Genomic DNA, 57671 nt, shown 5'->3' with positions numbered 1-57671 from the left:
GGCGATTACCTGATTTTTATTCCAGTTAAACTTTTGACCGAAAGAAGCTGTAAAAGTGAATAACATTAATATCGAAATAAGTGCTCGTTTCATATTTGGGGTAATTATACAAAAAATCAAAAGTAGATTTTTACAACATAATTAGTTTAAAATCTATGTAACCTTTGTATTAATTTATAACAAGATAAAGATTTAAAATTAATTATTCAGTAGGTTGAAGCAGAAGGGCAATGAAAAAAACCACCTCTTTCTCCTCCTTTAAAATAATGAGGGGACTTGGACAGCCTTATTGCTATTTTTGGGCTGTGGGTTTAGCCATGCAAATAACCGATGGCTGAAGCCGAACGGCAATGAATTAATAGCGCTTTGCATTTTATTGCAGGCTGCTTTATCTGCCTGTTTCCTATTATTATGCAATTTGGGCTTTAGCCAAAAGCATCAACCTTTGTTCAATAAACCCGATTGGACGGATGCCCGCTTTTCTTCGAAGCGGCAGTAGGAAAAGCGGGACTGAAAACCGCCATGAAACGGTAAACTTCGTTTTCCAAACCTTTATTCTATCTTTTCAATAAACTATTTGAAATAAACACGTTACCTTACTAAGGTTTCTTTTAATTGAGAGGAACAATTTTTACATTTACAGTAATGGTAGGCAATAACTATAGCGATTTACTCAAAAAGATAGATGAGTTTATCCGTAAATTTTATTTGAATAAGATTTTGCGGGGAGCCATTTATGCCGCAGCTATACTTTTAGGTTTATACTTGCTTGTTTTTTTAAGTTTGTATTACTTAAACCCTTCAGCGGGATTTAAAACCTTTATTTTCTTTGCGTATTTTTTGTTAGGATTACTTTTGATTGGTTTTTTAATCATCAAACCTTTGCTTTCGATGCTAAAATTGGGCAAACATTTATCTTTTGATGAAGCTTCGGTAATTATTGGAAATCATTTTTCTGATATCAAGGATAAACTTTTGAATACCTTACAGTTGCATAAGCTTTCTGAAAACCTGCCAGAGCACAATCAATTGATTTTGGCTAGTATCGATCAAAAAATTTTAGAGTTGAAACCTGTTCCCTTTTACACTGCTGTTCGGATAAATGACAATCGGAAATACTTAAAATACCTTTTTATTCCGCTATCGATTATTTTATTGATTGCAATAATTGCACCTGCTATTTTACGCGAGGGAACGAATAGTTTCTTTAAATATGATGAGTATATCGCACCGAAAGCACCTTTCAGTTTTACGGTTTTGAATAAGAATTTAACCGTTACCCAAGGGGATGATGTAACAATAAACCTAAAGCTGGATGGCGATGAATTACCTGCAGAAGTTTATGTGGAGGATGGTAAAAACATTTACAAACTTGAAAAGGAAAACATCAGCAAGTTTAATTACAGCATCAAAAATATCCAGAGCGATAAAAAACTAATTTTTAAAGGCGGTGGCTTCAACTCTTCGTTATTTACGGTTAGTGTAAAACCTCGCCCGGAGTTGTTAAATGCTACGGCAACCTTAAATTACCCTTCATATTTAGGTAAAAAACAAGAAGTGATTGCCAATGTTGGCGATATCCTTTTGCCAGAGGGAACACGTGTAACCTGGAATTTTAAAACGGTTGAAAGTAATTCGCTTTTATTTAATTTAAATGGCACCGAAAATATTTTAAAAGTGCTGGATAATGAATCTGCTTTTAACGCTACAATTCGAAATAATTCGAAATATAGCATTACGCCGAAAAATGATTTTGTAATACTGAGAGATTCTCTTTCGCATCAAATCACCGTAATTAAAGACCAATCGCCCGCTATTCAAGTTGAAGAAAAACCTGATTCCATTAGTAAAAAGGCGCTTTATTTCAGCGGCCAAATTAACGATGATTATGGTTTCAGCCTGTTGAGCTTTAAATATAACATTAGGGAAAACAATAAAATAATCAGTACGGTTAGTAAGAATATTGCCATTAAAGCAAACGCCACTGAAAACACTTTTTTCTATTTCTGGGATTTGAAAACGGCATTAGCAAAGCCTGGCCAAGAAATTGAGTATTATTTTGAAGTAGTTGATAATGATGGCGTTAACGGTGTAAAAACTACCCGTTCGCAGATTAAAACTTTTAAAGCACCCACTAAAAAAGAAACTGCGGAGCAAGCAGACGCAAGTAACCAGGCGCTTAAACAAAAAATGCAGTCGGCTATTCGTTTGGCAAATAACATTGAAAAAGAAAGTAAAAAAGTTGCAGAAAGCCTGATTGATAAGAAACAAATTTCTTTTGAGGATAAAAAGCAAATTGAGGCTTTGCTGGATAAGCAAAAGCAGTTGGATGAGGCAGTAAAAGAAATTAAAGAGCAGAACGATAAAAATATCCAGCAGCAGGAAGACCAAAAACAAACGGAAGAGCTTTTAGAGAAACAAAAACAAATTAAAGATTTGTTTGATAATGTACTGGATGAAAAGACCAAAGAGCTTTTGCAGAAATTGCAAAACCTGATGAATGAGAAAAATAAAGACCAAACGCAAAATGAACTCTCGAAAATGCAATTGGATAATAAAACCCTCAAAAATGAATTAGACAGGATTTTAGAACTCTACAAACAACTGGAATTTGAACAGAATCTTCAAAACGATATAGACCGTTTAAATGAATTGGCCAAAGAACAAAAAGAACTAAGTAAAGAAACTGCGGATAAAAAACAGGACAACCAGTCGCTTAAACAAAAGCAAGATGCTTTGAGTAAGGAAATGAACGACTTGAAAAATGATTTCAATAAACTAGAAGAGAAAAATCAAAGTTTAGAAAAACCAAATCCATTTGAAAACCCTGAAAAAGATGTTCAGGGTATTCAAAAAGAACAGCAAGATAGCAAGGATGCTTTAGATAAAAAAGATTCGAAAGGAGCCAGTCAGAAACAACAAAAAGCTGGCGACCAAATGGAGAAGCTTTCTAAAAAAATGAGTGATATGCAGCAGCAAGGTGAAGAAATGGAGAATAACCTGAATGCCAAAGAGTTGCGGCGTTTATTGGAAAATCTCCTAAATACATCTTTTGAACAGGAAAAAGTGATGTTAGCGTTAAAAAAAATGAGTCAGGCCGACCCATCATACACTTCTAATGTTCAAAAGCAGCGAAGCATTAAAGATAACCTTAAAACCATAGCCGATAGTTTGTATGCATTAAGTAAACGCGTTCCTCAAATCGAATCGACCGTTAATGAGGAAATGAATAAGATAAATTTTAATCTTGATAAGAGCTTGGAAAGCCTTGGTGAAAGAAGAACGCCCGAAGCGAATCGTTACCAGCAATTTACCATGACTTCGATTAACAATTTGAGCTTGATGTTGAGTGAAGCTTTAAACCAATTGCAGAACATGCAAAAGAACTCGAAGCCTGGAAGTGGCAAAAAGCAGAAGCAAGGCATGAAACAGCTTTCGCAAATGCAGGAGCAGCTGAACAAGAACATGCAAAAGGCTAAAGATCAAATGCAGAAGTCTGGTGGTAACCAAGGAACGGTGGGCAAAGGGCAAATGAGTCAGGAATTTGGAAAAATGGCGCAACAGCAGCAAATGATTCGCCAGGCTTTAGAAAAAATTAACCGCGAAGAAAATAAAGATGGTTCGGGTAAAATGGGCAACCTTAATGAGGCCATTAAGGAAATGAAACAAACAGAGAGTGATTTGGTTAATAAACGTTTACAGCAAGAAACATTAAACAGGCAGAAAGAGTTATTAACCAAGCTATTAGAGGCAGAAAAAGCTGAACGTGACCAAGAAGAAGATTCAAAACGAGAAAGTAAAGCTGCGGCAACATTTCCTCCATCATACCAGAAAATGGTTGAGCAGTTTAAAAAGCAACAACAAAACGGTAACGATATGTTGCAAAAATTGCCGCCAAGTTTAAATTATTATTATAAGAATAAAATTGCCAAGTATTTGAAATTGTTAAATATGGAGCGATAGGTTTCGCCGCAGACTTGCAGATTATTTATTAAATTTGCGGCCTGAAACAAACCCAACATGCCTGCAATTTCATTTTTTACAGAATCCATTAGTTTTAATCTCCCTCAAAAGCTAAAGGTTAAAAAGTGGATTAAAGCGACTATTGAAACAGAGGGCTATAAATTACAAGAACTCAATTTCATTTTCTGTAGTGATGAATATTTGCTTGGCATCAATCAGCAATACCTAAATCATGATACTTATACTGATATTATTACTTTCGATAACTCCGAAGAAGAAAAAAAAATCGTTAGTGATATCTTCATCAGTATTGAGCGTGTTAAAGAAAACGCCAAATCCTTTAAGACTAATGATTTTGACGAAGTCTGCCGCATCATGATTCATGGAACTTTACACTTACTTGGATATAAAGATAAAGGTAAAGTCGCCAAAACCTTAATGACACAGAAAGAAGATGAGTATTTGGGATGTAGAAATAAGTTCGACATGGTTTAGCGGGGGTATATCAATCTTTACAATGAAAACTTGAATGGAGAGAATTGTATCTCTTCTCGGATTTGAAAAAAGATATGATAATTTCTTTTACATTTCAAGTTACCTATCTTGTTAACTAACTACACCACAGCTAAATAAGCTAGGTATAATGAAATGGTATCGATCTTTTCTATCGGGAATTGTAGGGATAGCATAGCTGCAACCACCATTAACGGCCAAGCATTCATTTAAAAATGCACCTGATTGTACTTTTATGTGAAATAAATCAACAATTAGCCATCTGCTTTTGGCTCATAAAATAATTCGTTTGTAATCATTTAAACTAAATATGTCAATTTGTCACTTTTAATTTTATTTATGTATTTTTGCAATCCCCAAAATGTTTTAAACAATGATTGATTTACAAGTACAGGATAAGACGCACGATGAGACCAGGCAAGGTGAAGCTTTAATTTTAGATGCACCTAATAAGGCTGATGCCCGTAAATTATACATTGAAAGTTATGGCTGCGCAATGAACTTCGCCGATAGTGAAATTGTTGCCTCTATTCTTTCTGAAACAGGATTTGAAACCACTGGCGATTATCACCAGGCAGATGTAATTTTCATTAACACATGCTCTATTCGAGAAAATGCAGAAACCAGGGTTAGAAACCGTTTGTCGCAATTTGGGGTAGAAAAGCGTCGTAATCCAAAACTAATTGTAGGTGTTTTAGGCTGTATGGCCGAGCGTTTAAAATCTAAGTTTTTAGAAGAAGAGCGTTTGGTTGATGTAGTTGTTGGCCCGGATGCTTACCGTGATTTACCAAACTTAATTGAGCAGGTAGAAAGTGGCCATAAAGCCGTAAATGTACTTTTATCTCGTGAGGAAACTTATGCAGATATTAGCCCTGTTCGGTTAAACAGCAATGGAATAACCGCTTTTATTTCTATTACACGCGGTTGTAACAACATGTGTTCGTTCTGTGTTGTGCCATTTACACGTGGCAGAGAACGCAGTCGAGATGCACATTCGATTATTGCAGAGGCACAAAGTTTATTTGAAGCAGGCTACCGTGAAGTTACTCTTTTAGGCCAAAACGTAGATTCATACACCTGGACTTCGGAAGATGGAACTGAAACTGTAAACTTCGCACAGCTTTTAGAGCAAACAGCTTTGGTAAATCCTGATTTAAGGGTTCGTTTCTCAACTTCACATCCTAAAGATATTACTGATGAGGTTTTATACACCATCGCTAAATATGATAACATTTGCAATTACATCCACTTGCCTGTTCAATCCGGAAATACACGCATTTTGGAATTAATGAACAGAACTTATACCCGTGAATGGTACATTAACCGTATTGATGCGATTAAAAATATTATTCCGGGATGTGCAATTTCTACTGATATCATCGCAGGTTTCTGCACTGAAACCGAAGAAGAACATCAGGATACCTTAAGCATAATGGATTATGTGGGATATGATTTCGCTTACAACTTTACTTATTCTGAAAGACCAGGAACTTTAGCCGCCCGTAAATTTGAGGATGATATTCCGGAAGAAGTTAAAAAGCGCAGATTAGCAGAAATTTTAGCTAAACAACAGGCACATTCATTACTGCGTTTACAAGAATGGGTTGGAAAAACTGTACGTGTTCTGATAGAAGGCACATCAAAAAAATCGGATAAGGATTATTGCGGAAGAGGTGATAGTGGCGCAATGGCAATTTTCCCTGTAATTGATGGCGTTAAGCCTGGTCATTATGCTAATGTATTAATTGAAAAATGTACTTCAGCTACGCTGATTGGAAAGATAGTTTAAGAGCTTAAAGGCTAAAGCTTTAAGTGAAAAACACAATGAGTTAGTAAAGTTAATGATGCCCAATCTTGATACCTGATACTAATTACTTGATACTAAAGAATGGATACACAAAATATAAAACAACGGTTCGGTATTATAGGCAATTCGCCATTACTTAATCGTGCCATAGACATTGCAAGCCAGGTTGCGCCAACAGATATGTCGGTTTTAATTACTGGTGAAAGCGGTAGTGGTAAAGAGGTTTTTTCTCAAATTATCCATCAAATGAGTGTCCGCAAACATGGTCCTTTTATCGCGGTAAATTGCGGTGCCATTCCCGAAGGAACAATAGATTCAGAACTATTTGGGCATGAAAAAGGTTCGTTTACAGGCGCACACGAAGCACGTAAAGGATATTTCGAAGTTGCTAACGGGGGTACAATTTTCTTAGATGAAGTAGCGGAATTACCATTAGGAACACAAGCTCGTTTATTAAGGATTTTAGAAAGCGGCGAATATTTACGCGTGGGTTCATCAAAGGTTCAAAAAACTGATGTTCGTATTATTGCTGCAACCAATGTTGATGTTTACAACCGGGTTAAAAATGGAAAATTCCGTGAAGATTTATATTATAGATTAAATACCGTTCCATTACGTATTCCTGCATTACATGAACGTAAAGAAGATATTTATTTGCTATTCAGAAAATTCTCTGCTGATTTTAGTGATAAATACCGTAGTCCCGGATTACAATTAGAGCCAGATGCAGTACAAATTTTAACAAATTACAGCTGGCCTGGTAATGTTAGGCAGCTAAAAAATATTGCTGAACAAATTTGCGTTCTGGAAAAGGAAAGAAACGTAAGCGGGCAAGCAATTTTGAACTATATTCCAAATGAAGCTGGCAGCAACCTGCCAATGACGATAAATTCTCAATCAAAAGAAGATTTTACAGAAAGAGATATTTTGTATAAAGTGCTTTTCGATATGAAAAAGGATATGGTTGAGCTTAAAAAACTCGTTGCAGAAATTATTCAGCATGGTGGAAATACCGCAACGGTTTTGGCTGATAATCCACAGTACATCAATCAACTTTACAGAGATGTAGAATTGCCGGCCGGACAAGAACACGGTTTTACCATTCAACAGCCTACAGCAAATAATAATAACAGCAGTAATAACTCCGATTATAATTTTGCACACGATGCGGAAGAGGTAGAAGAATCGTTATCGCTAGTAGACAAGGAATCTGATTTAATAAAAAAGGCACTCAAAAAGCATAAAGGCAAACGAAAATTCGCAGCTCAGGAATTAGGAATATCTGAACGTACACTCTACAGAAAGATTAAAGAATTAAGTCTATAAAATCAGCTTATGAAGATCAAAATATTTGCTTTTCTAATTATCGCAGCATTAAGTTCATGTGCATACACTTTTAGCGGCGCATCCATTCCGGTAGAAATGAAAACAATAACCGTTCGGTTTTTCGAAAATAGTGCGCCGTTGGTAATCCCTACTTTAAGCCAGCAGTTTACTGAAGCTGTAAAATCGCGTATCCGTAGCCAAACGCGGTTAAGTATAACCCCGAGTGATGGCGATGCAATTTTTGAAGGCCGAATAACCGGATACGAAATCCGGCCTGTAGCTTTAACTTCGAGCAGTACGCCAACCGCATCTAATAACCGTTTAACCATTACGGTTGCCGTAAAATACATTAATAATATTAAAGGGCATGATAAGGAAAGCTTTGAAGAAAGTTTTTCAAGGTATTATGATTTTCCATTAAACGGCGCATCTATACAATCGCTTCAACCTGTGGCTATAGAAGCTATTAACAAACAGCTTACCGAAGATATTTTTAACCGTGCATTTGCACAATGGTAGCTTAAACTTTTTTAAAAACCACCTGCATTAATTATATTAGCAGCAAACCTAAATAATGGATAACAAAAAGCTACTTGCAAATTTACTGGCACAACCTGGAAAGGTTGGGCAAGAGCATATACCCATGTTACAGGAAATGTTGGCGCAATATCCTTATGCACAAATCGTTCATTTACTCTTAGCCAAGGCTGATGCAAAGTTTATATCTAATGCAGCTTTGTACAGTAATGGAAATGTGCTATACAATATTCTTCACAAAGAACCGGTTATCGAAAATGAAATAATTGAAGAAACGATAGATAAAGAGGAGTTTGCAATAATTGATGAAGAAAGCACCGCTGATGAGCAGGAAATTTATGATGAAATAGGAGAGATAACTGAAAATTCTGAACCTAAAATTACCCAGGCTGTAAACATAGAAACACCAAATAATTTGCCTGGCATTGATAGTCATTTGATGGATTTGCCGGCAGATGAAGATAGTTTTATCGAAAGTGTAGCTGCGACAGATTTCTTTGCTTTCGAACAGAAGTTAAGTACCGATGTTGTTAACGTTCCGGAGATAGAAACCGTTGTTCCTGATGAACCTGAACATAGCTTTGTTTCTAAATACGATGATGACCAACTTCCTTACACTTTTTTATGGTGGCTGGCGAAAACACGTAAAGAACACGAACAAATCTTTCAGCCTTACGCACAACCAAAACCCGAACTAAAAAGACAACCTCAGCAAAAAAATCAGGAGCGGGCTGAGTTTCAGCAGCAGTATGTAGAGCATATTTTTCACATTCAAACACCTTTCGAAGTTGCCGATCATTTAGCGGAATATCCATCTGCGGACGTTAAGGATGCCAAAGGTGCGGAGATTATCGAGAAGTTTTTAAAAGAAGACCCAACGATAAAACCTCCAAAACCAGAGCAAATAGATAATGAGAATAAAGCCAAAAAGAGCGCTGAAGACCGTTATGACTTGGTTTCGGAAACTTTAGCCAAAATTTACATCGAGCAAATGCTTTACCACAAAGCCATAGATACTTATAAAAAATTAAGTTTGAAATATCCAGAAAAAAGTGGTTACTTTGCCGACCTTATCCAATCTATAGAAAAGAAATTTTAAAATATATTTTATCATGATAACCTTTTTAATCATTTTATTAATTGTTGCTTGTGTGGCTTTAGGCTTATTTGTATTGGTACAAAACCCTAAAGGTGGTGGTTTAGCAACTGGTGGTGGCACCAGCAATATGTTTGGCGTACAACGTACAGGTGATGTTTTAGAAAAAGGTTCGTGGGTATTACTAGCACTTATTGTTGTTTTAACTTTATCGATTACTACTATTGCTAAAACAAACAACGGCGCAGCAGCAACTGGAAATACAGAAATTCAAGACCGTTTAAATAAAATGCCTTCTCCATCTCCACTAGGTGGCGGTGCAACTAATAACGCTACTCCTGTACAACCTGCACCAGCAGATACGACTAAAAAATAGTTAAGACTAAAGAAATATTGAAAAGCTTTCCTCAAAAGGGAAAGCTTTTTTGTTATAAGATTATATAGTTAAGAGTTTTGATGTACGGCTTTTATAAAAATGTTATTCTGGACTTATAAAGGAAGTTTAAATAAGCATTATGTTGTGTGATTATTTTTCACAGTGGTAAAAATCACACATAAACAAATGTTAAATTATGTATTTATCTGCGTAATTAGCGATATCTGCGGGATAACTATAGATGCATAAAACACTATTAGCCTAATTACCTTCTGCCAAGCTGACACCCAAAATTTCCAATATTCGCCATTTGTTTAAAAATTTGACAGTACAGGTGAAAATTTGTCCCTGCGAAGCTATTGGCATAAAAAGTGTAATTGCATGCTTAGTTAAAAACTTAAATCAAAATAAAAAATAATAAAAGTTATGGCGTTAAACCTTAAACCAATTGCTGGCAGTTCGAACAGAGTAATCGTTGAACCGGCTGCGGCAGAAGAAAAAACTGCATCGGGTTTGTATATCCCTGATACTGCAAAAGAAAAACCATCTAAAGGAACTGTAGTTTCTGTTTCTGAAGAAGATTCTGAAGGTAAAAAAGCGAATGTAAAAGTTGGCGATGTTGTAATTTATGGTAAATACGGTGGTACCGAATTCCCTTACGAAGGTAAAGATTACTTAATTATGCGTGAAACCGACATTTACGCTGTTGTTGGATAAAAATTAATGATTGAATGACTGAGTTTCGAATTAGTGAATTCAGCATAAAGTCAGAAAAAAATTATAAAAGAATAGAGAGGAATATTCAATCATTCACTCACATAATCATTCAAAATTCAAAAAGAAATGTCAAAACAAGTAAAATATAACGTAGAAGCACGCGATGCCCTGAAAAGAGGTGTTGATATTCTTGCAAATGCAGTAAAAGTAACATTAGGCCCGAAAGGACGTAACGTAATTATCGATAAAAAATTCGGTTCTCCAGCAATTACTAAAGATGGTGTAACTGTTGCAAAAGAAATCGAATTGAAAGATGCGGTTGAAAATATGGGTGCTCAAATGGTTAAAGAAGTTGCATCTAAAACAGCTGATATTGCTGGTGATGGTACAACAACTGCAACAGTTTTGGCTCAGGCAATTATAACTACAGGTATTAAAAACGTTGCTGCGGGTGCAAATCCAATGGATTTAAAACGTGGTATTGATAAAGCAGTTGCTGCTGTTGTAGAAAATTTAAAATCTCAATCTCAAGCGGTTGGTGATGATAATAATAAAATTAAACAAGTTGCATCCATCTCAGCAAATAATGATGAGGTTATCGGTTCGTTAATTGCTGAAGCAATGAGCAAAGTTGGTAAAGATGGTGTAATTACTGTGGAAGAAGCAAAAGGTACTGAAACCGAAGTGAAAACAGTTGAAGGTATGCAATTTGACAGAGGTTATTTATCTCCGTATTTTGTAACCAATGCTGATAAAATGGAAGCGGAATTAGAAAGCCCTTACATTTTAATCTACGACAAAAAAATTAGCAACATGAAAGAATTGTTGCCGGTTTTAGAAAAAACTGTTCAAACTGGTAAACCTTTGGTTATCATTTCTGAAGATTTAGATGGTGAAGCCTTAGCTACTTTAGTGGTTAACAAAATCCGTGGGTCATTAAAAGTTGTTGCTGTTAAGGCTCCAGGTTTTGGCGATAGAAGAAAAGCAATGTTAGAAGACATCGCAATTTTAACTGGTGGTATTGTTGTATCAGAAGAAAGAGGTTACAAATTAGAGAATGCAGATTTAACTTATTTAGGTTCGGCTGAAAAAGTTGTTGTTGATAAAGACAATACAACGGTAATTAATGGCGCTGGTAACTCTGAAGATATTAAATCTCGTGTTAGCCAGATTAAAGCTCAAATTGAAACGACTACATCTGATTACGATAAAGAAAAATTACAAGAGCGTTTAGCTAAGTTGGCTGGCGGTGTTGCAGTTCTTTATGTAGGTGCAGCCAGTGAAATTGAAATGAAAGAGAAAAAAGACCGTGTTGATGATGCTTTACATGCAACTCGTGCGGCTGTAGAAGAAGGTATTGTTGCCGGTGGTGGTGTTGCTTTTATCCGTGCGGTAGAAGCTTTAGCTAACCTAAAAGGTGCAAACGAAGATGAAAATACTGGTATCCAGATTATTCGTCGTGCGATTGAAGAACCATTACGTCAGATTTGCGAAAACGCAGGTATTGAAGGTTCTATTGTAGTTCAAAAAGTTAAAGAAGGTACTGCAGATTTCGGTTATAATGCCCGTACTGATGTTTACGAAAACTTAATTGGCGCTGGTGTTATCGACCCAACTAAAGTAAGTCGCGTAGCATTGGAAAATGCAGCATCAATCGCAGCGATGTTATTAACTACCGAAGTTGTTTTAGCAGACGAACCTGAAGAAGGTGGCGCTGGTGCTCATCCTCCAATGGGCGGTGGTGGCATGGGTGGTATGATGTAATTAACCACTCGCTTAAAACTTACGTGTAAAATTAAATCCCTCAAAACTAAAGTTTTGGGGGATTTTTTATTGTAAAAAACGCTCAGAATAGCCTTTATGTAAAAAATTCAATACATAAGTCATCCGCTTTCATGTAAAGTTTTTAATGAAGCTTTAAAGTTTTTGTATTTTAGAAATTGAACAGTTGAAGAAAAATAATATCGAATAAATATTTACCAAACAAATTAATGATTTAGTTGCCCATTCGGCTTTATCGCAATTGGCGGGTTATATTTCTTTGCAAAATTTCTTCTTTTAAAACAATTCCCTATTGTTAAAGATTTATGAAGACCTGGTGTAGAAAAACTTTGCGTACAGCTACTATTTTCTCGGCCTTTTTGTTTTTTGCAGCTTCGGCTAAAGCACAGTTAACAAATGTTGTGGTTGATCCTGGACCCTACGGAGATGGTAATAATATTACCGCTACTTTCAAGATAGATCCAAATACCTGTATAACACCTGGTAATTCATTTCGATTGGTTCTATCCGATGCTAATGGAAATTTTGCGCCAGGTACGCAGATTGGTGCTTACAATGGATTTTATTCAACTTATGTAAATGGAATAATTCCGGCTGGAACACCTGCGGGAACTGGCTATAGGCTACGTGTAGAGTCTACAACTCCGGGTTCAATAAGCACAATTTCTAATGCTTTTGAAATTAAGTCAGGGCTAACTACCACGGCAAAGATTTCATCAGCATTTTTAAAAGCTGGAGACGTTGAAACAATTGGAGCATGTATTACTTCTGACAATAAAAATTTCATTCTTACAAACGAGTCAACACTTGGCACGACAGTAACTGCTTCTATAACAGATGAGATTAATGGTGGAACGCCTACAGATATAACCTTCGGATCTTCAGGATTTGCCTCTTTCACTGCTCATCTTGCCCATTACACAATTGTTGTAAAGGCAGTAAGCCCAGATGGAACTGTTGCTACAAAATCTTACCTGATTATTAATAACCCAATTATAACTACTTTTACAACCTCTGGAAATAATATTGTTTGTCTTCCGCTTGGATTTCTGGAATTTCAGGTTAATACCTCTGCGCTGGGAATTAAAAATAACTTTCCCGGCGATGTGTACAGAGTAAATTGGGGTGATGGGCAAACATCTATTTATACCTATTGTGATATTGTTAGCAGCGGTGGTATCGTAAGACATCAATATAACAAATCCTCCTGCGGGCAAAACTCGACTGGCAGCAGCGGTACAATTTACAATGTTTTTGATGTCGTGGTTCGGGTAAATAATTCTTTTTGTGGAGATATAGGGACTGCTGTTTCTACGACTGCGAAGGTGGTGATTAAAGATGTCAATAGCTTTACTTTTGATAATCCAGGATGTACCGCAACTACTATCACTTTTAAAAATACCTCCATTGTCGGCGAAAATCCTAATACTACTTCACCTGGCTGTACCCCAAATAATGTTACGTATAATTGGTATGTTGACGGCACGATTACACAGCCCAACAAACCCAGATCGTATGACTTTATTGCAACTTTTCCTACACATGGTACTCATGTAATCAGGTTGGAGTCTAACAGTTCCGGATCTTGTAATGCTGAACCAGTAGAGTTTACAATCTGCATTCAGGATCCTCCAAAACCGGCTTTTACATTACCGTCAAACTTAATCTGTACACCCGGTACATTACAGGCAACAAACACGTCGGTAATCGATCCAACTTGTGCTGCTACAAATAATTACAAATGGACAGTTACCCCTGCCGTAACGTATGCCGGTGGAACAAATTCCTCCAGCACAGATCCCTTGTTCAACTTTACTTCCCCCGGAACATATGTAATTTCACTTAGCATAACAACCTCCTCGTGTGGTATTATTTCATCGGCACCGCAAACTGTAATTGTTAATGCACAACCAACAACTGTTCTTTCTCCGGATATATCATTATGTAATTTAGCAACCTACGATTTTAATCCGACAACTACCGGGCCTACAAAAACAACATTTACAGGGACAACCGCTCCAACAGTTGGTATATACCTTTGGACGGTCGATGGGGGGAAATACTCGTTTGATAAGGGTACCACTGCTGCATCTCAATACCCATCAATAAAATTTGAGGAATACGTAGAATATAATGTTTCTGTTACGTATACCAATAATTGTGGAACGGCATTACCAGTAAGTCAAAAACTAACTTTTATTACGGCACCTGTTGTTAATGCTGGTGCTGATCAAACCATTTGCTTCAATACAGCCAACGTTCAGCTTGAAGGAACTATTAGCGGTTCTTCTACCGATAATACCAGTAGCTGGGTGGGTGGTGCAGGACAATTTTTACCAAGTAGAAATGTTTTAAATCCAACTTATGAACCAACAGCAGCAGAAAGATTAGCTGGTAGCGTAAATTTAATTTTAAGAAAGTCGACCGGTTTAACAGGTGTTTGCGCTACTGTTGATGATGAAATTGTTATCAAAATAAATCCGGCTATCAACGTTACAAGTGCTGCAACAAAGGTGATATGTTCTGGTACAGCAGTTAATTACACACCGACTAGTAATGTTGTTGGTGCAACTTATTCCTGGTCGGCTACCGGAACCACTAATGCTAATGGTTTTTCGGATGGAACAGGAACAATTATAAATGATGTTCTAACAAATAATGATTTATCCGCAGATGCTACCGTAACCTACAAAATCACGCCAACGTTAAACGGATGTACTGGTAGCCCGTTCACCTTTACCGTAACCGTTAAAGCCAAAAGTGTTGGTGGGACAACTGCCACAACGAACAATGATGTTTGTGCAGGAGCAAACAGGGGTAGTATAAGCCTGAGCGGTAATATTGGAAATATTATTCGCTGGGAAAGTTCTATAGATGGTGGGCAAAACTGGATAGCAATTGTTGCTACCACCAATCCTTATGTTTTTTCAAACTTAACCCAAACTATACAATTTAGGGCAGCTGTAAAAAATAGTGTTTGCGATGAAGCTACATCTCAACCGATTACAATTAATGTTAATCCAGCTATTCCTGATGCAATAGCTGGTGCCAATCAAAATTTTTGTGGGGCTAATTCGGCAACTTTGAATGGTAATAAGGTCGATGCACCCTACACGGGGAAATGGACACTAACATCAACCCAAACCGGGGTTGTAATTACCGATCTACTTTTATTTAATACAACAGTTACCGGCTTAGTGCCAGGCGAAACGTACAAATTTAAATGGACCATCTCTGGTGCACCAACTTGTGATCCTAAATCTTCTGAAACAAGCATTATAATTTATCGTAACCTAATTAATACCATTTCAACTACAGCAGCTGAAATTTGTTCGGGGCAAAATACTGTCATAAATGGCGATTTGCCAACAGGTGGAAATGGGCAATATATTTACCAATGGCAAAGCAGTCCTGATGGAAATGCATGGAATGATATCAACGGACAAACCAATAAGGATTTAAATATCCAGGTAACAGCTTCATCATTTTATAGAAGGGTGGTAAATAGCAATGTATGTACATCAAATAGTAACGTTGTAGAAGTTAAGATACTTTTACCGCTCGCCAATAATTCCATCACCGCCGATCAAACCATTTGTTTAGGTACAGCAATTGCAAAAATAGAAGGCTCAATACCAACAGGAGCAAGTGGAACTTACGCTTATCAATGGCAAATAAGCACCAATAATGGCAGTACATGGATAGATATTGCAGGAGAAAATAATCAAGATTTTACACCAACAATACTTCAAGTTACAACTTTGTATAGGCGAGTGGTTGCAAGCGGTCCGTGTTCTGGTTATTTAAGTAATTCAGTTAAGATAACGGTAAATCCACCCGCCAAAGCAGAAATTGTTTTTATAACAGATAAAGGCTGCCCGCCGTTTGTACTTACAGCAGCAAATATAAAAGCAACCCCTTACCCAGATAGAAATGATACATACACCTGGTTTGCAGATAATGTTGAAATCGGAAAAGGCATTGTTTTTCCAGGTTTCACCATTGTTGGAGAAAATAAAACCATTGTAATTAAGTTAGTTGTAACCAGCAGTTTAAACTGTGCTGGAGATGAAACCATTCACACATTTTCAACACAGCAAGATGTAAAGGCTGCATTTACCCAATCGGCAACACAAGGCTGCGGCCCATTGGCGGTTAATTTTATAAATACATCAAACTCATTAACGGCATCCACTTTCAAATGGGATTTTGGCAATGGAATAACTTCCAATTTGGCACAACCAGGTCCGATAACTTTTCAACCAGATCCATCAGGTAAAGATATTACTTACACCATAACCTTAAGTGCAGTAACGCCATGTGGTACAACTACAGCTACATCAACAGTATTTGTACAAGGAAAACCGGTTTCTATCTTCAGTCCTGATAAAACTTCGGGTTGCTCACCATTGCTGATAAATTTCAGCAACACATCCCCGGTAAGCTCTGGTACAACTTATACGTATGATTTTAACGATGGTTCGCCTGTTGTAGTTACTAACGATAGAAGTTCTGTCAATCACCTGTTTACAACCCTAGCGGTTAGAGATTACATCATAACAATGACGGCAGAAAATGCATGTGGAAAAAGCACTTCAAGCTATACTTTGAGGGTATCGCCTAATGATATTACCCCTGAGCTGGTTGTAAACGCAGGAGAACTAAGAGGCTGTGCGCCACTAACGGTTAATTTTTATAACAATACAAAAGGTGCAGACAGATTTGTTTATGATTTTAGTGATGGAACAGGTACGCAGGTCACCAATTCTGCCCCTGAAATCGTAAAGCATACATTTACAAAACCAGGCACCTACACCGTAACACTTTATGCAGCCAATGATTGCTCGAATGCACAAACTACCGAAACAATTGTTGTTTTAGAGCAGCCAACAGTAGGCTTTGTAGCCGATAAAACCATAGGATGCGATGGTACACTGGTGAAGTTTAAAAATTCAAGCAAAAACGCCATAGGTTATAAGTGGGATTTTGGAGATGGAACAACTTCTGCAGAATTTGAACCCGATCATCTTTATAAAGGATCGGGGATAAAGTATACCGTTACGCTTACTTCTACAAACCTAATAGGTTGTACCAATACGCTAACAATACCAGATTATATTAATATTATTGCGCCACCACAATCTATTTTTACCGTTTTACCAGGAAATGAGCTATCCATTCCAAACTTTACCTTTAGTTTTAGAGATGCAAGCATAAATGGTGCAGGTAGCTGGGAATGGAATTTTGGCGACGGCACAAAATCGACCTTACAAAGTCCAGCACATACTTACGCCAACGTTGGTGATTATACTGTATCGCTAAAAGTGATAAATAAGGAAGGTTGCGCATCTACATCGACACAGGTAGTTAGAATAATTGGTGTTCCCGGATTTCTATATGTTCCAAATTCATTTATGCCAGCAAGCCAGAAAAATGAACTCCAAACTTTTAAGGCAAAAGGCAGGGGTATTGACAATTGGACAATGACTGTTTTTAACAAGTGGGGGCAAGTTTTGTGGGAAACAACAAAATTAAGCGATGGTGCGCCTTTGGAAGGCTGGGATGGCAAATATAATGGTCAGGAGCAACCGCAAGGCGTTTATTTCTGGAAAATTGATTTGAAGTTTATTAATGGCGGCGAGTGGAAGGGGATGACTTATGATTCATCTGCCCCTAAAAAAACAGGAAACATATATTTAATAAGATGATGAAGGGCAGTTGGATTAATTTATTTATATTGATAATGGTATTGCCTTTATTTTCAATGAGTCAGGATCATATTTATTCTCAATTTTATAACTCACCGATTTATTTAAATCCGGCATTAACAGGTCAGTTTGAGGGTGATATCCGATTTAATGCTTTATACAGAAACCAATGGACTGGTCTTTCTGGCGATTTTTCTTACATGAGTGCTTCTGCTGATTTAAACCTGCAAAAGTTAAATAGCGGTGTAGGCTTAATTTTTAACAGAAGCAGTGAAGGAACCGCATATTTACAAAAAAATAATATCGCTTTAAGCTATTCTTACATTATCAGTGGCGATGATTTTACGCTTTCTTTCGGTCTGCAAGGAGGAATAACCAATCAAAAATTAAACTGGGACAGGCTGGTATTCGGAGATCAGATTGATGTAACAGCAGGAATTATTCCGGGCATCATTTCAGGAGCTGAAAGGCCAAATATCGATAGCAGGTTTTACTTTGATGCAGCCGCTGGTGGAAATATGGTTTACAAGAATTTTATGGTAGGCCTGGGTTTGCATCATTTAAATCGCCCTGATGAATCTCTGGCAGGCTTCCAGGCTAAATTGCCCATGAGGATTTCGGGTAACCTGAGCTATAAACTGACTTTAATTCCAGACCAATACGATAGAGACGGAACCTACCTCATTCCTTCTATCGTGGCCTACAAACAGCAAAATGTAACCTCGTTTAGTTTTGGCACACAATTTAAATATGCGGGTATAAATGCAGGGATTTGGTATCGAAATGATGGCAATTCTAATGGAAACGATGCAATAGTTTTCTCCGTGATATTCGATATTTTTAACAGACGAACAAATGGAGAAAAATTCAGAATTGGAATTAGCCACGATGCCACAACATCCAAAATAAATTATACAAACACTGGAGGAACTTCCGAAATCGGACTTGGCTATGAAAAATATTGGCTTAATAGTAGCAATTCTGGCCGTGCAAATGGCCTAAGATGTTACGATTTTTACTAATTTGCCATTTCTAATCAATAGGCAATGAATGATATATTAGATAACAGTCATTTTCTCACACAGAGTGAAGTCAATAAATTTCTTTTAGCAACATTGCTCTGTGGTTTAATTGGTGCTGAACGAGAATATAGAAGTAAATCTGCAGGGTTAAAAACCATGATGATGATTGGTTTGGGTGCAGCGCTATTTACCATTCTTTCCATAAAAATAGGGTCAGCCAGTCAGGATAGAATCGCATCAAATATTGTTACTGGAATAGGTTTTTTGGGTGCTGGTGTAATTTTTAAGGAGGAAAACCGCGTTAAAGGTTTAACTACAGCATGCATTATCTGGATTGTTGCAGCCATCGGAATGGCGGTTGGGTCTGGTTATTATGAGCAAGCCATTGGTGTAACTGCGGTTGTACTTTTGGCACTTATCATTTTTCCTTTTTTAGAAGAAATTGGCGATCGCAGGTTCACAAAACGCATTTACCGTATTGTTAAAAAGCAACATATGCAAGGCGATTTAGAAAGCTATGAAGAAGTTTTTAAAGAGAATAAACTTAAACCTCAACGCGGAAAGCATCAATTGGTTAATAATACGATTACCGGGAACTGGGTTGCTACCGGAACACCTAAAAATCATAAAATATTTGTGGAACGGATGTTAAAAGATAAAGATATTTTAGAGTTTGATTTTTAGGGCTATAAGTACTTCTTTAAAACCGCTTCTTTTTGTTTTGGAATTTCAGCAATTTCTTTTTCTAAAATAGTAATCTTAGTTTCTATTTTTTCAATTTCAGAAACTATTTTTTGTTGTTCGGAAAGAGACGGAACACTTATTTCTATTGGTTTTAAGTTCATAACTGAAAGACCTGGTTGTGCTGTTCCAGTTGCATATTGATTTAAATTGATCTCAACTAATTTATAATGTAACCAAGTAGAATCAATATCTGACAAAGGAGTTGCAACTAAAGCGTGTTCTGTAGCATGAAATTTACCCTCAACTAAATGAACATTTCCACACAAAGCACCTTGTCTACCTACTAATGAAAATTTTCCTTCATGAGTAAAAGTTTTTACATAACCTCTCAAACCATTTCCTCCAAAACATGGAAATAAATTTTCATTTTCCTCTTTGCTAATATCCCCAACTTTTACAAAGTCTCCAGCTTTTAATTCACAAATCTCATCAAGTCTTTTAATTGTAGTTTTAACATTAAGATTGAAAATTTCATTCGATTTTACTTTAAACTTCTCAACTTCATCTTTTACTTTCTTTTCTTTTGCTTCTAAAACTTCAATTTCAGAAACAATTTTTTGTTGAATGTCTATTGGTGGAAGTGGGATTTTTAAAGCTTTTAAATTAGCAGAATTTAAGCTTGCTTGATTAGCCGCTTTAATAGCATATTTCTGCATTTCAAAAATAAATTCTTTAACTTTAAATATTTCTGAAGCGTATTTTGCTAAAACTTTTGATTTGTCAGGTCTAAACCTTAATAAGTTTACACCGTGAACAATTTTTTCATCTAGATTGAAATAAGCTGTTTTCCCTAAATGTTCAACACTGTTTATATGACTTAAAAGAATATCTCCTTTTTGTAAGAAATCGTTTTCTAAAACTTTATCTGTTGTCCATTTTGTTGCGTTAATATTAAAAGTAGCATCTGCAATTGACTCAATTCTAGAAACTCTATAATCTCCAATTTCATCACTTTGGGCAACATTCTTACCATTTTTTATTTCAATAAAAACGTTCTCAACTTTATCTTGTTGATATTTGGAATCAATAACTACTTTTTTTTTAACCGAAAGTGAAATATTTTTTTCAAAATCCACTCGGTCAAAAGTCAACATATCTACTAAATTGTGGCGAGAAACGTTATTTTGCATTACTTCATCTATCGGGAAATCATAATCTCCTGCAAAGGCTTTGTAAATGTAAGTACTTGCTTTTTCAGGGTTATCAAAAACTTCTGAGTCAAAAAGCTTGGTACAATCTTCTATATTTTTACCTCGTTGTATCGGGTGAATTCCTTCGCTTCCTCTTCTGTTAGAAAATTCGTAACCTAAAAAACGTTTTTCAGCATCTTTTTCACCACTTTTTATCAAAACAACTTTCTGTTTGTAAGCAATAATGAAGTAATAGAGTTTGTCTAATTCTTTATCTAAAAGCAAATTAAAAAACTCTTTGTCATTTTTAGATTTTAGTTTCTTTTGGTATTCTTTATAAATCTCGTGTTCAATAATTGCTTTATTTGGTTCTTTTTTCAAAAGAGAAATATAATCCTCAAAAGAAATACCTTCCCAAACGTGATTGATGTATTTTGCAACCGGTTTTTCGATTCCATTTATAGTTACATCTTGAAAATTGGTAAAGAATTTTTCGACCGCAATTTTAATGTTCGCACTTTCGTAGTTGTTTCTTCTTCTTAGAAACAACGTAACTGTATTGGTTCCGGTTGCCATAAAAGTATTAGAACCCAATTCTGTAATTCCGACAAGATCAAAATACTGCAGAATAATTTCGCGAGATTTAGAATAAATTCCGGTATTACTCAAAATTGAACTTGGTAAAATAATCCCGGCAACGCCACCATCTTTTAATAACTGTTTGGTACGCTCAATAAACAAACATTCTATTTCTGAACTGTTGTCGGTAAGTTTATTATACAAATCAAAATCGCCATCTTTATAAAATGAACGAGCAGAATTTTTAAACGCAGAAACAGAATACGGCGGATTTGATACAATGATATCAAACTGTTTGTTTTCCTGAGGAAAATCTTTGTCTTTATTTAATAATTTACCTTTATAATCGGGATGTGAAAAATTAGCCAAACCATCCGAATGAATGACATTTGCTAAACCATCGCCGTGTAAATAACAACCAACTTTACCAACTTTTACTAATCGATAATCTTTTTCAATTCCGTAAACATATTGTATTGCCCAAGCAAAATGGTCGTCTTTCCAATTTCTAATTTTTGTAGCAACGCTTGGTGAATATTTTTTATCATCTTTTTTATCCAATAAACGTTGCATTTCGTGCATTGTTTCGGTCAAAAAGTGCCCACTTCCAGCTGCATAATCCATTACATAGGGCAAAAGCGTATCATTAGCAATTTTTGCAGAAGCTAATTTGTCTTCTAAAATGGTATCAATTGGCAAACTTTTTATCACAAACTGAGCCACAGGAACAGGTGTAAAAAATTGTCCCGATTCTTGTTTTAATCCAGTTGTTAAGAGGAGTTCGAAAAAGTCTGATAAATATTGTTGTTTTTTGGTGTAGCGTAATTTGTATTTTTCTAATAATTGCACAATTTCTTTAACAACAACCGCATTTTCATTAAACGATTGTTCATCATAAACATCTTTAATGGCAAATTCATTGTTTTTCTCTAATCTCAATTTTCGAAATTCTTCAATAATTGGATTTCTTTGTTCTTCGGTTAAAGTTGGAAAACGGTTTTTGAATTCAGTTTCAGAAAAATCAGTAACTACTTTTTCTAAAAACTCGTACATTCCATTTTTGTACAAATCGGTCAACCTCAATTGGAAAGTTCTATGAGTATCAATTCCTTCCAACCACTGAAAACCTAATTCATTATTAGTTCCTTCGTTGGTTTTTTCATCGTATATTTTACAAAGAAATAACGTGAAAATTCTATTAAAAGCATTTCCTTTATCAGAAACAACGTTATGACGCAAAATTTCTAAGAAACGATTAAAGATAAAACTACTGTCTTCCTGTCTTATTTCTTCTAAATCGTTTATTGTTAAGGCTTTGCTTTCGAAATTATACGGATTTACCCAAGAATCAAAAACTCCATTGTCTTTGGTTAATTTATTCCATTTTTCATAGAAATCTTTTACATCACCAGTTCTGTAGTCATCTTCAATTTTTATTATTTCGTTTCTGTAAACTAAATCATTTCCTTTTAATTCGGAAGCATACAACATAATGACATCTGCCTTGTTGCTGAATTTGAAATAGGTAAATAATTGACCTCCATCTTTATTAATTCGATTAAATTCTTTGTCGAATTCTTTTCCGTAAGTTTTACACTCAATCAATAAATATTCTGAACCATCATCACGAGTAACGCAAATATCTAATCGTCCTGAAAACCCATGACCAGCGGGATAAACTTTTTCTAATGAAATATTTTCTGGCTTATAACCTTTTTGAAGAAGTCTATTTACACATTCTAAAACTACCCAATCTTCGGGTTTAGTTATATTTTGAGAATCTTTTTCGCCAATTTTTATTTTCCCACCAAAATGAAAAGTATTTTTTTCAAAATCGATTTCAATACTTTGATCCTCAGAATATTTTTTAATAAAAATTCCTGAAACATTTTCTTTCGGTATAAAACCTAATTTTAAAGCAAAATCTTTAGTAGGCATTTTTAGTCTTTGACGTTAATCTAATAAAAATTAAAAAATCTATTCAAGTTAGTTTTTAACAACTAACAAATATAGTTTAATTACTAATATTTTTAGCTAAAAATTCCTAATTTAAATTCAGCTGCAAACCTAGCTAAAATTTGTAAAACTATCATAGATTTGTATAACGGATTCAGCCCTAAATTGATAATCTGTAACTAACTAAATCCATGATTAAAGAACAAATTTCGGTTTTCGATATTTTTAAAATTGGCATAGGTCCATCAAGTTCCCATACATTGGGTGCTTGGCGTGCTGCCCAACAATTTACTGCATCGTTAAAAGAAAATAATTTTTTGGCTGATGTAGAAATGATCAAAATATTGCTGTATGGCTCGCTTGCTAAAACAGGTAAAGGCCATGGAACTGATGTTGCTATTTTATTGGGTTTAACTGGTGCCGACCCTGTTACTTTCGATGTTGATGCGGTTACACCAACTTTCGAAGCAATTAAAAAAGATAAGAAACTAAGCCTTGCCGGAGATTTAGTTATCGATTTCGATTATACTAATGATTTACTTTTCTTATTTGCCGAAAGTCTTCCTTTTCATCCTAATGCGGTTACTTTTCAGGCCTTCTTAAAAAATGGCAAAGCTTTTTCTGAAACTTATTACTCTATCGGTGGTGGTTTTGTAGTTAAAGAGGGCGAAGATAGCAGCCAAAAAGTTCAGGTAGATTTACCTTTTCCGGTAGAGAAAGCGAAAGAACTTTTGCATTGGTGCTTATCAACAGGATTAAAAGTAAGTGAAATTGTAATGGAGAATGAATTGGCCTGGCGACCAGAATCGGTTACAAAGGCAGGAATTCTGCAACATTTCGCGGTAATGAGGGATTGTACATACCGCGGATGCCATACAACTGGTTTCTTGCCTGGTGGGTTGGACGTTGCCAGAAGAGCGTTCCCACTAAATAAACGCCTGATTGGAAAAAGTGACTATCACGATTATAATTCCTGGATTGAAGCCATTAGAAAAGGTGGAAACGGTTTTAACTATACTTTAGATTGGGTAAGTTGTTTTGCGCTTGCCGTTAACGAAGAAAATGCTTCGTTCGGAAGAGTAGTTACAGCTCCAACAAATGGTGCAGCAGGTGTAATTCCGGCAGTTTTACAATACTTTATTACTTTCTGCGATGGTTATTCTGACGATAAAATAATTCAATTTATTACCTGTGCATCCGAAATTGGAAGCATTTTCAAAAAAGGCGCAACTATTTCAGCGGCGATGGGCGGCTGCCAAGCAGAAATTGGCGTATCTTCTGCGATGGCTGCTGCTGCTTTAACCGAGTGTTTAGGCGGCTCACAAAGGCAAGTTTTAATGGCAGCAGAAATTGCAATGGAGCATCATTTAGGCTTAACCTGCGATCCAATTGGTGGCTTAGTGCAAATTCCTTGCATCGAACGAAATACAATGGGCGCGATTAAAGCAATCACGGCAAGCCAGCTGGCTTTACAAAGTAATCCTGATAAGGCAAAAGTAAGTTTAGATGCTGTTGTTAATACCATGTGGGAAACTGCTTTAGATATGAATGCGAAATACAAAGAAACATCTGATGGTGGCTTGGCGACCAATATTCCCATTAGCTTGCCAGAGTGTTAAAGTCTCACTCCGTTAAAGCTAGTGATTGGGTTAAATTTGTGTGGTCCCTCTCCAAAAGAGAGAGATTTTAAGGTAGTGGTTTTAAATCTAGTGAAAACCTATGCTGCTAACTTATATTTTCTTTAATGTCTTATATGGTAGAATTACTTTGCGCTGATTTGCGAAAAACTTAGCGTTCTTTGCGGCTAAAAAAACCTAAACCACACCCGGATAAGTCAAAACCAACCACCACAAACCTGTTGTTACAAATGATAACAATATCCCAATCCCAACAACTAAATTAGAAACCTTCGGATTTAAGTTATATTGGTCGGCGACAACACCTGCGGTTAACAAAGTTGGCATCGCCATTTCAAAAATGGTTATTTTGGTTATCATGCCATTCATCCCTAAAACCAAGGCGATAACGAAAACCGAAAGTGGTGCTAAAATCAATTTGTATAATAAAGCAAAGCTGATGTGTTTGATTTCACTAAACCAGCCGCCGAATTTGAGTTGCAAACCGATAGAAAATAAAGCTAATGGACCAACCGTACCTGAGAGTTTATCAAACAAAACATCCAGAGCGGATAAATCTAAATACCGAGGTAAAATTAGTGCCAAAATACATCCAATCAATGGCGGAAAAGTCAGCACTTTTTTAAGCACCAACTTTGAATTTAATTTTTGCTGTTGCGAAGAACGAATTGCTAGAATAATCCCAATTGTAGAAAGCAAAGTGAATGTCACTTGGTCGCATATTATGGCAATTGCCAATTCTTTTTCACTAAAATAAGCTATGATTAACGGGAAACCAATAAATGACGTATTGCTTAAAGAACTGACCAGTTTCAGCCCGCCAGATGTTGCCTTGCTAAGCTTGCTAAACTTCGAATACATCGTAATAAATAACCAGCCTAATATCCAAACACAAATAGGAGCTAAGGCAGGAAAAAGTAAATCTTTAGTCCAGGTGATGTGAGGAAGATATTTAAACGAAACCGCTGGTAACGCAATGTAAATTATCCAGGCGTTAATGCCTTTATGCGCATCTTTTGGTAAGGCTTTACTTTTGCGGAAAAGAATTCCTGCAAGAATGCATATACCGATTAGAATAAAATTGGCCATCGAATAAGGGAAAGATAACGATAAAAAGAAAAACGCCATCCAGAAATTCTGTTGACGTTTAAAATGTGCTTAATTTGGATTGCTTGGCTTCGGCTTTTTCTTATGCCAAACCTTTTTCTTACCGTTATTTTGATGAGGTCTTTTTTCTTCCACATGCGTTATTTCCATGGCAGAAATATGCTCAGGTAACGTCATCCTCGGAACTTCTTTTTCAATCAGTTTCTCTATGTTATCAAATTTGCGTTTGTCTCTACCGTTAACTAAAGTTATAGCTGTTCCTTTTGTAGAAGCTCTCGCCGTTCTGCCAATTCTATGAACGTAATCTGCCGGGTCGCCAGGAACATCGTAGTTAATTACCAAATCAATTCCCTCAACATCAATACCACGAGACAAAACATCAGTTCCAATCAAAATGGGCAATCTTCTGTTTTTAAAAGCCAATAAAATATCTTCTCTTTCTTTCTGACCTAAATCCGAATGGAAAGCCTCGGCTTTAATACCTAAACCTCTAAAAGCTTTGTAAAGCGCTTTAACTTTATCTTTGGTAGATACGAAAATTATACTGCTTTTATATGTACCATCTTTAAAAATATCAGTCAATAAAGCTTGTTTCTGCTGGTCGTGAATTAGATAAGCCTGTTGGTTAATTCCTTCTGCAGGTTTTGCAATCGAGATGGTGATTTGTTGTGGTTCATGCAAAATTTTACCCGCCATGGTTCTTATTTTTGGCGCCATGGTAGCCGAAAATAAAAGCGTTTGCCGCTTTTTGGGGAGGTAACTTATAATGCGAATAATGTCATCATAAAACCCCATATCCAACATTCTGTCGGCTTCATCTAAAATTAAATGCTGCAAATGTTCTAGTTTTAAAACACCAGAAGATAAATGTGCCATTAAACGGCCGGGAGTTGCAATAATAACATCAACACCATCACGCATCGAGCGTTTTTGTTGTTCGTATGCAATACCATCGCCGCCACCATAAACTGCCAGTGAGCTGATGTTGGTAAAATATGCTAGTGCCTCAACTTGTAAATCAATCTGTTGCGCAAGCTCGCGTGTTGGCGCTAAAATTAAGGTATTGTTATGCCTATCTTTTGCCTTCATTATTTTGTCCATTACAGGCAATAAATAGCTGGCTGTTTTTCCGGTACCTGTTTGGGCACAAGCAATAAGATCGTGATTATCTAAAATTACCGGAATGGCTTGTTCTTGTATCGGAGTAGCGCTTTTATACCCCATTGCCATCAGGCCTTCGTATAAATCGGGGTTAAAATTAAAGTCGTTAAAATTCAATCTGTTATGTTTTTTATTTCAGCAAAAGTACCTTAAAATACAACGAATAGCAAACCACATTTAAAACTCGACGTGTTAAATGATTTGGAAAGCAATGTTCGGTGTGTTTTGGTTGCGATAGTCCCGCTTTTGCTCCAATCTTTCTTAAACCTATAAGGTTTTTCAAACCTTATAGGTTTAATTGAAAGTATTTCCGCGATAATCGGGTTTAGATAACTCAGTTCAATGCAAGAAATCTAGGTCGCAAAGCGTAAACCCGACCTACGAAGTTTAGTGGGAATAATTAGGTGGAAAATTCATAAGCCTCAAAATTCAATTCCCAAAGAACGTATTAAACTTTTGAAGTTCACCTTTGCTTTTGGCCGTTTAACCTTCGCAAGTTAAACTTACTTTTTCCGCGTCTCCGTGGCAAAAAATCTCTTGGCAGCAAAAAAAAAGCCCCGACTGCAAAACAATCGGGGCCTCAGAAATTATAATAGACGAAACTTAGTTTACTGCGATATCTTTAGCAGGTATATTCGTTTCGGGGTTTTTAGGAAGTGTAATTTTTAAAATTCCGTCAGCATAACTGGCAGATATATTTTCGCTAAGTACTTTTCCGTTTAAAGCAAAAGCCCGCTCAAAAGCACCGTTGCTGTATTCTCTCCTGCTAAATTTCTCAGTAGATTCTGCATCTTCTTTTGGTGTATAAGAAATTGTTAAAACGTCATCTTTGGTTATAACTTTCAAATCTTCTTTTACCAGCGCTGGTGCAAAAAGGTGGATGATGAGACTTTCGTCTGTTTCTTCAATATTTGCCGGTACGCGTCTAAACCCACTACCAAAAATTTCTTGTGCATGCTGTGCAAATCTTCTGTGGTGATGACCACCAAATCTTCTGCCCCAGCCATTATTCATTTTGCCCGAATGGCATCTATTTTCGTTGTACATTTTTTTAATTTTAATTGTTTTTAATCTGTTAATTCATTGCCCGAAGCCAATATTTTTAATTGGAAATGCCATATTGTGTTTTCGGAATTCCCAATAACTGTGTAATGATATTCGCGTACGGATGAGCAGGAGAGAAAACGGCATAATCGAATTTCAATCCTCGTATTTTTTCCACGATATCATCTATAAACTTCATCGGTTCTAATAGCGCCGTAATTAAACCCGATTTTGGTTTCTCCTTTTCTTCTGTTGTATGGAAAACATCCAAATTTTTATTGTATGCTTTAAAATCAGCCCCAATATTTTCGATAGATTGTTTAAATTCATCAGAACTGAAGAAAGTAACCTGCTCCCCTCGAGTAATTAAATCACTTGCCAGGCTTAAATCTGGTTTAACATCACCTTGTGATGGAACGCTTAGAAATAGAACTTGAGACATTGGCTTATTTATTTAATATTGGTGCTATCAATTGGTGCCATCGAGGTATCAACAGCTTTTCTGCTATGGTGACTGAAACCGTTATGTCTGTTTTCGTGGTTGCAATCGTGCTCATGATAATGTCTGTTTTTGAAATCTAACCTATCGCGATAACCATTCATTACAGCGAATGTGTTTAAGCTATAAAATGTTGCTCCTGCAACTGCAAACGCTAATAATATTCTAAATGCTTTCATGGCTCTAATAATTTACATTGATGTTTTGAACAAAACCATTTCCTTTAACTTCAGGCTTATACCATTGATTATCTATTGATACAATTGGAGAGTAGTAATTGCCATAGCTTTCAAAGCTACCATCAATGTAACTACGTTTTCTACCTTTAGAAATCATTTTGAATATCAAGCCGACTAAAAATACGGCAAATATAAATTTGAATATAAAGGGTATGAAGAATGCGGTTGCACCAAGTACAATCCCGAATCCTATTGTTTTTAATATTTGTTTCATGTTATTATCTGTTTATATAATTGGGAAGACGGCAGTATTTAATTTTTACTTTAAAAAAAATAAAAAATGTTTTTTACCACCTTAGAACACATTACCCTGTGAAAGTTGCCAGGAGAAATTAAGCTTGTATAGTCCCTCTCCTTGAAGAAAGGGAAGTCTAAGCTTATGGGTTAAACCAACTGCCTGAAAATGGAAGCCTGTCTGGCGAAGACAAAGAAACACCCCGCCCTGCGGGCACCCCTCTAAAAGAGGGGAATTACAAATCGCAAAGATTACTGCATAAATAAAAAAGCCAGCTGAAAAGCTGGCTTTAAATTATTCCTTATTACGGTGTCCCCAACCGCTACATCTCCGCTTATATTCTTCTTTAAACTTTGCCCGCTCTTCTTCATTCATGCTTTGCCATTTAGAACGCATACCCATAGCCTTTTCACGGAAACGATTATTGCCTCCGCCTTTATTAAAATTACCGAAAAGCAATCGGCATAAGACTAGTAAGCCAAGTGCCTGCCAAAAATTTAATGTTCCGGTGTGTGCTACTTCTGGTAAAATCCAGTTCCATAAATACATTACGGTGTAGCCTAATGCCGTAGCAATTAATGCTATAACAGGGATAAAGAAAAAGAATTTCTTGCCTTTACTAAACTTTCTGTTTCTCATTTCCTTCTAAATTAATAGTTAATAAATTCTTGATATAAATTTTGTAAACGGCTGCGCAAATGTTTCACTGCATAGCCTTTTCTCGATATTAAAGTTTTAATGTTTTCGCCACTTTCATCAGCCAATTCCTGAAAAGTTCTATCTTCCAATTCGTTTTGAACGAAGACATAACGCTGGTTTTCTGGTAATTCTTCTAAAGCTACAAACAGCTGGTCCCAAAAAAGTTTCTTCAAACTTTCCTCTTCAGGCGAAAAAGCTTCTGCTAATAAAATCTCCCTAAAATTAATTTCGCCATCCTCATCCTCGAAACTTAAATCTTCAATAAGCACATCTTTTTGTTTCCGATATTTGTCGGTAATCTTATTTCTTGCCACCCGATAAAGCCATCCACTCATTTGTTCGATAGCTCCCGCCTCGGGTTGGTTGCTCAATTGATACCATACATCCTGTAAAATATCTTCTGCATCCTCATCCGTATTCACCCGCCCACGAATGAAACTGAATAAGCGCTTACCATAATTGGCAACTGTAGAAATTATATTTTGGGATTCGTTTGTTAGCAAAATTTTTTGATTGATAAACCTGTAGACGGATGAAAGTCAATATTACTTTAAATTATTTTAATTTTTTTATTTGCATAGGCCGCACTCGTTTCTCGCTTGTGCGCTTTACACTTCATTTCCTTTGATTTAATAAAAATGGTTTGCAGAGGCATTGCGCTCCAAAAAAAGATTTTATAATTAATTTGATTTAAAGATCTTTTTTTTGGAAATGAACGGTCATTTGCATTTGGCGGTCAGCAGTCCCGCCATTCGCTTTATACCGATGAAAAATCGGTATGCTCGCTGCTGTCGGGTTTAAGAACATTGGCTTGTTGCAAACCGTTAAAAATTAGTATTGCCTTAGCCACCTAGCCCTGGGTGCAGCGGTACCCTGCAGCGAGGAGGCACGACGATGCAAAACGTACAAGCGAAAAACAGGAAGAAATTGATTGGCTTGCAGAAGCATTGCGCTCCAAAAAAAATGTTATTCAACTCTTTGGATTTCCCTCTTGCGAGTACCTACAAGGCTGGGTGGTTCTTATCAACTTTAAATTTGCAAAATTTTAATGGACGCCAAAAGAAAAAGCCTGAGTGGCCAAGACAAACGAAGCCTTACTTCAAAGTTCCTGTTGGGTTTGTTCCTCTATCAACAACCAACTTAGCGTTACCTTTTAAATCAGACACATAAATTTTACTCTGTGTAAAAGGTTTTTCTGTTCCGCTGTAAAAGACTCTATCATCGGCAGTAACAAAAATATAGCTTACCTGCATGCCTTTTGGCGTAAGTCTTTCTACTTTTTTGTTAGATAAATCTAAGGAATAAACCGCTTCACTTGATCCGGTTATCCCATCTAAAGTATCATCATTTCCAGCGTTAAAGATTAATTTTTGTCCATTTTTGGTATAAAAGAAACGATTGCTGCTGGCAATGGTAAAATCTTTACCAATTAAACTGGCAATAGGTTTTGTGTCAATTAATTTCCCTGTAATATCGAAAGTGTAAAGGTTAAACAAATCGTGTCCGATTAATTCCTTTTCATTTTTCCAGGTTGGCGCATAAACATTAATTTTCGAGGCACTATCCAACATTACATAACCTGTGTTATCGGTTTTTATTACTCCAAATTTCCAAATTTTATTACTATTAAAAATGTTAAAAGCAATAGCACTTCCACTTGGCGACCACACCGCCTGGTAATAATTTCCGCTATTTACTTGTAATTGCAACTGACTCTTATTTTCCATATCTGCAACCCAAATCGTTCTATGGCCAGCAGTATCATTAACGGTATAAGCCAATTTATTTCCATCAGGAGAAATGGCTGGGTCTGTTGCCCAACCAAAAGAAATCTGCTTCATGGTATCAATACTGGTAGCTACAATTTTATTACCATCTTGGTAAGCCAAGGCGAAATTTTTATTGCTTAACGAAACGGTATCTAAAATAGCCTTATTGCTGTTATCACTTGGGTGTTCGTTGCCGCAAGCAGTAATTAATCCGCAAGCAAAAACCATAATAGAAGCCGTTTTTATGTTAAATTTCGTCATGTACAATTTTACAAATAGTTTTAAACAAAAAAGATTCAGGCGCTTTCGAAACCTGAATCTTTTTCTTTTATGATTTTACCAAGACTTAACTCTTTTTTCTATCTGCATAACCAAAAACTTTTTGCAGTAATGTCGTGCTTCTTGAGCTTAAGTTTCCTCTAATTTTTAGTTCTTCTTTGGCAACTTCTGTAAACAAGCCATCAATAGCTTTTTGTGTAACGTATTCGGTTAAATTTGTGTTTACGGGCTTAACCAATGGCAGCCTGTTATATTGTGAAGTTAAATCGCTGTAATATTTTGTTGCATTTACCTTATTTAAACTTGTGGTAACAATAGGGCTAAATTTCTGCATCAATTGCGAAGTAGTAACCCTTTTAAAATAATCAGTAGCCGCATCATTATTGCCTAAAAGGATATTTGTGGCATCCGTTAAAGTCATTTGTTTAATGGCTGAAATAAATATTGGTTTGGCTTCTTTTGCAGCATCTTCTGCAGCTCGGTTTAAACTGGTAATTACGTTATCGCATAACGAATTTAACCCAATGCTGCGTAGTGTTTTTTCTACTTTTTGCGCTTCTGGAGGCATTAAAATTTTAACAGCCAGGTTGCCTAAAAAGCCATCTTTCACAGATAGTCTATCGGCACCCGCAGAAACGCCAATTTGCAAAGCTTCTTTAATTCCTTGCCCAATTTCTAAAGTTGAGGGTGTGCCAGTTGCACTTGTTGTTGTGGTTTTTCCGGTAACTTTTTTAAAAATGTCGCTCAACTTTATTTGAGCTTTTACATTGAGATTTGTAAATAATATTAATGCGAGGGATGCAGATAGAATATTAATTTTTTTCATTGTGTGTGTTTAAATGTTTGTTAAGCAAAACAACTGCCATAATCTCTATAAGAAGTTATTTAACCAAAGATAACTCTGATTAAGTTCGTTTAATCTGCAACCTTAGTTTTTAGAACAAACCTATGTTTTTAACCCCGATTGCCGCGGAAATACTTTTGATTAAACCTATAAGGTTTTTAAAACCTTATAGGTTTGAGAAAGATTGTAGCAAAAAGCGGGACTGCCGCAACCGAAATGCTGCGAACATTGCTTTCTAAAAAAAATCAATTGGGTCAATATCCTAAATGATTCGTTTATACCTCATCACTCAAAAATATTTTTTATACTTGAGGGATAATTCGAAATAGCTACCCAATTTTTTGAAGTTTATAAAAAATACAGCTGGAAATACCCAGAAAGAAGATGCAGATTTAATTGCCGAGTACAAAAGTACAGGTGATTTAAACTCTTTGGGTACGCTTTATAATAAATATATGCACTTGGTTTTTGGTGTTTGCTTAAACTATTTTAAAGATGAAGAGCAAAGCAAAGATGCAGTGATGCAAATTTTTGAGGAATTGGTTAAAAAACTCAAAATTCATGAAGTGCAGAATTTTAAAAGCTGGCTGCATGTACTTACCCGAAACCATTGTTTAATGGTTTTGCGGAAATCGGCCAAGCAAAATATCGTTTCTATAGATGATACTTTTGTGGAAAACAGCGAATTTGTGCATCTGGATATTGACAACACAAGAGAAACGCAGCTTACCATTATGGAAAAGTGCATGGAAACTTTAACTGAAGAACAACGAAAAAGCGTAGATTTATTTTATTTACAAGAAAAATGTTATAAGGAAGTGGCCGATATTACCGGTTACGACATGCTTAAGGTAAAGAGTTACATCCAAAATGGAAAGCGGAATTTAAAGATTTGTATAGAGAAAAATAGCAGTGAATAACGACTGGTTAGATATTGATGTGCTCGAAGATTACCTTGATGGTAAGCTTGATGCTAAAGGTATGCACTTTGTTGAGCGCCAAGCCCTCGATGATCCTTTTGTTGCCGAAGCGCTCGAAGGTTTGCGCCAATCGTCAAAACGCAAGCAAACGCTTTCTATTTTACAAAAACAACTTTACGATAGGGTTTCACAAAAGCCGATTAAACGTAAAATGTGGGGTATTACCACTCAACGCTTAAGCATCGCAGCAACGGCTACTGTAGCTTTTATCGCGGTAAGTATTTTGTTTTTTATGCGGGAAACGAACCGGAAAAATGCCGAGGTTGCTGCAAGGAAATCAACTGGTGTAATTGTGAATTTAGATTCTGCAAATGCAATTGCAACTGCTAAACCTAAGCAAGAAGCTATTGTAGCGGAAAAAAATGAAATGTCTAAATCGGCTTTGATTGATAAGGCAATTGCCGATGCTAAAACAGGAGATTTAGCAAAGAATACCAAAGATGCTCCTGTTATTAAGAGTGCGAAAGCCTACGCAGTTCCAGGTATATCCAAAGCCGAAACTGCGAAAATATCAAGAATGGAAGTTGATGCCTCAAATAAGGTAGCTAATGCTGCTGCGGAAGCACCGCTTTCAGCTGTTGGTATGGTTTACAGTGGTAACGTTGTTTCGCAAAGCGGTATGCCTGTTGAAGGTGCTGTTGTTAAATTTGAAAATTCTAAAGCGGTAACAGCGACGAACGGTGCGGGCTATTTTTCTTTACCTATCGATAGTCTTGATAAGAATAAAGAGGTTGTTGTAAAGGCTCAAGGTTTTAACGACAGGGCAATTACCACAGATCCAAATGCAATTAGAATGGCCTTAACAGGTGACAAGTCAATAAATGAAATTGCAATGATCACTGGTTCAAATGGACGAAAGAAGGAAACGATAACACCACAAAAAATTGTTTTAAAAGCAGTAGAGAATCTCGATAAATCTAAAGGTGAAATGACTAAGCCCGTCCCCGTTTCGACTATTAACTATGAGCAATACTTAGAGGATAATAATAAACTTTATAACCCGAAAGGACCAGAACAATATGTTATTGTGAGCTTTAAAGTTAAAAAGAATGGGCGGCCAACCAATATATCGGTTATAAAATCGCTAAACAAAAAGGCAGATGCTGAAGCCAAAAGGCTTATACAGGCTGGGCCTGATTGGGTGTTGCCTAAAAATGGTAACGACTTAGTTGAAATGAGTGTTAAGTTTTAAAATTAAACCACCCAGTACACAGAGATTAGGCACAGAGAAAACAGAGCAAAATGAAATAACTTTTTGTATGCTCTGTGAAGCCTCTTCTTTCTCTGTGGTAATTATATTAGCAACTTTCCATGTACAAAGCCCCATATTTTACAACTGAAAACCAAGAGGAAATCCTTGAGTTTATGAACCAAAATACGTTTGTAACCTTAGTTGGATTTGATGGTGAATTTCCAGTGGCCACACAAGTTCCCGTTAAAACTGTCGTTGCGGGCGATGTTATTAAACTTATTGGCCACATCATGACCAAAACCGACCATTGCAAAGCTTTTGAGCAAAACCCAAATGTATTAGCCATTTTCACGGGTGCTCATGCTTACATCAGTGCATCGGTATACGAAAACCCTCGGTCAGCTTCTACCTGGAATTATAAAACCGTTCAGGCTAAAGGAATCATGAGGCTGTTAAATTCCGAAGAAACTTATCAGGTTATAAAAGAATTGACTGATAAATATGAAGCCCCAGATTCTAGTCCGGCAGCCTTTAATAAAATGGATGAGGCTTATATCCAGAAACATTTGAAAGCGATAACAGGATTCGAAATTGTGGTGAGTAATATTAATCATGTTTTTAAATTGAGTCAGAATCATTCTGCTGCAAATAAAGAAAGCATTGTTAGGAATTTAGAACAAAGTGATGATGTTTTGGCTCAGGAAGTAGCAAGAGAAATGAAGGGAGATTTGCGGTTAAACAAAAAAGACTAAAGCAGTCTGCCTTAGTCTTTCCGAGTATATTTAAAAGGATTTTGTTTTATTTTAAATAATAGATGGCGGCATAAATTATCGCCGCTAAGGTTGCTGAAACCGGTATAGTTAAAATCCATGCCCAAATTAGGTTAATGGTTACACCCCATCGTACTGCCGATACACTTTTTACCACGCCCACACCCACAATCGAACCTGTAATGGTATGCGTTGTAGAAACCGGGATACCGAAATGTTCTGTAATACCTAATGTAATTGCGCCTGCACCTTCTGCTGCAACGCCTTCAAGCGCAGTAACTTTCGTAATTTTTGAACCCATTGTTTTCACAATTTTCCAACCGCCACTCATGGTTCCTAAAGATATTGCAGAATAACAAGCCACAGGAACCCACCACGGCATTGCCTCGAAATTTGGAATCACTTTTGCCGCAATTAATGCTGTAGCGATAATGCCCATTACTTTTTGCGCATCATTACCACCGTGGAAAAAACTTAATGCTGCCGATGAAATCAGCTGCAATCGTTTAAACCATTTTTCTGCAGTTGCTGGCTTAGCATTTTTACAAATATTGATGATAATTAGCGTTAAAACGACAGATATAACCAGTCCAATTATTGGCGCCAATACAATAAAAGAAATTATTTTTACCACATAACCCATGTTTACAGCATCGAGCGGACTAGCTCCTGTAATCAAAGCATAGGTCATACCGGCACCTGCAAAACCACCAATTAATGTATGAGAAGAACTTGAAGGTATACCATACCACCATGTTAATAAATTCCAGATAATTGCGGCAATTAATCCAGCAAGGATTACCTCTAAGGTAATATAATGCTCAATTACTGTTTTAGCAACCGTGTTGGCCACTTTGTGATCGGTAAAATAAAAGTAAGCTGCAAAATTAAAAAGTGCAGCCCATAAAACCGCCTGAAATGGCGTAAGAACTTTTGTAGAAACAACTGTTGCAATCGAATTAGCGGCATCGTGAAAGCCGTTAATGTAATCGAAAGCAATAGCCAGAATTACAACAACAACCAATAAGGTAGTTACCATGTTTATATTTTATTAAGCGTTTTTAACCAGGATAGTTTCAAGCACATTTGCTACATCCTCACATTTATCAGTCGCTTTTTCTATCGTTTGTAAAACCTCTTTTTGTTTAATTAATTCTATAGCGTTCGTTTCATATTCAAATAAACGGGCAACGGCTAATGTAAATACGTAATCAGCCTGGTTTTCGCCGCTATTAATACGGATACAAGCATCAGCAATAACACGTATGTTTTTAAAACTGCGTAATTCTTTAATTGCTTTATCAATATCTGTACACATCTCAACTAAAAGCTCTGCAATTTTAACAATTGGTTCGCTAATCGCATTCATATTGTACATCTGCATGCGGTTTGCAGTGCCATAAATGTAATCCGCAACGTCATCAACAGCAGTAGCTAATTGGTGTATATCTTCTCTATCAAAAGGTGTGATAAAGTTTCTGCTTAGTTCCAGGAAAATAGAATGGGTAATATCATCACCCACATGTTCTAATCGCTCAATTTCTTTAAAAATTGTCTTTCTGCTTTCAGCATCAGCTGTGCTAACCATTTCTAAAAGTGATTCAGCAATTTTTAGTGCATTGCTACCAGCTTGCTCAAATAAAGGGTGAAACTTTTTATCCTGAGGCGTAAAGAACTTAAAAATATTGTTCATGTTAATTTTTAATATGTTGCAAAGCTACACGCCCAATGTTAAGTTAATGTTAAGTTCTAAATTATATTAACGGTAATCAGCTGCTTAATAGGTTAATTGTCTATTCAGCCTCAATAAGCAATCGCTTATCTTTCCTTAAATATCTCTTATGATATAAAAATCTGCATTCAGCTTTGCGTTCTCTGCGCAGTCCTTTGCTACCTCTGCGGTAAAATACATTTAAGAATATTAAACTATTTTAATTTTTGCAAAACAATGGTAATAAGCTTTTCGGAAACTTCAGTCCCGCTAACCGCTTTAGCCCTCATAGAAAAATTCGGGGCTGCCGCTTATATCGGGTTTAGGAACAAAGGATAGGTATCCGTAGGTTAGTTTAGAGGCAAGCTTATATGTTCTTAAATTTCTTATATGGTAAAGAATTATCTGCGTTCAGCTTTGTGTTCTCTGTGAATTCCTTCGCGACCTCTGCGGTAAAACCTCTTTATGCTCCCTGCGGTTAAAATAACCTAGCTTACTTTTTGCAAAGTAAATGCAAAGGTTGTCCCAATTCCAGGTGTACTTCTTACTGAAATGGTTTGCTCATGAGCTTCTAAAATGTGTTTAACAATGGCTAAACCCAAGCCAGTACCACCAACTTCCCTTGCTCTGTGTGTATCAATACGGTAAAAACGCTCAAATAATCTAGAAAGATGTTTCTCTTCAATGCCTATCCCATTATCCGTAACCTCAATTAAAAACTGATCATGCAATTCAAAAATCTTGATTGCTGTTTCACCATTTTCAATACCGTATTTAATGCTATTTACCATAAGGTTAATTAGAACCTGGCGGATTTTCTCCCTATCGGCATTAACCATTGTTACAGCAGTATATTTATCCTTAAAAAACAGATTTATGTTTTTCCTTTTAGCCTTATCTTCCAAATTCTCCATCACATCTTTAGCAAGCTGCACAAAATCAAACTTTTGATAGTTAATCGGCGATTCCCCAGTTTCGAGTTTAGCGATTGCATCTAAGTCATTAATTAAATAACTTAAACGCTCGACATTATTTTCGGCTTTTTTTAAAAATTTAGTTGCCATTTCCGGGTCATCTATCAGGCAATCTTGCAAGGTTTCAATATAGCCTTGAATGGCAAAAAGAGGTGTTTTGAATTCATGCGATACATTCGAGAGGAATTCCCGGCGAAATTGCTCCTGCTTTTTAAGTAAATCAATTTCCTTTTTCTTGGCTCCAGCCCATTCTTTTACCTCGTGTTCAACATCATTTATAGGGTCAGAACTTACATATTCGCCAAGTGCATCTTTTAAATCTTTCCCTAATTTTAGGTTATGAATAAGCTTATAAATTAATTTGATTTTGGTGTAGATATATTTCTCTAAAAGATAGTAAAAAACTAGAAAGCTACTTAAAAACGAAACGCCGAAAGAGATGGCAAGGTAATACCAACTATGTTGAAAATAGAAGTTTACTATGCCAATAGATAAGCCAACGGCTGCAGCAGTAAATAAAACCAGCACACTTAATTTCATGCTGCAATTTAGTTTTTTTATGTTAACCGAATGTTAACTCAACTGCTTTTCGGTTAAATATTTCCAATACCTTTTTGGCACATGTTGAATATGAAGCTTGGTGTTTTTTCGTGCAACAATATTTGCGCTTTTAAAATAATCCTTCCACAAAACTGAATACAATTCTTCTTTCTCATCTAATAAAATTGCCGATGGATTTTTGCAATTAACGCCGTTGGTGAAATCTATGGTAATTTCTTCCACCGAGGTTAAGTTATAGTGAAGACCATATTTGCGTTTCAAATCATAAATTATCCATTGCTGGTCGGCATACCGGTTTTTAAAATGATTGGAAATTAATGGAAGCACATTAAAATCAGGATCAACACCCGTGTAAAAAATTCCATCAGCTGTGTGCTGAAAGCGGATAAAAGCCTCCATTCTGTGTTTCTCTCGCTCTACGCTTTTAGCATATTTTGCTAAAGCAATTACGTGTTCGTTTCCGTAATTATTCTGGGCACCCAATTCATTTTGAAAAATGTAGATGGTAAATTGAAAAAGATGGTTGTAAGCGTCGGGAATTTCTGATAGATAGGAACAATAGAATATCCTGAGCCAATCTTTCTTAAGTTTTTTCTGTAATCCTTTCCAAACCCTATCTGCCTTGTCAGAGTTTGATTCTATCAAAAGACATTCTGCAAACGCCTCTGGCTGAAACATTTCGGTTGATTTAAGCGCAATCTTTCCTGGTTTGCGCTCAAACCATTCGAATACTGCGGTTAAAAGTCCGGGTAAAGAGCCATCGAAAATGTAATTCATTTAATTCTGTGTTTTCTGTGCTTCCGTGGCATACTTCTAAAACAGAAGCATTTGATTATTATCGGTTTTCAAATATTTACTCTGACTATCTGCCATTATAAAGGCTTTAATTTGCGTTCCTTGATAATCTTTTAATTGATATGGACTATCGGCACAGGTAATAAAATGCTTTGCACGATTGTAGGCTACACCAATCTTTTTTAATTGGTCTATTCTTAACTTTCCAAACTTTCTGGCTTGTACAATTTTATTTGCCGACATAACGCCAATTCCAGGAATACGTAAAATCATTCTATAATCTGCCTTATTTATGTCCACCGGAAAATGTTGCATATTACGAATGGCCCAACTTAATTTTGGGTCAATATCTACATCGAGGTTTGGATTGGCATCATTTAAAATTTCCTGCACCTTAAAACCGTAAAAGCGCATTAGCCAATCGGTTTGATAGAGTCTGTTTTCTCTCAATAAGGGTGGTTGAGTGCCAAGAACAGGCATTCTGGAATCGTTACTTATCGGTACGTATCCAGAATAATAAACACGTTTTAAAGCGAAATTCTTATAAAATGAACTTGCTGTGTACATAATATCTTTATCACTCTCTGGCGTAGCACCAATTACCATTTGCGTACTTTGCCCTGCCGGAACAAATTTTGGGATGTGTTTAATTAATTTTTTATCGGCAGCGAATTGCGAAATATTTTGCTGAACAAAAGCTAGTGGTTTTATCACATCAGCGTGGCTTTTCTCAGGCGCTAAAAGTTTTAATCCAGCTTCAGTGGGCATTTCTAAATTGATGCTCATTCTATCCGCGTATAAACCAGCTTCTTTTATCAATTCATCGCTGGCACCAGGTATAGTTTTTAAATGAATATAGCCATTGTAGTTTTGCTCCAAGCGAAGTTTCTTACAAACCAGAAGCAACCGTTCCATTGTAAAATCAGCATTTTTAAATATACCCGAGCTTAGAAATAAGCCCTCTATGTAGTTTCGGCGATAAAAATTCATGGTCAATTCGACCACTTCATCAACAGTAAAGGCAGCTCGTTTAACATCGTTGCTTTTTCTGGAAACACAGAATAAGCAATCATAAATGCAATGATTGGTTAAAAGAATTTTAAGTAATGAAACACAACGACCATCTTCTGTATAGGTATGGCAAATGCCTGAACTATGGCTATCGCCAAGTCCTTTATTGTCATTTTTTCTGGTTCCGCCGCTTGATGAACACGAAACATCATACTTTGCTGCATCAGCCAGGATATTTAATTTTTCACGAATTCTATCAAATGACATAGGATTTAGTTTTACTAACAAATATAGTTTTAAAACTAAATATTTTAGTAAAAAGTTTCGTTAATCCTATTCTTTTTCGGAGTAAATTAAGCTTTTAAAGGGTCATGAGTTATTTGCCCTCCCATTCTGAGTAAAAATTATCGAGGTATTGAAGCATAAAATTATGACGCTTCAAGGCGATATTTTTACCTGCAGAAGTATTCATCATATCTTTTAACAAAAGTAGTTTCTCGTAAAAATGATTTATTGTAGGTGCCGTAGTGTTTTTATAACTTTCCTTATTTAAATGCTGTTTAGGGGGAATTGATGGGTCGTATAAAACACGGTTCTTAAAACCTCCGTAGGTGAAAGCTCTGGCAATACCAATTGCACCAATCGCATCTAGCCTATCTGCATCCTGAACAATCTGCATTTCTTTTGACGTAAAACCTTTACCATCAAAACTATTTTTGAAAGACATGTTTTGAATAATCAATTTTACATGAGCAACTATATCCTCATTAACGGATAATGATTTCAAAAAAGATTCAGCTAAATTTGGGCCTAATTCTTCATCTCCATTATTGAATTTAGGGTCTGCAATATCATGCAAAAGAGCAGCGAAGGAAACAACTAGCTCATTTCCTTTTTCATCCTCGTTAATGTTTAATGCAGTTTTATAAACCCGCTCAATATGAAACCAATCATGCCCTGCTTCTGCGTTTTCTAGCGTTTTTTTAACAAAATCAATGGTGGCTTTAACAATATCCTGCATACAATAATCTTTTTTCAAAGGTATCGGAATTAATACAGGATGAAAAATTGATTTGATTTTTTTGAACGGATTATTTGAGCGCAGAAAAGACTTCCTCTTCAGAGGATATTGTTTTAATTAATTCTGCATGGTCAAGTGTAAGTAAGCGAGTTACTTCAATTTCTAAAATGGATGCAATTTGAAACATACGATCTATAGTAAGTTTGCTGTATCCAAGTTCGATTTTGCTATATGCATTTTGTGAAATTTTTAATTTCGCAGCCAGATAATCTTGAGTGTAATCTCTATATTCTCTAATTTTTCTTATGTTTCCAGCTACATTCTTCGTCTTCAAAGCCAATAAATCTTCCATGTTAAGGATTTTATGTATATATTCTAATACCATAATAAACGAAAATTGTTCCAAAAAGGATTTCGAAATAGCAATTTTGCGCTAATACCTGCTTCAGAGCATCTGAATAAATTATTTATACGATGAAAATCTAAATGTCATTACCTTGATACCAATAATTTTAAGATAAATTACGGAACAATGTGTATATCAGGATAGTCAATAATTAGGGGGTATTTTGTTTTATGGAATTAATTGTTCCTCGCTTTGTGGAATTCGCCTAGTGCCGTCATACAATTCATATTCTAACAGACGACAATCGAGTTTGCCATTGTAAAATTCAATTTTTTTTGATGCTCTCAATCCTATTTTTTTAGCTAAATCCGGATTTCCTGTAAAAATATATCCTGTATAACCTTTACAGTCTTTTTTCATGAAATCGCCCATACGTTTATAAGTTAATTCCAGTTGACTATGTACCCCTAATCGCTCTCCATATTCTGGATTAAAAACAATAACCCCTTTTCCGTTTTCAGGAACATTAGTTGCTTCGAAATCACAAACCAGAAATTCAATAAGTGTGTCCACACCTGCTGTTTTCGCATTTCGTCGGGTAACTTCCACAGCATCTTCAGAAATATCGGATGCAATAATTTTTAAATCGATATTTTTAATAACCTGATCTTTTAAAATTCTACGTTCTGCAAAAAATTCCTCTTCATTATATCCCATAATGTGCATAAAGCCATAGTTCATACGATATAAACCTGGGGCACGATTGGTTGCAATTAAAGCTGCTTCTATAGCTAAAGTTCCTGAGCCACACATTGGATTAACAAGTGGCGATTTTTTATCCCACTGGGTAGCATAAATTACGCCTGAAGCTAAAGCCTCTAGCATTGGAGCTTTGCCGGGGATTTTACGATACCCGTGTTTTGCAAGTGTTTCGCCAGAAGTATCCATAAAAACATCTGCTTCAGCATCTTTCCAATATAAATGAACTACAGTTTTATTACCGTCGGAGCCAGAATTCGGGCGTATGCCTTTTTTTTCTTTCAGTCGGTCTACAATTGCATCTTTAACCTTTAAATTTGCAAATAAAGGGGTAGTAATATTTGGATTATCAACGTTTGATGTTACAGAAAAATAGCCTGTAAAATCAATCAAATCTTCCCACTCAATAGCCGAAATTTCATTGTATAAATCATCTGGCGTTATCGCCTTAAAACTTTTTATAGCATATAAAATCTGACTTGCGCAACGAAGGTTCAAATTCAGCTTAATACACTCTGTAAGGGTTATATTTAACTCAACGCCTGTTGCGAAAGCTCTTTCTATGGTGTAACCTAAAGCCTTAACTTCATCTTGTAAATAAGGAGTAAGGCGCTTGTTGCAGGTTATAATTACCTTGCTTTTATTGTGGAAAACTTGCATCATAATTTGTGCGAAGTTATCAATAAAATTATAGAGATTTGATCTTTATAGTACAATAAAGTAGTATTTGATATGGAAATTAAAGGAAAAGTACACGAAGTAGGTGCCACACAACAAGTAAGTGAAACGTTTAAAAAACGCGATTTGATAGTAGAATTTGCAGAAAACCCAACATATCCGGAATATATTCGCTTTGAGGCTTTGCAAGATAAAGCAGCGTTATTAGATAGTTTTAAAGCTGGCGATGAGGTTGAAGTTTTCTTTAATTTACGTGGTCGCCCATGGACAGATAAAACAGGAAAAACATCATATTTTAATAGTTTAGTAATTTGGCGTATTAATGCAATTTCAGGTACTCCTGCGGTTGCAGCAAACACACCAGCTTATGCAGCGCCTGCTGACGTAAGTAATAAACCAGGGGAAGATGATGATTTGCCTTTCTAATAATGATTCTTTTTATTAAACAATTTGATAAATGCCGGATTTTAATCTGGCATTTTTTTTTGCCTTGAATTATTTAAGATGATTTAGTTTACGTGTTAAAAAATGTTAAATACATACGTTTCAGGCTGTTATTGATTATTTTTACAATCGCCAATTCTTTGAATAAGTTGATGTACTAAGACGTATATCTTTTTAAGTAAAAGAGGCAATAGGGTTAATGAAGAAAAGAAGTTTTTGGTTAATTACCGTATTAATGACGGTAGCTTTGCTTGGTGTTTTTGTAATGCAACTGTATTACATCAGGGAAGCGTATAACCTAAAATTGCAGCTTTTTGATGAGCAAGTTAATCAAACGCTAACATCAGTAGTAAATAAACTTCAAAGGCGAAGCGCTGCGGAAAGAATCAATAGAAAAGACATTGAAAATAAAATTAAAAGAGGTCAGGATTTAAGGCAGCTACAGCTTGATATTAAAGAACTGAGACAACAGTTTGCGGAGGCAGCTGATTTAAGGCAGGCAGAACGAGAAAATCAGGTTGAAAACTATCTTAATCAGCAGGATAGTTTGATAAGGACATCATATGCTGCTCCTAAAGTAATTAGTGAAAAAGAGTTTTTGTCTTTGTCGCCCGGTGGCAAGTCGAGTTTAGATATGCAATTTAGTGCTTTTGTAGATGTTAAAAGCTTAGCAGTTAGGGGAATAAGTTTGCGGTCGAAGTTTTTTTCTCCTGATACAAAAACATTTAATTTCAGAACGCCTCAAAATTTACCGGATACCATTCGATATCAGGTTTTCGAACCAGTAACAGGTAAACCGCTATTACTTGCTTTGCCAAAAATTTCTGATGATTTAGCAAAGAAATTTAAACGTGAAGATGATATTGCTAAGCGGCAATTAGCATTAAAAATTTCATTATTAGGAAAAGATTCGATTAAATATTCAAAAGGTTATAATTGGCTTGAAGATGTAGCAAAGGAAATGAACGAGAAAGATATTCCTATTACAAAAAGAATTAATTTCGCTTCGCTTAAAGAAGCGCTTAAAAAGTCTTTTTTAGATCATAATATTACCCAAAGCTATAATTTACGTATTAAACTTGCTCAAAGGGACTCGATTTTGTTTTTACAAGCCTCTAATAAAGGCAAAGAATTTTTGCCTGTTAATACCTATAGAACAACCGTATTTGGAAATGATTTATTCCGTGATCCTGGTATCCTTGAAGTAAGTTTTCCGAATAAAAATTCGGCAATTGTTAGCAATTTGAGTGCAACTTTAGCATCATCAATAGCGTTATTATTAGTGTTGATTTTCATATTCAGTTATACACTTTACGCTATACTGAAACAGAAGAAAATCTCTGAAATGAAAACGGATTTCATCAATAATATGACTCATGAGTTTAAAACGCCTGTTGCAACAATTATGATTGCCAGCGAGGCACTAAAAGATCCTGAAATAACAGAGGATAAAGCTCGTTTAAAGCGACTTGCAGGAATAATTTATGATGAAAACGTTCGTTTAGGTAGTCATATCGAACGTGTTTTAAGTATCGCCCGTTTAGAAAAAGGTGAACTTAAAATGGAGAATACTGAGGTTGATATGAATGATTTAATCATGATTGTTTTGGATAGTATGAGCTTACAGCTGCAAAAGAAGAATGCAGTTTTAACCGTAAATACTGATGCTCCAAATGCTATTGTTTTCGGAGATGAACTGCACCTTTCCAACGTGCTTTACAATTTGATAGATAATGCAAATAAATATAGTAAAGAGGTTCCTGAAATTACGATTAATACAAAAAATGTAGGCAAAAATTTAATTATCGAAATTGCTGATAACGGAATTGGTATGAGCAAAGAGCATTCAAAAAGAATATTTGATCAGTTTTATAGAGTTCCAACCGGTAATTTACATGATGTTAAAGGTTTTGGTCTTGGATTGAATTATGTACAAGATATTATAAAAAAATTAAGCGGTAACATTAAAGTAAGTAGTGAAAAAGATAGAGGAACAACATTTGAAATATCTTTACCTTTATAAAACTGGCAAATTAACTGTCTGGTACAAACGGTTGCTTTGCCAATACAATGATTGGCAGCTTAAAAAATTTACCAATATAGCTGAATAATTATTTTAGCTTATATCAAACTTAAATTAAACCGTAATGCAAAATCAGAATCAAACCTTTAGCGTAAGCCAAGGTGCTACATCAATAAACAAAAAAAAAATGAAAAAAATACTTTTGGTAGAAGACGATCCAAATTTAGGCTTACTCTTGCAAGATTATTTGCAATTAAAAGGAAAGTTCGATGTTGTTTTGTGTACTGACGGAGAAGAAGGATTAAGAGCTTTTAATAAGCAGAACTTCGATCTTTGTATTTTAGATGTGATGATGCCTAAAAAGGATGGTTTTACCTTGGGTAAGGATATCAGGAAAATAAATACACAGGTTCCAATGATTTTTGCTACTGCTAAAACAATGCTTGAAGATAAATCTGCAGCTTATGATTTAGGTGGCGATGATTATATTACAAAACCTTTCCGTATAGAAGAGCTTTTGCTGCGAATAAATGCTATGTTTAAACGCGTTGCCAATAAAACAGGCAGTAATGATGAGGGAGTAGAAAGCCAGTTTTCTATTGGTAAATATAATTTCGATTACACTACTCAGATTATTACGGCTGGAGAGCATACGCAAAAACTATCAACCAAAGAGGCAGAATTGTTGCGCTTGTTGTGTTTGAAGAAAAATACTGTTTTAACCCGTGAAGAAGCGTTATTAACCATCTGGCATGATGATAATTACTTTAACGGACGTAGTATGGATGTATTTTTAAGTAAGCTTCGTAAATATTTAAGAGACGATTCTACGGTAGAAATCATCAATGTACATGGAAAAGGCTACAAGCTTTTGGTAAATTAGGCTTGAACTTAAATATACAAATTTCGTTTTACTGCTGGGATTAGGTTTCTTTCTTGAGCGAGATCAAACAAGGTATCAATGGCTTTTCTTCCTTCGTTACCCAAATTGATACTATATTTATTTACGTACAATTCTATATGTTTATACATCACGGCTTCATCCATTTCTTGTGCATGTTGGCGGATAAATTCTATACATGATTTTGGATGTGCAAAAGCATATTCTACTGATTGACGCACCAGGCGGTTAACTTTTAGCTGAATTTCCCTATCTAAATTTCTATTAATTACAATACCGCCTAATGGAATGGCACATCCTGTTAATTTTTCCCAGTAATCGCCTAAATCAACAATCTTGTTTAAACCTTTATCTTGATAGGTAAAGCGGTTTTCATGTATAATTAATCCTAAATCAATTTTCTCTTCCAGTAAAGCCGACTCAATTTCTGAGAAAACCATTATTTCTTTATTCTGCAGTTGAGGATAAGCAATGCCTAAAAGAAAATTTGCAGTAGTGTATTTGCCTGGAATGCCAACTTTTAAGTTAGAACTTAATTCTCCCTTAAATTCTTTTTTACTAATGAGCAATGGGCCAACACCAAAACCTAAAGCACTGCCCGCATCAAGTAAGGCATATTGATTTGCAACATAAGCAAAAGCATGAAAACTAAGCTTTGTAATATCTAGTTCGCCTTTTAAAGCTTTTTGGTTGAGTGTTTCCACATCATCAAAATAGACATCAAATTCTAAACCTTCTGTGTCAATTTTATTGTGAATAAGTGCATCGAAAATAAATGTATCATTTGGGCAGGGCGAAAAACCAAGTGTTAGCTTCATGATTCAAAATTAAGTTATGCTACAAAATTGTTCGTCATAATCAATTCATATCTGTTAGAAAAGCATTTGCCCAATCATTTAAGTTCTTTATCGCAAGGCCTATTTTCCATCGGTCTTTATTTCGTGGTTCTACATAGTTAGAAATGCTGCGGATTTGTAAACAATCAATTCTTTCTTGTTGGCAGGCAAATAAAACAGCAGCACCTTCCATACTTTCTGTACTTGGGTTTAAACGCTCTATTAAATTCCTAATATTTTTAACGTTTCCGCTAATCCTATTTACTGTAACACCAGAAACCTCCGGTAACTGAAGGCTGATATCGTTTTTTGCTTTATATGTATTTTCTCCGAAACCTAAATCGGTAATGGTGAGGAAATTTTCTCCATCTTCTGCACCAAGTTCTGCAAAGGTATCTTCGGTAATATTTACCAGGCTGCCAAGTTCTATGTTTCTATCAAAACTGCCAGCAATTCCTAAGTTGATAACCAATTTATATTTATGCGTTAAATGCTTCCCCAATGCAAATGCAGTTGCTACCATACCTATGCCAGTAATTAAAATGTCAAAGTTTTTAGCTTCTGCAAAATCTCCATCATCTAAATTAAAATGTTGGTAAAGAAAAGTAAGTTCGGCTTTGGTTGCGGCAACAACTAATGTTTTCATCATGTAAATTTAGCAGATTGTTTCCATTAAAATTTATCCTTTCTTTAGTGTTTAACCATTAAACGTATATTTGCAGTCTATTTTTATAATAATGATTTACATAACAAGAAAAGCATCATTTAATGCAGCGCATAAACTAGCCCGACCAGATTGGGATGATGAAAAAAATAACGCTTTTTATGGCAAGTGTGCAAACCCAAATTGGCATGGCCATAATTATTGGTTGTATGTGACCGTAAAAGGTGAAGTTGATCCAGAAACAGGGTTTTTAGTTGATTTAAAATGGTTAAAAGACGTAATGAATACTTACGTTGTAGATAAAGTAGATCATAAAAATTTAAATCTTGATGTAGATTTTATGAAAGGCAAATTAGCATCAACAGAAAATCTTGCAATTGCAGTGTGGGAGCAATTATATGCGCCAATTGCAGAAAGTGGTGCCATTTTACACAGCGTTAAAATTTACGAAACGGAGAATAATTTTGTTGAATACTTAGGCTAAACTTAATGGGAAAAGACATTTTAAAAGGCGAATCGAGTGGCGGCTATGTAAAAATAGATCGTTATAACGAATCCAAAATCGAGGCTGTAGCAACACATTATAAAGATATTTTAAGTCAGTTAGGTGAAGATCCCGAGCGTGAAGGCTTATTAAAAACGCCTGAACGTGTTGCAAAAGCTTTGCAGTATTTAACGCATGGATACGATCTAAAACCCGATGAAATCTTAAAATCGGCTATGTTTGAAGAAGATTATAGCCAGATGGTAGTGGTTAAAGATATTGAAGTGTATTCGATGTGCGAACACCACATGTTGCCCTTTTTTGGTAAAGCCCATATTGCTTATATTCCAAATGGTCATATCGTTGGTTTAAGTAAAATCCCTCGCGTAGTTGATGCTTTTGCCCGTCGTTTACAGGTTCAAGAGCGATTAACCAACGAAATTAGAGATTGCATTCAAAATACGTTACAGCCAAAAGGTGTTGCTGTAGTGATAGAATGCAGGCATTTATGTATGGCCATGCGTGGAGTACAAAAGCAAAACTCGGTTACAACAACTTCTGCATTTACGGGTAGTTTTTTGAGTAATGATAAAACAAGAGCAGAGTTTTTAAGGCTTATTACAGCAAGTTTGGATTAAAATAGTATAAAGTAAAAAGTAGCAAAGTATCAAGATTGGGCGATAAAGCGAAATGCTAAAGCATAACAATAGTTGACAAATTAGAATTTAATGAAAGCATATATTTTTCCTGGTCAGGGAGCACAATTTGTTGGAATGGGTAAAGATCTTTATGAAAACCCAAAAGCAGCAGAATTATTTGAAAAGGCAAATGAAATTATTGGTTTTAGAATAAGCGATATTATGTTTGGTGGAACTGATGAAGAACTAAAGCAAACAAATGTAACTCAGCCTGCAATATTTTTGCATTCTGTAATTTTGGCTAAAGTTTTAGGTGATGATTTTAAACCTGATATGGTTGCTGGCCACTCTTTAGGCGAATTTTCTGCATTGGTCTCTGCTAATGCTCTAAGTTTTGAAGATGGATTTAAATTGGTTATTGCACGTGCTAACGCAATGCAAAAAGCCTGCAAAGCGCAACCTTCTACTATGGCCGCAATTTTAGGCTTGGCTGATGATGTAGTTGAAAAAATTTGCGCAGAAATTGATGCAGTAGTTGTTCCGGCAAATTACAACTGCCCTGGGCAATTGGTTATTTCAGGTAGTATTGAAGGAATCGATATAGCTTGTGCAAAGCTTACTGAAGCTGGTGCAAAAAGAGCATTAAAATTGAATGTTGGTGGTGCTTTTCATTCGCCACTAATGGAGCCTGCTAAAATAGAATTGCAAGCTGCAATTGAGGCTACAAACATTACTACTCCAGTTTGTCCGGTTTACCAAAATGTTGATGCAAAACCATATACCAGCCCAGTACAAATTAAAGAAAATCTGATTAAGCAATTAACGGGTGCTGTAAGGTGGACACAAACTGTAGAACACATGTTGGCAGATGGTGCAACGGATTTTGTAGAAGTTGGTCCGGGTAATGTTTTACAAGGCTTAGTAAAAAAAGTTAGCAGAGAAGTTGCAACAAGTAGCGCTACATTAGCATAATTTACATACTTGCCACACATATATATTACTGTACTGCATGTAGTTTTGGGCCTATTGAATGAATAATCAATTAGCTCAAAATTAAAAAAATACATGTAGTTCGATTTGTGATGTAGCAATTATCTTTCGCCAATATTTAATATCTTTATCAAACGGATGAAATTGAGCTTTGGTGTAAAAATAAGATTTCTATTATTTGTTTTGGGTTGCTGCCTTATTGCAACCTCCATTTCTTTAAGCAGATTTACGAATAAGGAAGAACTTTTAGAGCGGGATGCAAAAAAGGTTCAGGAAAACCTTTTATCCAAAGAAAAAATTGTTGATGATTTCCTATCTAATAAAAAAGAAATTGCTGCAGCAAAAAGGTATCACCTAGATGCGCAACCAGCGCTCGACTTCTTAAAAAAGTATCGCCCGATTGGCATAAACCTCCAAACTTTTCAAAACAACAAGCTTAAATATTGGAGCACGATAAGAGTTTCAGATATTAATCCTGCATCAATTAAGGAAGGTAAATCTGTTATTTATTTATCAAATGGAGATTATGAAGTCATAAAAAAAACGGATAAAGACTTCACGCTACTTTTTTTAATCTCCATTCAATCTCATTATGCCGTTCCTGAAAATAAATATTTTAAGAACGATATGGATGGTTTACTATCCGATTCGAAAATTATAACTGTTTCCTCGTATAACGATAAAGATATTTACTCTATCAAAAGCCGCGAAAATATTTTTCTCTTCGGATTAAAAGTTAAGCCAGGCTATGCCGATGATTATTATTCTGATACACAAGTCTGGCTATTTGTCGCTGGCATTTTGTGTATATGTATGTTTTTTAATTCTTTATGCTCGTACATCGCAAGGAAAGGTTATTTGGTTTGGGCTAGCTTATTGTTTTTTGCATTCTTTTTAATTGGTAGATTAACCGATGTAAGTTTTGGCTGGTTTAACCATCATTTTCCTTTAGAACTTTTCGACCCAAAAATTTATGCAAACAGCGATCTCATACCCTCATTAGGAGATTTTTTAATGAACGTTTTTGCGGGCACTTGGTGGCTTTTATTTGTTTACAATCATAAAGATCAATATAAATTTCCTGATTGGATAAAGCAAAGTAAACCGATTGGCTTGTTCATTCATGTGCTTTTGCTTATTCATATTTCCGCTGTAGCATTCTTTGTTGATGATTTATTTTTCGGATTAATTAATAATTCTAAAATAAATTTCGATATCATAAACATCCTTAAATTGAGTGGGAATAGCTGGGTAAGCATTGTTATTTTATGCTTGGTTTGGTTTCAGATTTATTTAACTACAGTTGTATTTATTGAAATATCCAAACAACTTAATGTTACCAATAAAGAGCGTGTAATTTTATTTTTAACAGGATTTGCAGGTGTTTTTATATACAAGGTTTTAACCGATTTTACCGCATTTTTTATAGTGTATGCTTTGGTTCTTTTTATTGTTGGAAGAATATCTTACATAAAAAATAGACATTTTTCAGTTGGCTTGCTTTCCATTCTTTTTTTCTGTTTAGCATTCAACACTTCCATAAAATACATTAAGTATAAAGATATTAAAGAAAGAAGTGAACGCGAATTGCTTGCCAGGAAAGTACAATCTACAGAAGATCCAAATGCAATTATTGCACTGAGTAAATTGGAAAGGCAATTGCTTGAAGATGAATTTTTGGTTAAATACTTTACAAATTCAGGCAAGGCCAATTTTGCGGTTTTAAAAAATCACTTAAAAGATTATTTAGATGGATATTTGAATCGCTACGATTATAACATTTACGATTATAACAAATTTGAAACGGCGATAAGTAACCTAGAAGCACAACCTATAGAAAAATACAAAAGATTAGTAGAATCAGGATCCATTAAAATAGAAGCTTCTAATTTCTTTTATCAGGTAAATAATACATTTGGTTATCAAGATTATTTTGGGATTGTACCCGTAATTAAAGACAATATTTTACTTGGTACACTAATTATAGAATTGCGTTCTAAGCCGTATAACTACAACAATCGGCTTCCTGATTTGCTGGCAGAGCAGAAATATAGTAAAGACGAAGAATTTAAGGGCTATTCTATTGCGCTTTATAATGATGAGAAATTGCTCAATCAATCTGGTGCATACACCTATCCCCTAAACGGAAGTGGCTTTAAAGGAAAAGTAAATGATTTTGTTACTGCCAATGAAGTATCACAAAGTTACAACCACTTAATTTTTAAGCCAAGCGAACGTAAAATGGTTATTATCAGTAAAGAAAAGGTTGGTTATGTTGAAAGACTTGCCGCTCTTTCCTTTTTCTTTCTGGTTTTTATACTTTTTAGTATTATACTTTATGGTTTAGTTTGGCTTGTAAAAAATCTTGATGATGATAGGGTTGGTTGGTTTAGCATCAATCGTTCTTTAATGATTAATGCAAATAAAATACTCTATAAAACACGTATTCAGGTTTCGATTATTTTAACTGTTGTGGCCACTTTGCTCGTGGTAGGCTGGACCACCTATTGGTATATGAACAATGAGTACCGAGGTCAGCAAGATGTTTTAATTAAAGATAATATTAGAAAAGTACAGCAGAATTTTGAGAAACAAGTTTTTAATGAGGGGAAAATAAGTACTGATGAAAATGCTGTAGCCGACTTTAATAACTTCGCCGATATTAATAATGCGGATTTAACGCTGTATGATACAAATGGCGATGTTATTATGACAACCTACCCTAAGCTTTATAACTTTAAAATTATAGGGCGTAAAATGGGACCGATGGCTTATTTAAACTTAAATGGTTTACAACGTTCAGAATTTATCAATCAAGATGAAAAAATTGGTAATCTAACTTATGCAGCTGCTTATGCACCCATAAGAAATGCCCAAAATAAAACCATCGCTTACATTGGTTTACCCAACTATTCTAACGAGGATGAATACAAAGATAAAATCGCTCTCTTTGTAAGTAACCTTATAAATATTTATGCTTTAGTTTTTGTGGCAATAGGCGTTTTAGCAGTTTTCTTAGCCAATCAGATTACGAGTCCTTTAACCTTTATTCAGGAAAGCATTAGCAAAACAAAAATTGGGCAAAGAAATGAACCCATTGTTTGGCGTCGTCATGATGAAATTGGTTCGTTAATAAAGGAATATAATAGCATGATCGCCGCTTTAGAAGATAGTGCGACTAAATTAGCACGCTCGGAAAGGGAAAGTGCCTGGAGGGAAATGGCAAAGCAGGTGGCTCATGAAATTAAGAATCCTTTAACACCACTAAAGCTGGGTGTGCAATTATTAGAAAAATCGTGGAAAGAGCAAGATCCTAACTTCGAACTAAAGTTCAATAAATTCAGTAAATCATTTATCGAGCAAATAGATAGTCTTTCCAAAATCGCTTCTGAATTTTCTAACTTTGCTAAAATGCCCGATACAAAGCTGGAACAAATAGCTGTATTGCCCGTAATTGAACAGGCTAGAGAAGTATTCAAAAGCATTGAAAAAGTTGAGATAAATGTTGTAAACAGGTCGGAAATTAATGTTCACATCCAGGCCGACAGAGACCAGCTTCTTCGAACTTTCAATAATTTATTTAAAAATGCTATTGAAGCAAGTGAAGAAGAGTGCCAGTGTTTAATAAACGTTTTGGTGTATAATGATAATAAAAATGCCTACATAGAAATTAAAGACAATGGGAAAGGTATTCCTTTAATTTTACACGATAAAATATTTGTTCCAAATTTTACAACCAAAACATCGGGTACAGGTTTAGGTTTGGCTTTTGTAAAACAGGCAATAGAAAATGCAGGAGGGAATGTTTCATTTACTTCGGTAATTGGGAAGGGAACAACATTTTACCTAAATTTTCCATTAATATAGCATTGGAGATTTATTTCAGTTCTATCTGAGCTTTCCCCATTGCTGTACCATCGGTATATAAAATAACTGTGTAAATCCCTTTAATGTAAGGTTTTGGGTTAGCCCAGTCAATTGTATAGGTACTATTATCGTTATTATAATCTATAAAAACCGAATGGCTAAACTGCATTTCTTGTCCGTCGGCTTCAAAGCGATTGCTTTCATCAGCAAGTAGGTTTCCCGCAGGATCAAATACTCTTAAGAAAATGTTGTGGTGACCTTTTTCCGCTAGTTCATTCGCTGTAACATTAAATCGAATGCTTAATTTTTCTGCTGTAGAAGATTTTGTTACTTTAATTTTCTTGCCTCTTGATTTCGTTCTATATGCTATAATTTCTGCTTTTTGAACCTTTAGAGCAGCAGCTTTTCTTACTTTAGCATTTAGGCTTGAGTTTTCATTAGCCAAATTGGCGGCTTTATCATTAGCATTTCTAACAGAATTTTCAAGACTATCTTTGGTAGATTTTAAAAAGATATTTTCTTTTTGAAGTTGCGTTACCTGATCATTATAATTTTTTATAAAAACCTTTAACTCGTCTATTTGGGTTTGTGCTTTATCTAATTCAGACTGCGTGATTTTGCCTTTTTCTAGTGAAAGTTTAAGCTCTGCAATCTTCTCCCGGGCTAACTTTTGTTCGCCTAATAATTTTTCATTTAAATCAAGATTAAGTGCATTTACTTTGTCAAGCTCTACTTCAATCTTCTCAACTTCTAATCTTAATTTGTCTTTTTCTGTACTAACGGTAACAAGTCTTTCTCCTTGCTGTCGGTCTTTAAAAAATAAATATCCGTTTGTACCAATTAATGCAGCGATTACAATTATCAGGAAGTAAATCTTGTTTCTATCGCCTTTATTAATTTTTTTTGATTCCATTTTTAATAATGCTCAGTTCGTTTCGGTTTAATATACTTTATGTCTTCATAGGTAAATGGTAACACAATTAGGTATAAAAAACGTAATAGCAATTTAAATTTTTTAAAAACTTGTATAAGTTTTTAAAAAAAATCGTTTACTTGCTAATGTTCAAATTGTATTATAATTTAAACAACTTTACATCTCTAATAAAAAAACAGACAGAAATAATGCTTAAAAACTTTCTATACGCACTTTTATCTTTAATTATACTACCTTATATATCAAATGCACAACCAACATCAAAAATTGCACCAAAAAGAGAGTTTAGAGGGGTTTGGATAGCCACTTTGTCTAATATCGATTGGCCTTCAAGACCTGGTTTATCAGTAGATCAGCAAAAACAAGAGTTCATTGGTATTTTAGAAAAACACAAGGTACAAGGAATTAATGCAATCATGTTACAGGTTAGGCCCGCTGCAGATGCTTTTTATGGAAAAGGAAGAGAGCCATGGAGCCAATGGCTTATGGGTAAACAAGGTTTAGCACCTGCTGCGGGTTACGACCCTTTAGACTTTGCGGTAAAAGAAGCTCATTTCAGGGGAATGGAGTTGCACGCATGGTTTAATCCTTATCGGGCAAGTGTTAATAGTGTTACTACATTGAGCGCAGATCATATCACAAGAAAACATCCTGAATGGTTTTTTATTTATGGAGGTAAAAAGCAGTTCGACCCGGGCATTCCAGAGGTTAGAGAATATATTACTCAGGTAATTTTAGATGTTGTAAAAAACTACGATGTTGATGGAATTCATTTTGATGATTATTTTTATCCTTACCCTATTGAAGGGCAAAGAATTAATGATGGAGATACATTTTATAAAAACCCCAATAACTTTTCAAATATTAAAGATTGGCGAAGAAACAATGTAGATCTATTAATTAAAATGGTCGATGATAGCGTTCATCACTATAAAAAGTATGTTAAGTTTGGCATCAGTCCTTTTGGTATTTGGCGTAATAAATACGAAGATGCTGAAGGTTCTGCAAGTAGCGGTCTTTCTAATTATGCCGAGCTTTATGCTGATAGCCGAAAATGGATAAAAGAAGGTTGGGTAGATTATATCAACCCTCAAATTTATTTTACCTTTACAAGGAAAGTTGCGCCTTTTGGTGTGCTTTTAGATTGGTGGAGCAATAATGCTTATGGAAGGCATGTTTACATTGGGCAAGGCGCTTATTTAGTTAATTCGAGGGCAGAGATGGCATGGAGAAATCTTTCAGAAATCCCTAATCAAATTAGAAAAATAAGAGAAAATACCAGAATTCAGGGAAGTGTTTTCTTTTCATCAAAATCATTAAGTACGGTTGCCAGAGCAGTTGGCGACTCATTAAAAACGGATCTTTATAAATACCCAGCTTTACCTCCTCAAATGCCATGGTTAGATGAAACGCCACCAAACCAACCTCAATCCTTAACTGCTGATGCTTTGAAGGATGGAGTACATTTAAAATGGTTAATGCCTTTAAAGGCTAAAGATGGAGAAACTGCTTCGGGCTTTGTTATTTATAGATTTGCTGAAGGAGAGGAAATATCGGTTCTTAATCCGAAAAATATTTTAAGAATTAGTTTTGAAGACTACCTTACTTTTATTGATACCGCTGCCGAAAGCGGAAAAAGATACAGCTATCTGGTAACTGCGTTAGATAGACTTAAAAATGAAAGTGACCCAAGTGGACCTGTAGGTGTGGAAATTCCTTTAACAAAAGAATAACTAAACTTTGATAATGATGTTCTTTTTGTACATGAAATAAAGAAGAATATAAAACCCAAGTACATAAGTTATCGCCCAAATCAAGGAAGCGTTTATGGGTGTAAAAAAGGGCATATAGCAGGTTTCGTAAAATCGAACTAAAATCCCTGCTTTTGTTCCATCGGGTTTTGTAACTTCAATAAGATTAAGCACTCTAGGCATTAAGCCAGCAAGAAAAAATACGGTAATTGCATTTACACCATAAACAACAAATGGGGTAGTAAACTTTTTGTAACCCTGTACATCAATTATCCAATAACACAGTGCTAAAGCTACTGATGCAAGACCTCCGGCATACAAAACGTAGGAGCTTGTCCAAAGTGCTTTATTAATGGGGAATTGTAAATCCCAAAGTAATCCTAAAATAATAGCCGCAATACCAGTACTAAATAGCCAAGCCACTTTTGTTGGGTTATCTATATCTTTTCTACGCATCCAAATGCCAACCAAAATACCGAATAAGCATGTGCCAACGGCAGGTAATGTGCTAAGAACGCCTTCAGGATCCCATGTTTTTGATGAAGCCCATGTGTGTGCTTCAGTAAGAATTC

At 35.6% G+C, this 57671-nt stretch carries 48 protein-coding genes (2 of these 48 cut by a window edge); 24 read left to right on the top strand and 24 right to left on the bottom strand.

The features are described from left to right. On the bottom strand, positions 1-93 hold the start of the coding sequence (locus IEV50_RS12195) for a glycerophosphodiester phosphodiesterase family protein (protein WP_188414671.1). The gene continues 1410 nt to the left of window position 1, outside the view; the window shows 93 of its 1503 coding nt (coding positions 1-93); the start codon lies at positions 91-93; the stop codon falls past the left edge of the window. Positions 94-645: 552 nt separating this feature from the next. On the opposite strand from IEV50_RS12195, the gene IEV50_RS12190 reads away from it, so the two are divergent. The 12 genes from IEV50_RS12190 to IEV50_RS12135 all read left to right on the top strand — a co-directional run bounded on the left by IEV50_RS12190 (position 646) and on the right by IEV50_RS12135 (position 19531). After that, a complete protein-coding gene (locus IEV50_RS12190; RefSeq protein ID WP_188414669.1) occupies positions 646-3963 on the top strand; it encodes a DUF4175 family protein in 3318 nt (1105 codons plus the stop codon). 57 nt (positions 3964-4020) lie between these two features. Next, complete coding sequence (gene ybeY / locus IEV50_RS12185; protein WP_188414667.1) at positions 4021-4458, top strand: rRNA maturation RNase YbeY; 438 nt, start codon at positions 4021-4023, stop codon at positions 4456-4458. 391 nt (positions 4459-4849) lie between these two features. Then, entirely contained in the window at positions 4850-6265 is a 1416-nt protein-coding gene (miaB, locus tag IEV50_RS12180) for a tRNA (N6-isopentenyl adenosine(37)-C2)-methylthiotransferase MiaB (RefSeq protein WP_188414659.1), read from the top strand. A 99-nt stretch (positions 6266-6364) separates the two neighbouring features. Further along, positions 6365-7609: a sigma 54-interacting transcriptional regulator gene (locus IEV50_RS12175; protein WP_188414657.1), complete on the top strand. Its 1245-nt coding sequence runs from the start codon at positions 6365-6367 to the stop codon at positions 7607-7609. Between the two features lie 9 nt (positions 7610-7618). After that, a complete protein-coding gene (locus tag IEV50_RS12170) occupies positions 7619-8128 on the top strand; it encodes an LptE family protein (RefSeq protein WP_188414647.1) in 510 nt (169 codons plus the stop codon). 55 nt (positions 8129-8183) lie between these two features. Next, the gene (locus IEV50_RS12165; RefSeq protein ID WP_188414645.1) at positions 8184-9245 is read left to right on the top strand and encodes a DUF8458 domain-containing protein; all 1062 of its coding nucleotides are present in this window, start codon (positions 8184-8186) and stop codon (positions 9243-9245) included. A gap of 13 nt (positions 9246-9258) precedes the next feature. Beyond that, positions 9259-9618, top strand: coding sequence for a preprotein translocase subunit SecG (secG, locus tag IEV50_RS12160; protein ID WP_123207003.1), 360 nt, complete (start codon positions 9259-9261; stop codon positions 9616-9618). 426 nt (positions 9619-10044) lie between these two features. Continuing rightward, positions 10045-10335 carry a co-chaperone GroES gene (locus IEV50_RS12155; protein WP_188414643.1) on the top strand — a complete coding sequence of 97 codons (291 nt, stop codon included), beginning with the start codon at positions 10045-10047 and terminating at the stop codon, positions 10333-10335. 126 nt (positions 10336-10461) lie between these two features. Beyond that, entirely contained in the window at positions 10462-12099 is a 1638-nt protein-coding gene (groL, locus tag IEV50_RS12150) for a chaperonin GroEL (RefSeq protein WP_188414641.1), read from the top strand. Positions 12100-12422: 323 nt separating this feature from the next. Further along, positions 12423-17825 (top strand): DUF8696 domain-containing protein, encoded by a 5403-nt coding sequence (locus IEV50_RS12145; RefSeq protein WP_188414639.1) that lies wholly within the window; start codon positions 12423-12425, stop codon positions 17823-17825. Next, entirely contained in the window at positions 17822-18847 is a 1026-nt protein-coding gene (locus IEV50_RS12140; protein WP_229746718.1) for a PorP/SprF family type IX secretion system membrane protein, read from the top strand. Before IEV50_RS12145 ends, IEV50_RS12140 begins: the two co-directional genes overlap by 4 nt. 24 nt (positions 18848-18871) lie before the next feature. After that, a complete protein-coding gene (locus IEV50_RS12135; protein WP_188414630.1) occupies positions 18872-19531 on the top strand; it encodes an MgtC/SapB family protein in 660 nt (219 codons plus the stop codon). A gap of 2 nt (positions 19532-19533) precedes the next feature. Here IEV50_RS12135 and IEV50_RS12130 read toward each other — a convergent pair whose 3' ends face one another. Beyond that, positions 19534-23238, bottom strand: a complete 3705-nt coding sequence (locus IEV50_RS12130; protein WP_188414627.1) for a restriction endonuclease subunit S — start codon at positions 23236-23238, stop codon at positions 19534-19536. Between the two features lie 209 nt (positions 23239-23447). Here IEV50_RS12130 and IEV50_RS12125 point away from each other — a divergent pair, with 209 nt between their 5' ends. After that, entirely contained in the window at positions 23448-24875 is a 1428-nt protein-coding gene (locus IEV50_RS12125; protein WP_188414618.1) for an L-serine ammonia-lyase, read from the top strand. 195 nt (positions 24876-25070) lie between these two features. On the opposite strand, the gene IEV50_RS12120 is transcribed toward IEV50_RS12125, so the two are convergent. The 10 genes from IEV50_RS12120 to IEV50_RS12075 all read right to left on the bottom strand — a co-directional run bounded on the left by IEV50_RS12120 (position 25071) and on the right by IEV50_RS12075 (position 32751). Further along, a complete protein-coding gene (locus IEV50_RS12120; protein WP_229746717.1) occupies positions 25071-26021 on the bottom strand; it encodes an AEC family transporter in 951 nt (316 codons plus the stop codon). 30 nt (positions 26022-26051) lie between these two features. Then, positions 26052-27278, bottom strand: a complete 1227-nt coding sequence (locus IEV50_RS12115; RefSeq protein WP_188414609.1) for a DEAD/DEAH box helicase — start codon at positions 27276-27278, stop codon at positions 26052-26054. 486 nt (positions 27279-27764) lie between these two features. Further along, the gene (locus tag IEV50_RS12110) at positions 27765-28208 is read right to left on the bottom strand and encodes an Hsp20/alpha crystallin family protein (RefSeq protein ID WP_188414607.1); all 444 of its coding nucleotides are present in this window, start codon (positions 28206-28208) and stop codon (positions 27765-27767) included. 55 nt (positions 28209-28263) lie between these two features. Then, positions 28264-28647 carry a glycosyltransferase gene (locus IEV50_RS12105; RefSeq protein WP_188414605.1) on the bottom strand — a complete coding sequence of 128 codons (384 nt, stop codon included), beginning with the start codon at positions 28645-28647 and terminating at the stop codon, positions 28264-28266. An 8-nt stretch (positions 28648-28655) separates the two neighbouring features. Next, positions 28656-28883, bottom strand: coding sequence for a hypothetical protein (locus IEV50_RS12100; protein WP_188414603.1), 228 nt, complete (start codon positions 28881-28883; stop codon positions 28656-28658). 4 nt (positions 28884-28887) lie between these two features. Continuing rightward, entirely contained in the window at positions 28888-29157 is a 270-nt protein-coding gene (locus IEV50_RS12095) for a hypothetical protein (protein ID WP_188414601.1), read from the bottom strand. A 315-nt stretch (positions 29158-29472) separates the two neighbouring features. Continuing rightward, positions 29473-29817 (bottom strand): hypothetical protein, encoded by a 345-nt coding sequence (locus tag IEV50_RS12090; RefSeq protein ID WP_188414599.1) that lies wholly within the window; start codon positions 29815-29817, stop codon positions 29473-29475. Positions 29818-29828: 11 nt separating this feature from the next. Continuing rightward, positions 29829-30380, bottom strand: coding sequence for an RNA polymerase sigma factor (locus tag IEV50_RS12085; RefSeq protein ID WP_188414598.1), 552 nt, complete (start codon positions 30378-30380; stop codon positions 29829-29831). 591 nt (positions 30381-30971) lie between these two features. Beyond that, on the bottom strand, positions 30972-31907 hold the full coding sequence (locus IEV50_RS12080) for a TolB family protein (protein ID WP_188414596.1): 936 nt from the start codon (positions 31905-31907) through the stop codon (positions 30972-30974). Positions 31908-31992: 85 nt separating this feature from the next. Continuing rightward, positions 31993-32751, bottom strand: coding sequence for a DUF4197 domain-containing protein (locus tag IEV50_RS12075; RefSeq protein ID WP_188414594.1), 759 nt, complete (start codon positions 32749-32751; stop codon positions 31993-31995). 359 nt (positions 32752-33110) lie between these two features. On the opposite strand from IEV50_RS12075, the gene IEV50_RS12070 reads away from it, so the two are divergent. From IEV50_RS12070 to IEV50_RS12060, 3 genes are all read left to right on the top strand, one after another. Then, positions 33111-33689, top strand: a complete 579-nt coding sequence (locus tag IEV50_RS12070; RefSeq protein WP_188414592.1) for an RNA polymerase sigma factor — start codon at positions 33111-33113, stop codon at positions 33687-33689. Continuing rightward, on the top strand, positions 33682-34941 hold the full coding sequence (locus IEV50_RS12065) for a hypothetical protein (RefSeq protein WP_188414590.1): 1260 nt from the start codon (positions 33682-33684) through the stop codon (positions 34939-34941). The genes IEV50_RS12070 and IEV50_RS12065 overlap by 8 nt, the downstream gene beginning before the upstream one ends. Positions 34942-35060: 119 nt before the next feature. Continuing rightward, positions 35061-35693, top strand: coding sequence for an FMN-binding negative transcriptional regulator (locus tag IEV50_RS12060; RefSeq protein ID WP_188414588.1), 633 nt, complete (start codon positions 35061-35063; stop codon positions 35691-35693). 46 nt (positions 35694-35739) lie between these two features. Here IEV50_RS12060 and IEV50_RS12055 read toward each other — a convergent pair whose 3' ends face one another. The 8 genes from IEV50_RS12055 to IEV50_RS12020 all read right to left on the bottom strand — a co-directional run bounded on the left by IEV50_RS12055 (position 35740) and on the right by IEV50_RS12020 (position 43549). Next, on the bottom strand, positions 35740-36750 hold the full coding sequence (locus IEV50_RS12055) for an inorganic phosphate transporter (RefSeq protein WP_188414585.1): 1011 nt from the start codon (positions 36748-36750) through the stop codon (positions 35740-35742). Positions 36751-36762: 12 nt separating this feature from the next. Then, positions 36763-37404 carry a DUF47 domain-containing protein gene (locus tag IEV50_RS12050; RefSeq protein ID WP_188414583.1) on the bottom strand — a complete coding sequence of 214 codons (642 nt, stop codon included), beginning with the start codon at positions 37402-37404 and terminating at the stop codon, positions 36763-36765. A 506-nt stretch (positions 37405-37910) separates the two neighbouring features. Further along, positions 37911-38936, bottom strand: a complete 1026-nt coding sequence (locus IEV50_RS12045) for a sensor histidine kinase (protein ID WP_123207149.1) — start codon at positions 38934-38936, stop codon at positions 37911-37913. Between the two features lie 33 nt (positions 38937-38969). Beyond that, entirely contained in the window at positions 38970-39734 is a 765-nt protein-coding gene (locus IEV50_RS12040) for a TIGR03915 family putative DNA repair protein (protein ID WP_188414581.1), read from the bottom strand. 36 nt (positions 39735-39770) lie between these two features. Further along, on the bottom strand, positions 39771-41030 hold the full coding sequence (locus tag IEV50_RS12035) for a putative DNA modification/repair radical SAM protein (RefSeq protein ID WP_188414579.1): 1260 nt from the start codon (positions 41028-41030) through the stop codon (positions 39771-39773). Positions 41031-41139: 109 nt separating this feature from the next. Then, the gene (locus tag IEV50_RS12030; RefSeq protein WP_188414859.1) at positions 41140-41784 is read right to left on the bottom strand and encodes an HD domain-containing protein; all 645 of its coding nucleotides are present in this window, start codon (positions 41782-41784) and stop codon (positions 41140-41142) included. A gap of 70 nt (positions 41785-41854) precedes the next feature. After that, on the bottom strand, positions 41855-42136 hold the full coding sequence (locus tag IEV50_RS12025) for a helix-turn-helix domain-containing protein (RefSeq protein ID WP_188414577.1): 282 nt from the start codon (positions 42134-42136) through the stop codon (positions 41855-41857). A 222-nt stretch (positions 42137-42358) separates the two neighbouring features. Then, positions 42359-43549 carry a THUMP domain-containing class I SAM-dependent RNA methyltransferase gene (locus IEV50_RS12020; RefSeq protein WP_188414857.1) on the bottom strand — a complete coding sequence of 397 codons (1191 nt, stop codon included), beginning with the start codon at positions 43547-43549 and terminating at the stop codon, positions 42359-42361. Positions 43550-43621: 72 nt separating this feature from the next. On the opposite strand from IEV50_RS12020, the gene IEV50_RS12015 reads away from it, so the two are divergent. The 3 genes from IEV50_RS12015 to IEV50_RS12005 all read left to right on the top strand — a co-directional run bounded on the left by IEV50_RS12015 (position 43622) and on the right by IEV50_RS12005 (position 46917). Continuing rightward, complete coding sequence (locus tag IEV50_RS12015; protein WP_188414575.1) at positions 43622-43993, top strand: DUF3127 domain-containing protein; 372 nt, start codon at positions 43622-43624, stop codon at positions 43991-43993. A gap of 217 nt (positions 43994-44210) precedes the next feature. After that, positions 44211-46034, top strand: coding sequence for a sensor histidine kinase (locus IEV50_RS12010; RefSeq protein WP_188414573.1), 1824 nt, complete (start codon positions 44211-44213; stop codon positions 46032-46034). A gap of 187 nt (positions 46035-46221) precedes the next feature. Continuing rightward, positions 46222-46917 (top strand): response regulator transcription factor, encoded by a 696-nt coding sequence (locus IEV50_RS12005; RefSeq protein ID WP_188414571.1) that lies wholly within the window; start codon positions 46222-46224, stop codon positions 46915-46917. Positions 46918-46925: 8 nt separating this feature from the next. Here IEV50_RS12005 and IEV50_RS12000 read toward each other — a convergent pair whose 3' ends face one another. Both IEV50_RS12000 and mqnB read right to left on the bottom strand, forming a co-directional pair. Continuing rightward, positions 46926-47753 (bottom strand): menaquinone biosynthesis family protein, encoded by an 828-nt coding sequence (locus IEV50_RS12000; RefSeq protein WP_188414569.1) that lies wholly within the window; start codon positions 47751-47753, stop codon positions 46926-46928. A 40-nt stretch (positions 47754-47793) separates the two neighbouring features. Further along, on the bottom strand, positions 47794-48420 hold the full coding sequence (mqnB, locus tag IEV50_RS11995; RefSeq protein ID WP_229746716.1) for a futalosine hydrolase: 627 nt from the start codon (positions 48418-48420) through the stop codon (positions 47794-47796). Positions 48421-48508: 88 nt separating this feature from the next. On the opposite strand from mqnB, the gene IEV50_RS11990 reads away from it, so the two are divergent. The 4 genes from IEV50_RS11990 to IEV50_RS11975 all read left to right on the top strand — a co-directional run bounded on the left by IEV50_RS11990 (position 48509) and on the right by IEV50_RS11975 (position 54414). Beyond that, complete coding sequence (locus IEV50_RS11990; RefSeq protein ID WP_188414567.1) at positions 48509-48919, top strand: 6-pyruvoyl trahydropterin synthase family protein; 411 nt, start codon at positions 48509-48511, stop codon at positions 48917-48919. 5 nt (positions 48920-48924) lie between these two features. Next, complete coding sequence (gene folE / locus IEV50_RS11985; RefSeq protein ID WP_188414565.1) at positions 48925-49557, top strand: GTP cyclohydrolase I FolE; 633 nt, start codon at positions 48925-48927, stop codon at positions 49555-49557. A gap of 90 nt (positions 49558-49647) precedes the next feature. Next, positions 49648-50529 carry an ACP S-malonyltransferase gene (gene fabD, locus IEV50_RS11980; RefSeq protein ID WP_188414563.1) on the top strand — a complete coding sequence of 294 codons (882 nt, stop codon included), beginning with the start codon at positions 49648-49650 and terminating at the stop codon, positions 50527-50529. A 156-nt stretch (positions 50530-50685) separates the two neighbouring features. Next, positions 50686-54414, top strand: coding sequence for a sensor histidine kinase (locus IEV50_RS11975; RefSeq protein WP_188414561.1), 3729 nt, complete (start codon positions 50686-50688; stop codon positions 54412-54414). 10 nt (positions 54415-54424) lie between these two features. Here the strand turns inward: IEV50_RS11975 and IEV50_RS11970 are convergent, their stop codons facing one another. Then, positions 54425-55327 carry a DUF8428 domain-containing protein gene (locus IEV50_RS11970; RefSeq protein ID WP_188414559.1) on the bottom strand — a complete coding sequence of 301 codons (903 nt, stop codon included), beginning with the start codon at positions 55325-55327 and terminating at the stop codon, positions 54425-54427. A 209-nt stretch (positions 55328-55536) separates the two neighbouring features. On the opposite strand from IEV50_RS11970, the gene IEV50_RS11965 reads away from it, so the two are divergent. Continuing rightward, positions 55537-57081, top strand: a complete 1545-nt coding sequence (locus tag IEV50_RS11965; protein ID WP_188414557.1) for a glycoside hydrolase family 10-like protein — start codon at positions 55537-55539, stop codon at positions 57079-57081. Here IEV50_RS11965 and IEV50_RS11960 read toward each other — a convergent pair whose 3' ends face one another. Next, a protein-coding gene (locus tag IEV50_RS11960; protein WP_188414555.1) for an acyltransferase family protein crosses the window boundary here: on the bottom strand, positions 57082-57671 show its 3' portion. The gene runs 553 nt beyond the window's last position; 590 of the gene's 1143 nt are visible here — the last part of the coding sequence; its start codon lies off the right edge, out of view; its stop codon occupies positions 57082-57084.

The organism is Pedobacter mendelii (assembly GCF_014635725.1).
Taxonomy (GTDB): Bacteria; Bacteroidota; Bacteroidia; order Sphingobacteriales; family Sphingobacteriaceae; genus Pedobacter; species Pedobacter mendelii.
Note: the sequence above shows the minus strand (reverse complement) of the source record. Positions and strands in the feature narration are given on the sequence as shown.

Coding starts and splice junctions, on each gene's coding strand:
- IEV50_RS12120 (WP_229746717.1), bottom strand. CDS start 26,021: ATGGCGTTTTTCTTTTTATCGTTATCTTTCCCTTATTCGATGGCCAAT.
- IEV50_RS12050 (WP_188414583.1), bottom strand. CDS start 37,404: ATGAACAATATTTTTAAGTTCTTTACGCCTCAGGATAAAAAGTTTCAC.
- IEV50_RS12190 (WP_188414669.1), top strand. CDS start 646: ATGGTAGGCAATAACTATAGCGATTTACTCAAAAAGATAGATGAGTTT.
- IEV50_RS12000 (WP_188414569.1), bottom strand. CDS start 47,753: ATGAAGCTAACACTTGGTTTTTCGCCCTGCCCAAATGATACATTTATT.
- IEV50_RS12045 (WP_123207149.1), bottom strand. CDS start 38,936: ATGAAATTAAGTGTGCTGGTTTTATTTACTGCTGCAGCCGTTGGCTTA.
- IEV50_RS12015 (WP_188414575.1), top strand. CDS start 43,622: ATGGAAATTAAAGGAAAAGTACACGAAGTAGGTGCCACACAACAAGTA.
- IEV50_RS12105 (WP_188414605.1), bottom strand. CDS start 28,647: ATGTCTCAAGTTCTATTTCTAAGCGTTCCATCACAAGGTGATGTTAAA.
- IEV50_RS12135 (WP_188414630.1), top strand. CDS start 18,872: ATGAATGATATATTAGATAACAGTCATTTTCTCACACAGAGTGAAGTC.
- groL (WP_188414641.1), top strand. CDS start 10,462: ATGTCAAAACAAGTAAAATATAACGTAGAAGCACGCGATGCCCTGAAA.
- IEV50_RS12055 (WP_188414585.1), bottom strand. CDS start 36,750: ATGGTAACTACCTTATTGGTTGTTGTTGTAATTCTGGCTATTGCTTTC.
- IEV50_RS12175 (WP_188414657.1), top strand. CDS start 6,365: ATGGATACACAAAATATAAAACAACGGTTCGGTATTATAGGCAATTCG.
- fabD (WP_188414563.1), top strand. CDS start 49,648: ATGAAAGCATATATTTTTCCTGGTCAGGGAGCACAATTTGTTGGAATG.
- ybeY (WP_188414667.1), top strand. CDS start 4,021: ATGCCTGCAATTTCATTTTTTACAGAATCCATTAGTTTTAATCTCCCT.
- IEV50_RS12075 (WP_188414594.1), bottom strand. CDS start 32,751: ATGAAAAAAATTAATATTCTATCTGCATCCCTCGCATTAATATTATTT.
- IEV50_RS12165 (WP_188414645.1), top strand. CDS start 8,184: ATGGATAACAAAAAGCTACTTGCAAATTTACTGGCACAACCTGGAAAG.
- IEV50_RS12170 (WP_188414647.1), top strand. CDS start 7,619: ATGAAGATCAAAATATTTGCTTTTCTAATTATCGCAGCATTAAGTTCA.
- IEV50_RS11965 (WP_188414557.1), top strand. CDS start 55,537: ATGCTTAAAAACTTTCTATACGCACTTTTATCTTTAATTATACTACCT.
- folE (WP_188414565.1), top strand. CDS start 48,925: ATGGGAAAAGACATTTTAAAAGGCGAATCGAGTGGCGGCTATGTAAAA.
- IEV50_RS11990 (WP_188414567.1), top strand. CDS start 48,509: ATGATTTACATAACAAGAAAAGCATCATTTAATGCAGCGCATAAACTA.
- IEV50_RS12025 (WP_188414577.1), bottom strand. CDS start 42,136: ATGGAAGATTTATTGGCTTTGAAGACGAAGAATGTAGCTGGAAACATA.
- miaB (WP_188414659.1), top strand. CDS start 4,850: ATGATTGATTTACAAGTACAGGATAAGACGCACGATGAGACCAGGCAA.
- IEV50_RS12095 (WP_188414601.1), bottom strand. CDS start 29,157: ATGAAACAAATATTAAAAACAATAGGATTCGGGATTGTACTTGGTGCA.
- IEV50_RS12040 (WP_188414581.1), bottom strand. CDS start 39,734: ATGAATTACATTTTCGATGGCTCTTTACCCGGACTTTTAACCGCAGTA.
- IEV50_RS12030 (WP_188414859.1), bottom strand. CDS start 41,784: ATGCAGGATATTGTTAAAGCCACCATTGATTTTGTTAAAAAAACGCTA.
- secG (WP_123207003.1), top strand. CDS start 9,259: ATGATAACCTTTTTAATCATTTTATTAATTGTTGCTTGTGTGGCTTTA.
- IEV50_RS12125 (WP_188414618.1), top strand. CDS start 23,448: ATGATTAAAGAACAAATTTCGGTTTTCGATATTTTTAAAATTGGCATA.
- IEV50_RS12155 (WP_188414643.1), top strand. CDS start 10,045: ATGGCGTTAAACCTTAAACCAATTGCTGGCAGTTCGAACAGAGTAATC.
- IEV50_RS12080 (WP_188414596.1), bottom strand. CDS start 31,907: ATGACGAAATTTAACATAAAAACGGCTTCTATTATGGTTTTTGCTTGC.
- IEV50_RS12145 (WP_188414639.1), top strand. CDS start 12,423: ATGAAGACCTGGTGTAGAAAAACTTTGCGTACAGCTACTATTTTCTCG.
- IEV50_RS11975 (WP_188414561.1), top strand. CDS start 50,686: ATGAAATTGAGCTTTGGTGTAAAAATAAGATTTCTATTATTTGTTTTG.
- IEV50_RS11970 (WP_188414559.1), bottom strand. CDS start 55,327: ATGGAATCAAAAAAAATTAATAAAGGCGATAGAAACAAGATTTACTTC.
- IEV50_RS12005 (WP_188414571.1), top strand. CDS start 46,222: ATGAAAAAAATACTTTTGGTAGAAGACGATCCAAATTTAGGCTTACTC.
- IEV50_RS12020 (WP_188414857.1), bottom strand. CDS start 43,549: ATGCAAGTTTTCCACAATAAAAGCAAGGTAATTATAACCTGCAACAAG.
- mqnB (WP_229746716.1), bottom strand. CDS start 48,420: ATGATGAAAACATTAGTTGTTGCCGCAACCAAAGCCGAACTTACTTTT.
- IEV50_RS12110 (WP_188414607.1), bottom strand. CDS start 28,208: ATGTACAACGAAAATAGATGCCATTCGGGCAAAATGAATAATGGCTGG.
- IEV50_RS12100 (WP_188414603.1), bottom strand. CDS start 28,883: ATGAAAGCATTTAGAATATTATTAGCGTTTGCAGTTGCAGGAGCAACA.
- IEV50_RS12130 (WP_188414627.1), bottom strand. CDS start 23,238: ATGCCTACTAAAGATTTTGCTTTAAAATTAGGTTTTATACCGAAAGAA.
- IEV50_RS12010 (WP_188414573.1), top strand. CDS start 44,211: ATGAAGAAAAGAAGTTTTTGGTTAATTACCGTATTAATGACGGTAGCT.
- IEV50_RS12060 (WP_188414588.1), top strand. CDS start 35,061: ATGTACAAAGCCCCATATTTTACAACTGAAAACCAAGAGGAAATCCTT.
- IEV50_RS12140 (WP_229746718.1), top strand. CDS start 17,822: ATGATGAAGGGCAGTTGGATTAATTTATTTATATTGATAATGGTATTG.
- IEV50_RS12035 (WP_188414579.1), bottom strand. CDS start 41,030: ATGTCATTTGATAGAATTCGTGAAAAATTAAATATCCTGGCTGATGCA.
- IEV50_RS12090 (WP_188414599.1), bottom strand. CDS start 29,817: ATGAGAAACAGAAAGTTTAGTAAAGGCAAGAAATTCTTTTTCTTTATC.